This window comes from Chromobacterium alticapitis, from assembly GCF_002924365.1.
Taxonomy (GTDB): Bacteria; Pseudomonadota; Gammaproteobacteria; order Burkholderiales; family Chromobacteriaceae; genus Chromobacterium; species Chromobacterium alticapitis.
In genome coordinates this window covers 1-54,850 of the sequence record NZ_PQWB01000011.1, presented here as the reverse complement: position 1 = coordinate 54,850, position 54,850 = coordinate 1, and the positions used below count along the sequence as shown (strand labels likewise).

The 54,850-nt window shown below is 64.7% G+C and carries 54 protein-coding genes and 1 riboswitch; of the genes, 31 read left to right on the top strand and 23 right to left on the bottom strand.

Translation table 11 applies throughout. The features are described 5' to 3' along the window. The first annotated feature begins 164 nt into the window (after positions 1–164). Positions 165–482 carry a YMGG-like glycine zipper-containing protein gene (locus tag C2I19_RS02535; protein WP_103901146.1) on the top strand — a complete coding sequence of 106 codons (318 nt, stop codon included), beginning with the start codon at positions 165–167 and terminating at the stop codon, positions 480–482. Here the strand turns inward: C2I19_RS02535 and C2I19_RS02530 are convergent. The 5 genes from C2I19_RS02530 to C2I19_RS02510 all read right to left on the bottom strand — a co-directional run bounded on the left by C2I19_RS02530 (position 479) and on the right by C2I19_RS02510 (position 5,396). Then, positions 479–922, bottom strand: coding sequence for a YiiD C-terminal domain-containing protein (locus tag C2I19_RS02530; RefSeq protein ID WP_103901145.1), 444 nt, complete (start codon positions 920–922; stop codon positions 479–481). The two genes, C2I19_RS02535 and C2I19_RS02530, sit on opposite strands and share 4 nt — an antisense overlap. A gap of 98 nt (positions 923–1,020) precedes the next feature. Further along, a complete protein-coding gene (locus C2I19_RS02525; protein ID WP_103901144.1) occupies positions 1,021–2,076 on the bottom strand; it encodes a linear amide C-N hydrolase in 1,056 nt (351 codons plus the stop codon). 90 nt (positions 2,077–2,166) lie between these two features. Then, positions 2,167–2,601 carry a lysozyme inhibitor LprI family protein gene (locus C2I19_RS02520; RefSeq protein ID WP_158253618.1) on the bottom strand — a complete coding sequence of 145 codons (435 nt, stop codon included), beginning with the start codon at positions 2,599–2,601 and terminating at the stop codon, positions 2,167–2,169. A gap of 108 nt (positions 2,602–2,709) precedes the next feature. Then, positions 2,710–3,183: a GNAT family N-acetyltransferase gene (locus tag C2I19_RS02515; RefSeq protein ID WP_103901142.1), complete on the bottom strand. Its 474-nt coding sequence runs from the start codon at positions 3,181–3,183 to the stop codon at positions 2,710–2,712. Between the two features lie 236 nt (positions 3,184–3,419). Continuing rightward, positions 3,420–5,396, bottom strand: a complete 1,977-nt coding sequence (locus tag C2I19_RS02510; protein ID WP_103901141.1) for a peptidase U32 family protein — start codon at positions 5,394–5,396, stop codon at positions 3,420–3,422. Positions 5,397–5,607: 211 nt separating this feature from the next. Between C2I19_RS02510 and C2I19_RS02505 the strand changes: the two genes are divergently transcribed. The 7 genes from C2I19_RS02505 to C2I19_RS02475 all read left to right on the top strand — a co-directional run bounded on the left by C2I19_RS02505 (position 5,608) and on the right by C2I19_RS02475 (position 14,961). After that, positions 5,608–7,308, top strand: a complete 1,701-nt coding sequence (locus tag C2I19_RS02505) for a methyl-accepting chemotaxis protein (RefSeq protein WP_103901140.1) — start codon at positions 5,608–5,610, stop codon at positions 7,306–7,308. A 468-nt stretch (positions 7,309–7,776) separates the two neighbouring features. Then, positions 7,777–9,168, top strand: coding sequence for an OprD family outer membrane porin (locus tag C2I19_RS02500; protein ID WP_103901139.1), 1,392 nt, complete (start codon positions 7,777–7,779; stop codon positions 9,166–9,168). 82 nt (positions 9,169–9,250) lie between these two features. Further along, positions 9,251–10,507, top strand: coding sequence for an ABC transporter substrate-binding protein (locus tag C2I19_RS02495; protein WP_103901138.1), 1,257 nt, complete (start codon positions 9,251–9,253; stop codon positions 10,505–10,507). Between the two features lie 74 nt (positions 10,508–10,581). After that, on the top strand, positions 10,582–11,451 hold the full coding sequence (locus tag C2I19_RS02490) for a carbohydrate ABC transporter permease (protein WP_103901137.1): 870 nt from the start codon (positions 10,582–10,584) through the stop codon (positions 11,449–11,451). A 9-nt stretch (positions 11,452–11,460) separates the two neighbouring features. After that, the gene (locus tag C2I19_RS02485) at positions 11,461–12,327 is read left to right on the top strand and encodes a carbohydrate ABC transporter permease (RefSeq protein ID WP_103901136.1); all 867 of its coding nucleotides are present in this window, start codon (positions 11,461–11,463) and stop codon (positions 12,325–12,327) included. Beyond that, positions 12,324–13,841 (top strand): beta-N-acetylhexosaminidase, encoded by a 1,518-nt coding sequence (gene nagZ, locus C2I19_RS02480; RefSeq protein ID WP_103901135.1) that lies wholly within the window; start codon positions 12,324–12,326, stop codon positions 13,839–13,841. The genes C2I19_RS02485 and nagZ overlap by 4 nt, the downstream gene beginning before the upstream one ends. 1 nt (position 13,842) lies before the next feature. Next, complete coding sequence (locus C2I19_RS02475; protein WP_103901134.1) at positions 13,843–14,961, top strand: ABC transporter ATP-binding protein; 1,119 nt, start codon at positions 13,843–13,845, stop codon at positions 14,959–14,961. A gap of 123 nt (positions 14,962–15,084) precedes the next feature. On the opposite strand, the gene C2I19_RS02470 is transcribed toward C2I19_RS02475, so the two are convergent. Continuing rightward, a complete protein-coding gene (locus C2I19_RS02470) occupies positions 15,085–16,035 on the bottom strand; it encodes a DMT family transporter (RefSeq protein ID WP_103901133.1) in 951 nt (316 codons plus the stop codon). Between the two features lie 125 nt (positions 16,036–16,160). On the opposite strand from C2I19_RS02470, the gene C2I19_RS02465 reads away from it, so the two are divergent. Further along, the gene (locus C2I19_RS02465; RefSeq protein WP_103901132.1) at positions 16,161–16,607 is read left to right on the top strand and encodes an Lrp/AsnC family transcriptional regulator; all 447 of its coding nucleotides are present in this window, start codon (positions 16,161–16,163) and stop codon (positions 16,605–16,607) included. A gap of 149 nt (positions 16,608–16,756) precedes the next feature. Next, positions 16,757–18,379, top strand: a complete 1,623-nt coding sequence (locus tag C2I19_RS21955) for a methyl-accepting chemotaxis protein (RefSeq protein ID WP_103901131.1) — start codon at positions 16,757–16,759, stop codon at positions 18,377–18,379. 277 nt (positions 18,380–18,656) lie between these two features. On the opposite strand, the gene C2I19_RS02455 is transcribed toward C2I19_RS21955, so the two are convergent. From C2I19_RS02455 to glpK, 4 genes are all read right to left on the bottom strand, one after another. Continuing rightward, positions 18,657–19,244 carry a B3/B4 domain-containing protein gene (locus tag C2I19_RS02455; protein WP_199181053.1) on the bottom strand — a complete coding sequence of 196 codons (588 nt, stop codon included), beginning with the start codon at positions 19,242–19,244 and terminating at the stop codon, positions 18,657–18,659. 510 nt (positions 19,245–19,754) lie between these two features. Continuing rightward, positions 19,755–21,263 (bottom strand): glycerol-3-phosphate dehydrogenase, encoded by a 1,509-nt coding sequence (gene glpD, locus C2I19_RS02450; protein ID WP_103901129.1) that lies wholly within the window; start codon positions 21,261–21,263, stop codon positions 19,755–19,757. Positions 21,264–21,518: 255 nt separating this feature from the next. After that, complete coding sequence (locus tag C2I19_RS02445) at positions 21,519–22,220, bottom strand: MIP/aquaporin family protein (RefSeq protein ID WP_103901128.1); 702 nt, start codon at positions 22,218–22,220, stop codon at positions 21,519–21,521. Positions 22,221–22,356: 136 nt separating this feature from the next. After that, on the bottom strand, positions 22,357–23,859 hold the full coding sequence (gene glpK / locus C2I19_RS02440) for a glycerol kinase GlpK (protein WP_103901127.1): 1,503 nt from the start codon (positions 23,857–23,859) through the stop codon (positions 22,357–22,359). A gap of 726 nt (positions 23,860–24,585) precedes the next feature. Here glpK and pyk point away from each other — a divergent pair. Both pyk and C2I19_RS02430 read left to right on the top strand, forming a co-directional pair. Next, positions 24,586–25,992 carry a pyruvate kinase gene (gene pyk / locus C2I19_RS02435; RefSeq protein WP_103901126.1) on the top strand — a complete coding sequence of 469 codons (1,407 nt, stop codon included), beginning with the start codon at positions 24,586–24,588 and terminating at the stop codon, positions 25,990–25,992. A gap of 126 nt (positions 25,993–26,118) precedes the next feature. Next, complete coding sequence (locus tag C2I19_RS02430; protein WP_158253617.1) at positions 26,119–26,883, top strand: substrate-binding periplasmic protein; 765 nt, start codon at positions 26,119–26,121, stop codon at positions 26,881–26,883. A gap of 5 nt (positions 26,884–26,888) precedes the next feature. Here C2I19_RS02430 and C2I19_RS02425 read toward each other — a convergent pair whose 3' ends face one another. Together C2I19_RS02425 and C2I19_RS02420 are read right to left on the bottom strand one after the other, a co-directional pair. After that, positions 26,889–27,527 carry a class I SAM-dependent methyltransferase gene (locus C2I19_RS02425; protein WP_199181052.1) on the bottom strand — a complete coding sequence of 213 codons (639 nt, stop codon included), beginning with the start codon at positions 27,525–27,527 and terminating at the stop codon, positions 26,889–26,891. A gap of 85 nt (positions 27,528–27,612) precedes the next feature. Continuing rightward, positions 27,613–27,984: a VOC family protein gene (locus C2I19_RS02420; RefSeq protein ID WP_103901124.1), complete on the bottom strand. Its 372-nt coding sequence runs from the start codon at positions 27,982–27,984 to the stop codon at positions 27,613–27,615. 133 nt (positions 27,985–28,117) lie between these two features. On the opposite strand from C2I19_RS02420, the gene C2I19_RS02415 reads away from it, so the two are divergent. Beyond that, positions 28,118–29,326, top strand: a complete 1,209-nt coding sequence (locus tag C2I19_RS02415; protein WP_103901123.1) for a winged helix-turn-helix domain-containing protein — start codon at positions 28,118–28,120, stop codon at positions 29,324–29,326. A gap of 3 nt (positions 29,327–29,329) precedes the next feature. Here the strand turns inward: C2I19_RS02415 and C2I19_RS02410 are convergent, their stop codons facing one another. Next, the gene (locus C2I19_RS02410) at positions 29,330–29,689 is read right to left on the bottom strand and encodes an EthD family reductase (protein WP_103901122.1); all 360 of its coding nucleotides are present in this window, start codon (positions 29,687–29,689) and stop codon (positions 29,330–29,332) included. A gap of 139 nt (positions 29,690–29,828) precedes the next feature. Here C2I19_RS02410 and C2I19_RS02405 point away from each other — a divergent pair, with 139 nt between their 5' ends. The 3 genes from C2I19_RS02405 to C2I19_RS02395 all read left to right on the top strand — a co-directional run bounded on the left by C2I19_RS02405 (position 29,829) and on the right by C2I19_RS02395 (position 32,009). Then, entirely contained in the window at positions 29,829–30,131 is a 303-nt protein-coding gene (locus tag C2I19_RS02405; RefSeq protein ID WP_233201075.1) for a hypothetical protein, read from the top strand. Positions 30,132–30,230: 99 nt separating this feature from the next. Next, complete coding sequence (locus tag C2I19_RS02400) at positions 30,231–30,800, top strand: PTS sugar transporter subunit IIA (RefSeq protein ID WP_103901120.1); 570 nt, start codon at positions 30,231–30,233, stop codon at positions 30,798–30,800. Between the two features lie 87 nt (positions 30,801–30,887). Next, positions 30,888–32,009, top strand: a complete 1,122-nt coding sequence (locus tag C2I19_RS02395) for a GGDEF domain-containing protein (RefSeq protein ID WP_103901119.1) — start codon at positions 30,888–30,890, stop codon at positions 32,007–32,009. A 1-nt stretch (position 32,010) separates the two neighbouring features. Here the strand turns inward: C2I19_RS02395 and C2I19_RS02390 are convergent, their stop codons facing one another. Continuing rightward, on the bottom strand, positions 32,011–33,156 hold the full coding sequence (locus C2I19_RS02390) for a GGDEF domain-containing protein (RefSeq protein WP_103901118.1): 1,146 nt from the start codon (positions 33,154–33,156) through the stop codon (positions 32,011–32,013). Between the two features lie 499 nt (positions 33,157–33,655). Here C2I19_RS02390 and C2I19_RS02385 point away from each other — a divergent pair, with 499 nt between their 5' ends. Beyond that, positions 33,656–33,988: a gamma-glutamylcyclotransferase family protein gene (locus C2I19_RS02385; RefSeq protein ID WP_103901117.1), complete on the top strand. Its 333-nt coding sequence runs from the start codon at positions 33,656–33,658 to the stop codon at positions 33,986–33,988. A 70-nt stretch (positions 33,989–34,058) separates the two neighbouring features. Here the strand turns inward: C2I19_RS02385 and C2I19_RS02380 are convergent, their stop codons facing one another. Both C2I19_RS02380 and thiC read right to left on the bottom strand, forming a co-directional pair. Beyond that, positions 34,059–34,298: a DUF2789 domain-containing protein gene (locus tag C2I19_RS02380; protein WP_103901116.1), complete on the bottom strand. Its 240-nt coding sequence runs from the start codon at positions 34,296–34,298 to the stop codon at positions 34,059–34,061. 103 nt (positions 34,299–34,401) lie between these two features. Next, positions 34,402–36,276, bottom strand: a complete 1,875-nt coding sequence (gene thiC / locus C2I19_RS02375; RefSeq protein WP_439647038.1) for a phosphomethylpyrimidine synthase ThiC — start codon at positions 36,274–36,276, stop codon at positions 34,402–34,404. Positions 36,277–36,376: 100 nt separating this feature from the next. Continuing rightward, a riboswitch (TPP riboswitch) is annotated at positions 36,377–36,522 on the bottom strand. 96 nt (positions 36,523–36,618) lie between these two features. Between thiC and C2I19_RS02370 the strand changes: the two genes are divergently transcribed. The 5 genes from C2I19_RS02370 (at position 36,619) to aac(6') (ending at position 40,394) form a co-directional block, all read left to right on the top strand. Further along, positions 36,619–37,278 (top strand): protein-L-isoaspartate O-methyltransferase family protein, encoded by a 660-nt coding sequence (locus C2I19_RS02370; protein WP_103901114.1) that lies wholly within the window; start codon positions 36,619–36,621, stop codon positions 37,276–37,278. 2 nt (positions 37,279–37,280) lie between these two features. Further along, positions 37,281–37,607 (top strand): rhodanese-like domain-containing protein, encoded by a 327-nt coding sequence (locus tag C2I19_RS02365; protein WP_103901113.1) that lies wholly within the window; start codon positions 37,281–37,283, stop codon positions 37,605–37,607. A 136-nt stretch (positions 37,608–37,743) separates the two neighbouring features. Beyond that, positions 37,744–38,466: a uracil-DNA glycosylase gene (locus tag C2I19_RS02360; RefSeq protein WP_103901112.1), complete on the top strand. Its 723-nt coding sequence runs from the start codon at positions 37,744–37,746 to the stop codon at positions 38,464–38,466. A 79-nt stretch (positions 38,467–38,545) separates the two neighbouring features. Further along, complete coding sequence (locus C2I19_RS02355) at positions 38,546–39,862, top strand: hemolysin family protein (protein WP_199181051.1); 1,317 nt, start codon at positions 38,546–38,548, stop codon at positions 39,860–39,862. A gap of 67 nt (positions 39,863–39,929) precedes the next feature. After that, entirely contained in the window at positions 39,930–40,394 is a 465-nt protein-coding gene (aac(6'), locus tag C2I19_RS02350; RefSeq protein WP_103901110.1) for an aminoglycoside 6'-N-acetyltransferase, read from the top strand. 155 nt (positions 40,395–40,549) lie between these two features. On the opposite strand, the gene C2I19_RS02345 is transcribed toward aac(6'), so the two are convergent. After that, positions 40,550–41,545 (bottom strand): S66 family peptidase, encoded by a 996-nt coding sequence (locus tag C2I19_RS02345; RefSeq protein ID WP_103901109.1) that lies wholly within the window; start codon positions 41,543–41,545, stop codon positions 40,550–40,552. Between the two features lie 38 nt (positions 41,546–41,583). Further along, a complete protein-coding gene (locus C2I19_RS02340; RefSeq protein WP_199181050.1) occupies positions 41,584–42,033 on the bottom strand; it encodes a GNAT family N-acetyltransferase in 450 nt (149 codons plus the stop codon). A gap of 995 nt (positions 42,034–43,028) precedes the next feature. Between C2I19_RS02340 and waaC the strand changes: the two genes are divergently transcribed. After that, positions 43,029–43,988, top strand: a complete 960-nt coding sequence (gene waaC, locus C2I19_RS02335) for a lipopolysaccharide heptosyltransferase I (RefSeq protein WP_199181056.1) — start codon at positions 43,029–43,031, stop codon at positions 43,986–43,988. After that, positions 43,985–45,253, top strand: a complete 1,269-nt coding sequence (waaA, locus tag C2I19_RS02330; protein ID WP_103901108.1) for a lipid IV(A) 3-deoxy-D-manno-octulosonic acid transferase — start codon at positions 43,985–43,987, stop codon at positions 45,251–45,253. Before waaC ends, waaA begins: the two co-directional genes overlap by 4 nt. Positions 45,254–45,311: 58 nt before the next feature. On the opposite strand, the gene C2I19_RS02325 is transcribed toward waaA, so the two are convergent. Then, the gene (locus tag C2I19_RS02325; protein WP_233201074.1) at positions 45,312–46,028 is read right to left on the bottom strand and encodes a chorismate--pyruvate lyase family protein; all 717 of its coding nucleotides are present in this window, start codon (positions 46,026–46,028) and stop codon (positions 45,312–45,314) included. A gap of 159 nt (positions 46,029–46,187) precedes the next feature. Here C2I19_RS02325 and C2I19_RS02320 point away from each other — a divergent pair, with 159 nt between their 5' ends. The 4 genes from C2I19_RS02320 (at position 46,188) to C2I19_RS02305 (ending at position 49,080) form a co-directional block, all read left to right on the top strand. After that, a complete protein-coding gene (locus C2I19_RS02320; protein ID WP_103901107.1) occupies positions 46,188–46,790 on the top strand; it encodes a CBS domain-containing protein in 603 nt (200 codons plus the stop codon). A 79-nt stretch (positions 46,791–46,869) separates the two neighbouring features. Beyond that, on the top strand, positions 46,870–47,343 hold the full coding sequence (locus C2I19_RS02315; protein WP_103901106.1) for a DUF1203 domain-containing protein: 474 nt from the start codon (positions 46,870–46,872) through the stop codon (positions 47,341–47,343). A gap of 1 nt (position 47,344) precedes the next feature. After that, on the top strand, positions 47,345–48,229 hold the full coding sequence (locus C2I19_RS02310; protein ID WP_103901105.1) for a methylated-DNA--[protein]-cysteine S-methyltransferase: 885 nt from the start codon (positions 47,345–47,347) through the stop codon (positions 48,227–48,229). Further along, positions 48,217–49,080, top strand: a complete 864-nt coding sequence (locus C2I19_RS02305; protein ID WP_103901104.1) for a DMT family transporter — start codon at positions 48,217–48,219, stop codon at positions 49,078–49,080. The genes C2I19_RS02310 and C2I19_RS02305 overlap by 13 nt, the downstream gene beginning before the upstream one ends. Here the strand turns inward: C2I19_RS02305 and C2I19_RS02300 are convergent. After that, positions 49,077–49,940, bottom strand: a complete 864-nt coding sequence (locus tag C2I19_RS02300; RefSeq protein WP_103901103.1) for a LysR family transcriptional regulator — start codon at positions 49,938–49,940, stop codon at positions 49,077–49,079. The genes C2I19_RS02305 and C2I19_RS02300 overlap by 4 nt on opposite strands. A 98-nt stretch (positions 49,941–50,038) precedes the next feature. On the opposite strand from C2I19_RS02300, the gene C2I19_RS02295 reads away from it, so the two are divergent. After that, on the top strand, positions 50,039–50,455 hold the full coding sequence (locus C2I19_RS02295) for an EamA family transporter (protein ID WP_103901102.1): 417 nt from the start codon (positions 50,039–50,041) through the stop codon (positions 50,453–50,455). Here the strand turns inward: C2I19_RS02295 and C2I19_RS02290 are convergent. Together C2I19_RS02290 and ompR are read right to left on the bottom strand one after the other, a co-directional pair. Further along, positions 50,415–51,764: an ATP-binding protein gene (locus tag C2I19_RS02290; RefSeq protein WP_233201073.1), complete on the bottom strand. Its 1,350-nt coding sequence runs from the start codon at positions 51,762–51,764 to the stop codon at positions 50,415–50,417. The two genes, C2I19_RS02295 and C2I19_RS02290, sit on opposite strands and share 41 nt — an antisense overlap. Before the next feature lie 3 nt (positions 51,765–51,767). Continuing rightward, complete coding sequence (ompR, locus tag C2I19_RS02285) at positions 51,768–52,493, bottom strand: osmolarity response regulator transcription factor OmpR (RefSeq protein WP_103901101.1); 726 nt, start codon at positions 52,491–52,493, stop codon at positions 51,768–51,770. A 311-nt stretch (positions 52,494–52,804) separates the two neighbouring features. Here ompR and C2I19_RS02280 point away from each other — a divergent pair, with 311 nt between their 5' ends. Then, entirely contained in the window at positions 52,805–53,140 is a 336-nt protein-coding gene (locus C2I19_RS02280; protein WP_103901100.1) for a hypothetical protein, read from the top strand. A gap of 99 nt (positions 53,141–53,239) precedes the next feature. Further along, positions 53,240–53,680: a hypothetical protein gene (locus tag C2I19_RS02275; protein ID WP_146056728.1), complete on the top strand. Its 441-nt coding sequence runs from the start codon at positions 53,240–53,242 to the stop codon at positions 53,678–53,680. Between the two features lie 9 nt (positions 53,681–53,689). Here the strand turns inward: C2I19_RS02275 and C2I19_RS02270 are convergent, their stop codons facing one another. Beyond that, on the bottom strand, positions 53,690–54,664 hold the full coding sequence (locus C2I19_RS02270; protein WP_103901098.1) for a quinone oxidoreductase family protein: 975 nt from the start codon (positions 54,662–54,664) through the stop codon (positions 53,690–53,692). Positions 54,665–54,850 lie beyond the last annotated feature (186 nt).

Here is a 54,850-nt window from a genome sequence, read left to right as displayed (position 1 = left end):
TCGATCATTATGCAAATCAGCTTGAAAAGGGTCAATTCACGCATGGAACCACTCGCGGCATGTCTACTCGAAGTTCAACCATAAGCCCTTCGCCGCCTCGCGGGAAGCGCAAACCAACAGGCCGCCCGGCGCGGCCATCCACAGTCATCGCAGGAAATCGAAGCATGTCGAGATTCATCATCGCCCTCACTCTGGTCCTGGCCGCAGCCCCCGCCGCCCAGGCTTCCACTTCCACCATCGTCGGCGGCGCCTTGGGAGGCGCGGCCGGCGCGGCGATGGGCGAGGCGGTGGGCGGCCGCAACGGCGCCATACTAGGCGGAGCAGTCGGCGGCGCCACCGGCGCGGCCATAGGCCACGATTACAATCGTCAAACGGTATCCCGTCCCGAATCGCGCGATACCCGTAAACCGCGCCGCCACCGCCATCATCACGACAAGGGCCGCTCCTGCCCGCCGGGCCAGGCCAAGAAAGGACGCTGCTAGCCCGTCAGCGCGACGAATTCCCCCATCAACCGCCCCGCCGCAACACCCTCGCAGCGCAATTGCGCCGTCACCGCGATGCGCGCCCTGCCCTTGCGCGCCAGCATGTTCACGAAGCGCGGCCAATCGTCCGGATCAGCCAACGCGGAGCGGGCGGTGAACGCGCCGGCGATGGGCTTTTCGTACTCCATGCTGTTGCGCTGTATCACCAGCGTGGCGCTCAGTCCCTGATCCCGCAAACGTGTATGCAGCAAGGACCACGCCGCCAGAATGGCCAGCGCCGAGGCGCTGCCGCCAAACACCGTGGCGCGGTGGTTGATATTGGGCGCCAGCGGCGCGCCCAGCGTGACGCCGTCTGGATCCAGCGTCAGAACCGACGCCTCCATGGCGCGGGACAGCGGGATATGTTCGTGCAGATAGGTCTGCAATTCTTGCGCGCGCATCAATTCCCCCATTTGAAAACACACGGGCGGCGCTCTGCGAGAGCGCGGGGTCCGGCCTGCCAGATCGGTAAATCACATTACCATGCCCGGTTGAGGATTCAGAACAGCGCCTTGGCCATGGGCTGGAAGCGGTCGTTGACTTCACCGGTCAGGTCTTCCTGATCCGGATTCAGGATGCGCGCCGCCTGTTCGGCCTGGAAATCTATCTTGGCCAGATCCACCCGCAGCAGATTGGGACTGCTGGCCAGTTCGAAGAAATACTGCTTGCTGGAGAGGTCCGCCACCGTGCGGTATTCGGTGTCATAGGTGGAGCCCGGCGTCTTGTAAGGCGCGTTGAACGGCACCGAGACATTGCGCGCGATGGACAGGATGGACGCCACCGCCTGGCGCTGGCTTTGCGGCTCGCGCAGCGTATCGAGGAAATAATTGGCGCGGATGAAGCGGTCCACCGGATTGACGTTGCCCGGCAGCGGCGTCTCGCGCGTGGCCTGGGCGAAGTCTCGCTTCTTCAGCTCCGCCAGCTGCCGCTCGTACGGCGGATCATTGGTCAGCACGCGGAATTCCCGGCCATGATAGACATGCGGCTTGCCGTCTATGTACTGGATCAACGCCGAATCGCCGCTGGCGTCTTCTATCGCCAGATGCAGCGAAGACTTGAAGCCGGCGTACTCCACCATCACCGGCTGGATGGCTTTCATCGCCTGCAGCGCCTCACTCACCGTGGCCGCCTGGTCCAGCAGGTACTGGCCCCACAGCCCTGCCTGCACGCCCTGCTTGCCCGGCTCGCGCGCGCCGTAGTCGGTGGCGGTGAGGAACAACAGGTGCATGGCCAGGCCCTTTTCGTTCATGCCATCCACCGCGCCCACGCCATAGGCCGAGGTCACCACGCTGCCATATTTGGATGTCCAACGCGCCGGATTCTCCTTCACCACGGCAGCCGGCCCCAGCTTGCCGCCGTCTCTCTCCATGCCGCGCGGCAGGATCATCAGCCGGGGCTGGGTGGACTCGGACCAATCCATGGAGCGGCTGGCCACCACGGCCTGTTGGTTGGTATTCCACAAGGCGCGGGTACAAGCATTCGCAATGGGCGACCACAACGTCAGCAAGGCGGTCGATATCATCAGCAGGCCATGCAGAGCGGCTATTATTTTCATTCTTTCCCTATTTGATAAGATTATCAAAATCTTATGGACATGGCTGCGTTAGCTTAGGTTCCGTGGCAAGCTGGCGACAGCCTGTGGCGCTCAGAGCTGAGGCTCCGGCAGGAGGGGCGGCGTGGAGTCCGGATACGTGAGAAACGCCTCCCAGATATGATGCGTGCGCTCACGGGCCAGTCGGATGGAGCATAAAGGCGCCTCGATGTAAGGAATGGAGCCGTCGCGCCAGTAATCGTAAGCATCGCCGCAATGGGCGCTCACGCATTGCCGCCAAGCCGCCTGCTCGCCTTGCAGATCGGGCTTTTTGTCATTTTCCCGGTCAATCCGCCGCTGCGCCGCCTCCAGATAGCGCGTCAGCTCAAGCTCCAAGTTATCCACCACCTTGCCCAAACAATCAGAGATATCTTGCGTGGTGCGATATTGCTGGCCGCACTGGTATTCCGGCTGCTCAGGGCCGGCCAACACGCTCGATGCCGCCATCAGCCATCCGCCCGCCATGCCTATCCATCCAAGCTTGCCCATGCCTGGCCACCTCATGCCATGTAATTTCCATTAACAGATAACGGCAAAGAATTTAATAGAACATTACGAATATTAATGACAAAAGAATTTAAAAGAATGCGAAATGAATTACCTCATTTTCCCATATGAAATCAAATGCATGCCCGGCTGGATGGCCCTGGCCGGTCCCATTCGCGCATAACCAAGCTTTTCATAAAGATGGCAATTCCCGCGCTCTTCCAGAATGGTGTCCAGCCGCCAGCCATGGCTGGGACGATGCAAACGCTCCGCTTGCCGCATGGCGGCCTGCGCGATGCCTTGGCCTTGAAAAGCCGGCAGGATGAAAATGGGACTGATGCGGCAGCATCCGCTCTCGGCCTGTTCGACCACCCGCATGGCGCCTACGGTCCGGCCCTCCCGCTCGATCAGATAAAAGACAGCGTCTGGCTGCCGCAGCTTTTCCGTCAGCCGCGCCTGACTCTCGCAGGCCGGGCTGATGTCATGGTCTTGGTATTTCAGCAGCAGCGGCAGGAATGCCTCCACCTGCATGCGATGCAAGGTTTGCGCATCCGCCAGCCCCGCGGGCTTCAAGATCACGTCCATCTTCGCTCCGGATGCCGGCACTGGCGCCGCTGCGAGTCCACACGCTTCCTCCGCCTATCGTCTCTGTCCATCTCGCCTCCCTCTGTACGCGGGGCGCCGCTCGATAGCGCGCTATTTTCAGCATGCCATTACGCAACGCAAATTGAAATGTCATCGCCGGAACAGCCTCTGGGCGTAAAAAAGGCAAACCGCCATGGTTTGCCTGTGTCTTGCCGCCAGCCGGGAGGCCGGGCCGATTATTGCGGCCGCTGCTTGAAGAAGGTGATCGGCGCGGAAGCGGGGATTTCGCTCGGCGGCGGGGATTTCAGGATGTGCTTCTTCATCTTGCCCATCACGTGCATCTCGCAGGGCCGGCATTCGAACTTCAAGGTATAGGTTTCGTCGCCGGACTTCAGGATCATCGGATCGGCGCGCACCTGGCCCATCACGCCCTTCACGCCCTTGGCCTGCTTGGGGCACAGATTGTAGGAGAAGCGCAGGCAGTGCTTGGTGATCATCAGGCTGACCTCGCCCTCTTCCTGGTGCGCCTCGTAGGCCGGCTCTATCACTTCCACGCCATGCTGCTTGTAGAAGTCCCAGGCCAGCGCGTTGTAGACGTTGGCGAGATAGCTGAGCTCTTTCTGCGGGAAGAGAACCGGCGGCTCGACGGCGGCTTTGCGCTCGGGGCGGGCCCAGGCGGCGGCGCGGGCCGCTTCCAGTTTTTCCACCGCCTCGCGACGCAGGCCGTTGATGACCGAAGCCGGCACGAACCACGGCTGGGACAGGCTCAGCGACACGTCGTGCGCCTGGAACATGGTGTTGCCGAGCTTGGCGGCGGCGTCGCGCAGGCTTTGTTCCGCGCGGGCGGCGTCTTTGGCCGGCTCCAGCGCCAAATCCACGCTGGCGCTGGCGCTGCAGCCATCGGCGTCGGCATACGTCAGTTCCAGGCCGGAGGCGGTTTCGGACAGCGTGCCCCATACGCCGACGCGGCGCTCGGCCGATTTTTTCAGCAGCGCCAGCTCCCAGGCGTGGTCGCGGTTGCGGCTGATGTCGACGCCTGGTTTCAAGCCGGCCAGCGCGGCCGGATCGTTAGGCTCGCAGCGCCATACCAGCAGCCCGCCATCGGCCTTGCCCACCTGCTTGACGGTGTTGAGCTGCATGCCCACCACTTCGCGCTTTTTCATGAAGTTGATGCCGTCGCCGTTGGACATCTGTTCGCTGGTGGCGATCTCCAACCAGCCGTCGCCCACCTTGTGCACCACGCCCAGGCCGACGCCGACGAACTTGGGCGAATCGAAGGCGCCGATGTCCTGCTTGCGGCCGGTGGCGAAGTAGTCGGTCGCGCCGCGGTGGAAGGTCTTGTCCGGGTCCGGCGTGAAGAAGACTTCGCTCGTGCCGCTGGCGGCCGGCGCCAGTTCCGGGCGGCGCTCGAAGATTTCGTCCAGCAGCAGGCGGTAGTGGGCGGTGATGTTCTTGACGTAGGACACGTCCTTGTAGCGGCCCTCTATCTTCAAAGACCGCACGCCGGCGTCCAGCAGCGCTTCCAGATTGGCGCTCTGGTTGTTGTCCTTCATGGACAGCAAATGCTTGTCGAAGGCCACCACGCCGCCCGTTTCATCGGTCAGCGTGTACGGCAGCCTACAGGCCTGGGAGCAGTCGCCTCGGTTGGCGCTGCGGCCGTTGTCGGCGTGGCTGATGTAGCACTGGCCGGAGAAGGCCACGCACAGCGCGCCGTGGATGAAGTATTCGATGGTCGCGCTGTCCGCCACGCGGTCGGCTATCTTCTTGATCTGCGGAATGGTCAGCTCGCGCGCCAGCACGATCTGGCTGAAGCCGGAGTCGGACAGGAAGCGCGCCTTGTCCTCGTCGCGGATGTCGCACTGGGTGGACGCGTGCAGCTGGATGGGCGGCAGGTCCATCTGCAGGATGCCCATATCCTGGATGATCAGCGCGTCCACGCCGGCGTCGTACAGCTGCCAGATCAGCTTGCGCGCGGCGTCCAGCTCCGCGTCGTGCAGGATGGTGTTCAGCGTGGCGAAGATGCGCGCGTGGTAGCGATGGGCGAATTCAACCAGGCCGGCGATGTCTTGCACGCTATTGCAGGCGTTGTGGCGCGCGCCGAACGACGGCCCGCCTATGTACACCGCGTCCGCGCCGTGCAGGATGGCTTCGCGGCCGATTTCGGCGGTTTTGGCGGGGGACAGCAGTTCGACTTGGTGCGGCAACAGGCTCATGACGGTTCCGGGCTGGCAATAGGGTTATTCGCGCCTAGTGGCGGGCGCAGAAGTATAGCGGAATCATGGGCTTATAGATAGCAGGCTGCCTACGGCGATTACTTAAGTGTGACTACCAAGAACTATTCATACGCATTGCTTCGGCATATGACGGCTGCTAACCCAAGAATATCGGAGGCCGCGGCCTCCATTCCTTTCCTGCGAGCCCGCCATGTTCCGCCATCTCACCATCTTCCAGCGCCTGGCCGTCATGGTGCTGGCCCTGCTGACCGTTCCCATCCTCGTCGGCCTGTACGGCCTGCGCACCCAGAACGAGATACTGAACGCCTTCGCCACCACCTACAACGACCGCGTGCTGTGCCTGAAACAGCTGAAAATCGTCGGCGAGGGCTACGCCGACGGCATCGTCGACAACGCGCACAAGCTGCGCAACCACGCCCTGGCGCCCGCCGCCTTCCTGGCTAACCTGGACCGGGCGCAGACCGATATCCGGCGGCAGTGGCGAGACTATCGCTCCACCTATCTGACGTCCGAGGAAAGGCAACTGGCGGACCAGGCGGACCAGGCCATGGACACCGCCAACCGCAGCGCCGACGCTTTGCGGCAGATCGTGCAGCGCGGCGACGAAGCGGCGTTGCAGAGCTATGTCGATACCCAGATGTATCCGGCCATCGATCCCGTGGCCAATCGCGTCAACGCGCTGGTGGATTTGCAGCTGCGCGTGGCGGCGGAGCAGTTCGCCGACGCGCAGAAAAACGCCGCGTCCGCCCGGCTGGTCAACATCGGCCTGATCGGCTCCGGCGTGCTGCTGGGCCTCTTGCTGGCGCAAGCCATCGTGCGCAGCCTGCTGGCGGAGCTGGGCGGCGAGCCGCGCGACGTCGTCGCGCTGGCCGGCCGCATCGCCCAAGGCGACTTGAGCCAGAAGCTGGCGGTGAAGCGCGGCGACCAGGGCAGCATCGTCGCTTCCATGGCCAGGATGCAGAGCGCGCTGATCCAGCTGCTGCGCAATATGCAGGACGTCACGCTGAGGCTGTCCAACAGCGCCGCGGAGCTGGCCGCCGCCTCGGAACAGGTGGCCAGCAGCGCGGAGGAGCAGACCCGCGCGGCCTCCTCCATGTCCGCCTCGGTGGAGCAATTGTCGGTCAGCATCAGCTCGGTCAGCGACAACACCGCCGACGTGGCCAAGGATTCGGTGTCCAGCGGCGAGCTGGCCGGCCGCGGCGAAGCCATCATCGACGAAACGCTGCAGACAATGAGCCGCGTCGCCGGACAGGCCCGCGCCTCGCAAGAACAGGCGGACCTGCTGGGCAGCCGCTCGCAGGAAATCGCCAGCGTGATCCAGGTGATACGCGATGTGGCGGAGCAGACCAATCTCTTGGCGCTGAACGCCGCCATCGAGGCCGCCCGCGCCGGCGAGCAGGGCCGCGGTTTCGCCGTGGTGGCGGACGAGGTGCGCAAGCTGTCCGAACGCACCTCGCAATCCACCGCCGAGATCGGCGACAGCATCCGCGACATGCTGGATTGCAGCCAGCACGTGGTGGACAACATCCACGGCACCGTGGACCAGATGGAGGCCGGGCTGGTCCGGGCGGAGCGCGCCCGCGAGGCGATAGGCGGCATCGCCGGCAATGCGGCGCGCGTCAAGCAATCGCTGTCCGGCATCGCCGCCTCGCTGAACGAGCAGCAGCAGGCCGGCGCCGACATCGCGGCCAATGTGGAGCAGGTGGCGCAAATGTCCGAGGAGACCAGCACCGCCGCCGCGCAAACGGCCGAGGCCGCCAGCCAGGTGGAGCAGATGGCCGCCGCCTTGCAAAGCGCCATCAGCCATTTCCAACTGCCGGCCGGCGCAGCAGCAGCGTCCAACGCCGCGGCCCCGCTCGCCGTTCCCGTTCCCGCGGCCTGGCAGGCCTAAGCTCCTAGCCCGCTGGCGCCCCCTGCGCCAGCGTCGGATTCCGCTACATTGAGCGCCTGCCTCAGGCGCTCAAGTCTTTTGCGCGCTCCGCAACAGGTAGCGACCACCCCGCTTGATCATACGATTGCTGCAATGCAGCAATTTATATTCCATTGAGGATTTTCATTTGTGAAAAATTAAGTGGTATTTAATTGGATATTTATTTGCAAACAATCAAAATGACATTCAAATCTGAAATTGATTGGATTTAAATTGCTTGTAAATAATATCAATCTTGTTTTTATTGTTAAACAATCCATTATTACGTGATTTAAATCATGAAATTCACATTGCATGGCAACATTGCAACACGATTAAAATCATTTTGAACACAAATGGTCTCATACCAATTGAAGACCACTATAAGACCAGATAACTTGCCTCCAGGACTTCCAAGCATGGATTCCGCAACTGGCCCTGGAGAAAAAAATGCACTCGCAACGCGTCATAATGCTGGCCGTGATGGCCGCCTGTTCCGGCTTGGCTCTGGCCGCCGGCGATTCCACGATCCCCCCCGGCAGCGATGGCCCGGCGCTGAAAGGCACTGCCCAGGCCATTCCGGAAAGCGATGTTTACGATCTGCTGAAAAAATCCGAAACCACTTTCAGCGCGCTGTACTACGGCCGCGACCGCCAGGAAAAGCAGCCGAACAACAGCAATGGCGGCGACATCCGCGTCAATGCCTTGAACCTGGGCCTGAACTTCAAGTCCGGCTATGCCTGGGACCGCCTAGGCTTCGACGCCGCCGCCCATAGCTCCATCCGCCTGACCAAAGGCATAGGTTTCTCCGAAGTGCTGTACCACGACTACAACGACCAAAGCGATCCGAACGAAGGCGGCGGCGGCAGAGACAAGAGCGACGTGGTGCTGAGCCAGGCCGCGCTGAAATTCCGCCAAAGCCCGGACGGCCAGGGCTTCTCCGCCCGCGCCGGCTACACCCCGATCAGCATTGGCACCATGGGCACTTCCGGCGGCTTGCAGTCCCACTCCTACCGCGGCTTCGAAGGCAAATACAAGATAGGCGACTTCGAAGTGGGCTATGGCTGGGCCGACCAGTTCCGCAACGAATGGGACAACCGCTTCCGCGACATGACCAACTCCTGGGAACAGGGACGCACCAACGGCAGCGGCGCCAAGAAAGTGGACTACGTCAACAGCCTGGGTCTGCGCTACGCGCCGGAGAACGCCTTCATCGACTTCGGCGTGGGCGAAGGCAAGGACTACCGCCGCACCGCGCAAATCGCCGGCTCCTACACCTGGAAGTTGTCCGGCGGCGACACGCTGACCGGCGTCGCCTACTACTTCCAGGGCAAGGATGAAGCCCAGCTCGGCATGAAAAACTCGCAAACCGCCTGGCACACCAGCGGCAGCCTGACTTACGCCAGCGGCGGCCTGTCGCTGATGGGCGGCCTAGGCAAGAGCCGCAATCCGGACGGCGGCGAAGTGAACTTCCGCATGACGCCGTACGGCAATAGCGACAACCGCAACTTCATCCAGACCTGGGGCCAGGACGATGACTTCGTCTGGGACGGCACCCAGGTGCTCAAGCTGGGCGTGAACTACGACTTCGCCAAGTCCGGCCTGCCCGGCTTCACGGTAGGCGCCAGCGCCAACTACGCCACCGGGTTGAAGAATCCGAACGGCGCCGCCGACAGCAAGGCGCATGAGTTCGACTTCAGCGCCGGCTACACCGTGCAAAGCGGCCCGCTCAAGGGTGCCAGCATAGGCGTCTATCCGGCCTGGTATCGCTCCGGCGACTTCTACGGCAAGAAGGACCGCAACGACGTGAAAGTGATCGCTTCCTACAGCAAGACCTTCTGATGAAACCAGTGGCCGGCATGACAGTGCCGGCCGCTTCGCCCATCGGGTTCGATAGGCGAAGCCACAAAGGAGAAAACCAATCATGAAGCTGAAGACTCTTAGCCTGTCCCTGCTGATCGCCGCCGGCCTGTCCGCCCCGTTGGCCGCCCACGCCGCCGACAAGCCGGTGCTGGAAGTGTGGACCATGAGCCTGTCGCCCAAATTCGACGGCTATTTCAAGCAGCTGGTGGCCAAGTACAACGCCGAGCACCCCAATGTGGAAGTCAAATGGACCGACTACCCCTGGGACGTGATCCAGGCCAAGTTCACCGCCGCCGTCGGCGCCGGCAAGCCGCCGGCCCTGGTCAACCTGAACGTGCCCTGGGCCTATGACTACCAGCAGGAAGGCCTGATCCAGCCGCTGGACAGCCTGATAGACAAGAACCAGTACGTGACGGGCGCGCTGAAGGACGTCACCTTCAACGGCAAGGTCTACGCCTTCCCGCACTACAACGGCGCCAATGTGATCACCTACAACGCCGCCCTGTTCAAGAAGGCCGGCCTGGACCCGAACCAGCCGCCCAAGTCCTTCGACGAAGAGCTGAAGTACGCCAAGATCATCAAGGCCAAGACCGGCGTGGCCGGCTTCGCGCCGACGCTGGGCCCGACCAAGATCGAGGCCTTGCTGATGCAGAACGGCCTGGACGTGGTCAAGGATGGCAAGCCGGCCTTCAACAGCCCGGCCCACGTCGCCTTCGTCAAAAAGCTGGCCGACGCCTACAAGGCCGGCGCGCTGCTGAAAGATAATCTGTTCTCTCAGGACAACTTCCAGGTGTCGATGGCGGCGTATAACAGCGGCCGCCTGGCCATGCTGGAATCGACGCCGACCACGCTGACCCGCGTGCGCGACGAAGCGCCCAAGGTCTACCGCGACACCCGCGTCGCCGCCGCGCCGCTCGGCCCCACCGGCATCGCCGCCGGCGGCTGGATGTTCAACTTCGCCGTGGCGCGCAACGTGGACAAGGCGCTGCTGCCGGAAATCGGCAAGTTCGGCAATTACCTGACCAACGCCGACAACCAGCTGGCCTTCGCCAAACAGGCCGGCACCCTGCCCACCGCGCGCAAGGCGGCGCAGGACCCGCACTTCCAGAAAGCGGCCGACAACGCCGGTCCGGCCGAGCGCGCCGTCGGCATCGCCGCCGCCAACCTGGACAAGACCCGCACCCTGTTCCTGTCGGTGAAGAACGCCGACACGCTGTCGGCCAAATTGTCGGCCGCGGTGGAAAAAGCGGTGACCGGCCGCCAGGACGCCAAGGCCGCGCTGGACGAAGCCGCCGCCTACTGGTCCGGCAAGCTGTAAACCGTTGTCCCGGCCCGTCCGCCGCCGCGCGCGGCGGGCGGGCGTTTTCACAATCACACAGGGGATCCAAGGCCATGCGCCACACCCGCAAGACCACCCTGCAGGCTTATCTCTTCCTGGCCCCGGCGCTGCTGCTGCTGGCCGCGTTTTCGTTCTGGCCGGTGGGCTTCGGCTCTTTTCTCGCCTTCACCCGCTACAACCTGATAGACGCGCCGCAATGGGTGGGCTGGGACAATTTCCGCGATCTGTTCGGCGACGAGCTGTTCCTGTCGGCGCTGAAGAATTCGGCGCTGTATCTGGTGGTGGTGCCGGTCATCCAGCTGCTGGCCATGCTGCTGGCGGTGCTGGTCAACAACAATCTGCCCGGCATCAAGCTGTTCCGCGCCGCCTACTATCTGCCGGTGGTCACCTCGGTATCGGTGATAGGCATCATCTGGAACTTCATGTACACCGAGGACGGCGTGCTCAACGCCGTGCTGCGCTGGCTGCATCTGATCAATGACCCGGTGGGCTGGCTCACCGACGACCACATCGCGCTGTTCGCCGTGATGTTCATCACCGTCTGGCGCGGCATAGGTTGGTATATGGTGCTGTACCTGGCCGGCCTGCAATCGGTGCCGGCCGACGTCTACGAAGCGGCGCAGCTGGACGGCGCCGGCCGCTGGCAGCGCTTCTGGCGCATCACCGTGCCGCTGCTCTCGCCCACCATCCTGCTGTGCTCCATCATGTCGGTGCTGGCCGCCGTCAAGGCCTTCGAGGAAGTGCAGATCCTGACCAAGGGCGGACCGATGCAGTCCACCTACACCGCGCTGTATTACGCCTACGAGTTCGGCATCAAGTCGCTGAACTTCGGCCGCGCGCTGGCCGCCAGCCTGGTGATGTCGGCCTTCTGCATCGTGCTGGCCTGGCTGAATTTCCGTTACCTGCAACCGCGCGACCGCTGAGGAGGCGAGATGAATCCTTCCACCACCCTGCCCGCAGCCGCCGCCCGCGCGCGGCCGCGGCTGGACCGCCTGGGCAACCGCGCGCTCCATTACCTGGCCCTGGCCGCCATCGGCCTGATCACCGTCTACCCCTTCTGGTGGACGCTGGTGACGGCGCTGTCCGGCGACGGCGAGGTGTTCGCCTTCCCGCCGCCCCTGCTGCCCACGGCGCCGACGCTGGCCAACTTCCGCGAGGCGGTGTCCAGCATCGACATCCTGTCCTTCTATCGCAACTCCTTCGCCATCACCGCGCTGACCGTGGCCGGCACGCTCTTGGTCAGCGCGCTGGCCGCCTACCCGCTGGCGCGGATGCAGTTTCCCGGCCGCCGGCTGGTGTTCGGCGCCATCCTGGCCACCATGATCCTGCCCAGCGAGGTCAACTTCCTGGTCAACTTCATCACCGTGTCCAAGCTGCAGCTGACCGACAGCTATAGCGGCGTGGTGCTGCCGACGCTGGCCGGCGCGGTGGGCATTTTCCTGATGAAACAGGCCTTCGAGGCGGTGCCGCAGGATCTGATAGACGCCGCGCGCGTCGACGGCGCGTCGGAGTGGCAAATCTTCTGGAAGATCATGCTGCCGCTGTCGCGGCCGGCGCTGGCGGCGCTGACCATCCTCACCACGGTGTCGGCATGGAACCAGTACATCTGGCCATCCATCGTGATGTCCAGTCCGGACAAGTTTCCGCTGTCTGTCGGCGTGCTGTATCTGGCCGGCGCCTTCAGCTTCAAGACGCGGGTGGTGGCGGCCGGCGCGGTGCTGACCGTGCTGCCCATCCTGATCGTCTTCCTGTTTACCCAGCGCTACTTCCTGCGCGGCTTCGATGGAGCGGTGAAATGACCCTGAGCAAGGAACAACTGGATCAACTGGCCGGCCGCTGCCTGATGGTGGATGTGGAAGGCCCGGTATTGAGCGAAGAAGAAGCGGCGCGCCTGCAAAAGATGCGGGTGCGCGCCATCTGCCTGTTCCGCCGCAATGTGCCGGACGCCGCCTCCACCCGCCGCCTGGCGGCTGACCTGAAATGCGCGTTGGGCGAGGACATTCTGATCGGGCTGGATCAGGAAGGCGGCGGCGTGATGCGCACCCTGTTCCTGCCGCAAGCGCCGGCCGCGATGGCGCTAGCCGCCGTCGGCGACGACGAGCTGGCGCGCAAGGCGGGCGGCGCGGTGGCGCGCGGACTGAAGAGCCTGGGCGTCAACTGGAACTTCGCCCCGGTGCTGGACCTGAACAACAATCCGGCCAACCCGGTGATAGGCGAGCGCTCCTTCGGCGCCGATCCCGCCCGCGCCGCCCAACTTGCCCGCGCCTGGATGGAAGGCCATCTGGCGGAAGGCGTGGCCTGCTGCGTCAAGCACTTCCCCGGCCATGGCGACACCCATACCGATTCCCATCTGGACCTGCCGGTGGTGGACAAGCCGCAGGCCGAGCTGCGCGACTACGAGCTGGCGCCGTTCAAGGCCTTGTCCGCCCACGCGCCGGCGCTGATGAGCGCCCACATCCGCTTCCCGGCGCTGGACGCTGAATGGCCGGCCACCTTGTCGCCGGCCATCCTCACCGGCCTGCTGCGGCGCGAATTGGGCTTCCGCGGCGTGGCCATCACCGACGCGCTGAACATGAAGGCGATACGCGAACGTTGGGGCCAGGCCGCCGGGTCGGTGCAGACGCTGAAAGCCGGCGCCGACCTGTCCCTGGTGCTGCAGTTTCCGGAGGAAATGGAGGCCAGTTTCGACGCCTTGCGCGCGGCCGTGCAAAGCGGCGAGCTGGCCCAGGCGCGGCTGGAAGAAGCCGCCGAGCGGGTGGACGCGTTGATCCGCCGCTACCCCAGCCGCGACGATTACGACTACGCCGCGGAGCAGCGCGCGGCCGACGAGGCCTTGTTCGCCGACGCCTGGCGGCGCGCGTTGACGCCCTATGGCGAGGTGCCCACGCTGCCGGCCGGCCAACGGCTGCGGCTGGTGGTGCAGGATCAAGCCCCGTCCGACGGCGTGTCCGAAGCCGGCCTGTCCGCCAGCAAGCTAGTGGCCGCGCTGTCGCATCGCCATGCCTTGGAAGTGGTGCGTTTCCAGCAGCGCGCCGCACTGGACTGGTCCACCCTGCCGCAAGACGGCGTATTCACCGTCCTGGCCTCCACCACGCGCGAGCGCTACGGCCGGCGCGAGCAGCAAACCTGGAAACCGGACTTGCATCTGGCATTATGGAACCCTTACGCCGCCGCCGACATCGCCGCGCCGGCGCTGATCAGCTACGGCTTCGCCGATGCCGCGCTGGAAGCCGTCAGCCGCCGCCTGGCCGGCGAAATCGCCGCCGCCGGCCGCCTGCCGGTAGCGCTGGGCCAACCCTATCAGGAGCAATGAGATGTCCCGACTCTCGCTGAAAAACATCCGCAAGGTGTACGACGACGGCAACGCCGTGATCCACGACGTCAGCCTGGACATCCGCGATGGCGAATTCATGGTCTTCGTCGGCCCGTCCGGCTGCGGCAAGTCCACCATGATGCGCATGATCGCCGGCCTGGAAGACATCAGCGCCGGCGAACTGTGGATAGACGACAGGCTGTCCAACGATGTCGAGCCCGCCCGCCGCGGCCTGGCCATGGTGTTCCAGAGCTACGCGCTGTACCCGCACATGACGGTGCGCGAAAACATGGCCTTCAGCCTGAAGCTGGCCGGCCACAGCAAGGCGGAGATAGACGCCGCCGTGCACCGCGCCGCCCTGACGCTGCAGATCGAGCACCTGCTGGACCGCAAGCCCAAGGCCCTGTCCGGCGGCCAGCGCCAGCGCGTGGCCATAGGCCGCGCCATCGTGCGCAAACCCGGCGTGTTCCTGTTCGACGAGCCGCTGTCCAATCTGGACGCCGCGCTCAGGGTGCAGATGCGCATCGAGCTGGCGCGGCTGCACCAGGAACTGGGCAGCACCATGATCTACGTCACCCACGATCAGGTAGAGGCGATGACGCTGGGTCACCGCATCGCGGTGTTCAACGCCGGCCGCATCGAACAGGTGGGCACGCCGCTGGAGCTGTACAACCGCCCGGCCAACCGCTTCGTCGCCGGCTTCCTCGGCTCGCCGAAGATGAACTTCATCCCGGCGCGCGCGCTGCAGCATTCGCCCAGCGGCCTGCAGCTGCAACTGCCGGGCGACTATCGGCTGACGCTGCCGCTGGCCGAATCCGCTCCAGGCGAACTGACGCTGGGCGCGCGCGCCGAACACTTGTTTTTCGCCGAATCCGGCCTGCCGGCGACGGTGCAGCTGGTGGAGCACCTGGGCGACCAGCAAATCGTCTACCTGCGCGTGGAAGGCGCCGAGGAGCCCATCGCGCTGAAACTGAGCGGCCACGAGGCCGAACCGGCGCCGGGCAGCCGCCGCTTCGTACAGGCGGACCCGCGCCACTGCCACGTGTTCGACAGCCAGGGCCAGGCCCTGCCCAGGCTGAAGCAGCTGGCGGCAGAGGAAGACGCCGCGCTGATCGTGTAAGGGTGATCGCGTAAAACAAGGGGCGAGGCCGCCGCCTCGCCCTTATCCACAACCATCCGCATTTTCAATATTTATCCACAGCATGCCATCGCCGGCTTGCTTTACCCTATGCCGCGCCCCAATTCACCTGCGAGAAGCCGCCCTCGCGGGAGAGGGAGAAGGACTCGCCTCGCTCGCCGCCCGCCTCCCCCGCCACGCCCCCAACCAACCGTTCATCCAGGCATTGGCCAGCACGATCAAGGCCATGCCCAGCCATTGCCAAGCCAACAAGGCATGGCCGTAAGCCAGATAATCCACCCACACCGCCACCAGCGGGTAAACAAATCCAAGCGCGCCTATCATATGCGTAGGCAGCTTGCGGAAGGCCGAATACATCAGGATGTACATCGCCCCGGTGTGCACCGCGCCCAACACCGCCAAGCAAGACCACGCGGCCGCGTCGGCCTGGGACAGCCGCGCCGGCTGCAGCAAGGGCCACAACAAGACCACGCCGACCATCACCTGCACGCAAGCGATCAGATGCGGCGGGATGCCGGGCGGCAAGCGCTTGGTGATGATGGTAGCCAGCGCATACAGCAATGCCGCCCCCAGGGCCAGACCCGCGCCCAGCCACCAGTGGCCGCCCGCGCCGCCGCTCCACAGCGTTGGCCCCACGATCAACAGCAGGCCGATAAAAGCCAGTCCCAAGGCGGCCAGCTTGCGCCGGCTGGCCGCCTCGCCCAGCCATAGCACCGCCATGCCGTACAACAGAAAGGGCTGAGCCTGATACACCACGGTGGCGATGCCGATGGAGCTGTAGCGGTAGGCGTTGAACAACAGCAGCCAGTTGCCCACCAACGCCGCGCCGCCAGCCATGCACCACAGCAGGCTGCGCGCCGTAAACGGCCACGGCCGCCATAAGCCTTTCCAGGCGATGAAACCCGCCAGGCTGCCCGCGCCTATCAAGCAGCGGAAAAACACCACATTGAGCGCCGGCTGGCCGGACCGCAGCACAAACCAGCCCAGGGTGCCGGACAGGGCCATCGCCGCCAGCATCTGCGCCTGGCCCAGACGGACATCGTTGAAATTCTGCATGGCGGACTCCGCTTTCGAGATGGCTACAGTCTAGGCGGGCGCGGCCGGCCAAAACATGCCAATTGCAAGTCGAATAAGCCGCTGTTACCTTGGAATGGAAGACGATTTTTCGAAAGAACCTTGCAATGCGAGACTGGATAGATGTGGAGCTGGTGAAGCTGCTGCGGCAGAACGCCAGGCAGAGCCTGGCCGAGCTGGCGCGGCGGCTGAAAATGGCCGGCCCCAGCGTGTCGGAACGGCTGAAGCGGCTGGAAGAGTCCGGCGCCGTTTCCGGCTACACCGCCACGGTGAATCCCGAGGCCTGGGGCTACACCCTGACCGCCCTGGTGCGGCTGCGGCCGTTTCCCGGCCAGCTGAAAACGCTGGAAGCGCGGCTGATCGCCACGCCGCAAGTGATCGAATGCGACAAGGTCACCGGCGAGGACTGCTTCATCGCTCGCTTGGCCTTGCATCACATCCAGGAGCTGGACGAAATATTGGACGGCCTGTCCGAACTGGCCAGCACCGCCAGCTCCATCGTCAAAAGCAGCCCGGTGCAGCGACGCCTGCCGCCGCTGCAGCCGCGCGACTGAGCCATTTATCCACAGCGCGTCTGATTCAAGCAATTTATCCACAGCGGCAGACTGATGAAAAACCACTGATTTAACTAAGTAAACATTCGTAAGGCATCGCGATCTGCCCTACAACTAGAACAAGCATTGTTCTAGCACGGAGATTCTCTATGGATCGCCAAACCTCCCTGGCCGGGCAACTGGCCGCCATCGTCGGCGCGGCGATGGCCATTCTGCTGCTCGCCGCCGTGTTCTCGCTGTTCCAGCTGTGGGGCAGCATCCGCACCTTCCGCGATCAAGTGTCCCAGGATCAGCGCAGCGTGCAGCAGGTGCTGACCATGCAAGTGGACTTCAAAAAACAGGTGCAGGAATGGAAGGACACCCTGCTGCGCGGCCAGGATCCGGCCAAGCTGGACAAATACTGGGGCAACTTTCAGCAGCGGGAAGGCCAGGTGCGCGAAGAAGGCAATACGCTGGCGGCACAGGTGCCGGACCCGCAGGCTCAGCAATTGCTGCAGCAATTCGTCGCCGCGCACCAGAAAATGGGCGACGACTACCGCAAAGGGCTGGACGCCTACAAGCAGGCCGGCTTTGACTTCAAGGCCGGTGACAAGCAGGTGGCCGGCATGGACCGCCCGCCGACCGAGCTGCTGACCCAGGCCAGCGACTTCCTCGCCAAGCGCGCCCAGGCCAATTCGGAAGCCGCCGTGGCCAACGCCAATGCCACGCTATGGCGGGTGGCCCTCGCCATGGTACTGGGCACGGCGCTGGGCATGGGCCTGCTGCTGTACTACGTCAACCGCGCCATCATCGTCCGCACCCGCCGCTTGGCGGAAGACCTGACCCGGCTGGCCGAGGGCGACTTCACCCAGCCGTTCCAGCCTGGCAGGATGGACGAGATAGGCCGCATCGCCGCCTGCAGCGAAACGGTGCGCACCCACTTGGGCGCGCTGATCCGCGAATTGATCCATGCCGCGCAGCAAGTGGGCGACACCAGCCAGGAACTGGGCCGCTCCGCGCGCGCGTTGGCCAGCGGCGCGGCGACCCAGAACGACGCCATCGCCAGCAATGCCGCTTCGATGGAACAGATGGCCACCAGCATAGACACCATCGCCGACCAAACCGCGCGCATCAGCGAAGACTCCCACACCAGCGCGCAGAAGACTCAGGACGGCCTGGACGAAGTGGGGAGGCTGCGCCGCCAGGCCGAGACCATAGACACGGTGATGGGCCAAGTGGATAGCGCCTCGCAGGCCTTCCGCGACAGCACCCAGGCCATCGGCCATTTGACCGGGCAGATCCGCGACATCGCCGAGCAGACCAATCTGCTGGCCTTGAACGCGGCTATCGAGGCCGCGCGCGCCGGCGAAACCGGCCGCGGCTTCGCCGTGGTGGCGGACGAGGTGCGCAAGCTGGCGGAAAACTCAGCCAAGGCGGCCAGCGAGATCAAGCAGGTAACGGAACAGCTGAGCCACAACGCGCAGTCTGTCGGCGGCACCGTGCAGAGCGGCCTGGACGCCACCCGGCAAAGCCGCGACACCATGGAAACCGTGATGTCCAATCTGCGGGCCGCCAACGACAGCGTGCATGAGGCCAGCGGCGGCGTGGTGCAGATCCGCGACGCCATCACCGAGCAGAAGACCGTGTGTAACACCATAGCCGGCAGCTTCGAGCTGGTGTCGCAGATGGTGGCCGACAACACCCAGGCCGCCGGCGAGCTGCACGGCGCGGTGCTCAGCCTGAACGAACTGGCTGAGCACATGCGGCAGATGGTGGACAAATTCCGTCTGTAGAACGGAAGCCCGGCCAGCCCGGGCTTCCATCTCGGCAAACGCTCGCGGGCAAGGCCTCAGGCCTGCCCGCCCTACAACGGAGCCATCCCGTCCGAAAACAGGCCGCGCGGGTTTGATACAAGGCTTGCGCTCTCCTTATGCTGGTTTACGCCATGCTTTCCTGCAGTCAGGTAGGGCGGGCAGGCCCTTGGCCTTGCCCGCGCCATCCATGACGGCATCGGGTGAGAGGCCATAGGCGTTTGTTCGACCCAAAAGCTCACCGCGCCGCGGGCAGGCCCTACATTGCGAACACGGGATGAGCGGCGTCCAGCCGGAAACGGGTCAACGACCCGGCATGCGGTGCCAGCTCGCGCGCCAGCCAGTCCATTCCAGCCGAGCCGGACGGAAAGCCGGCATCCGGCCGTTCGCTAACGAAGACAATGTTGCGGCTGGCTTCGGTCAATTTGAAATGGTCGGACTCCAGCCAGTTCAAGCAGCGGCACACCACCTCCCCTTCGCCGTTCAACCACGCCGCCTCGCCCGACTGCGGCCGCTCAGTCTCGGTTCGGCCCAAAGGCAGGAAAGTTTCCTCGCCGCGCGCCAGGTCCAGCCGCAGCGCGCCGCCCAGCTTGTCGACATCCTCGCCGCCAAACGGCGCCAGGCTGAGCAGCGAGGCCTGATTGTACAGATCCACCAGCGGCAGGATGCTGCGCAGCTTGTCCTTCCGCGCCGCCTTGACCAGGTATTCCAGCGAGCAGCGCGCCTTCTTGTCGCCGGGCAACGCGCGGTACCAGTCTTTCCAACGCTGAAGCAAGGCCTCCGTCTCCGCGTCCGCAGCCAGGGCAGGCACGGCCATCGGCAAGGCCGCCGTTTGCAGATCCAGCACCCTCGGCGGATCGCCCCTGCGGGGCATCCGCCCTACCGCCCCTCTCCCCCCGCGGGAGAGGGGTTGGGGAGAGGGGGAACGATGCAGCCCGGACGGCACAATCAAGACGGAAAATCGGGATAGACCGACACGCTCGGCGGATCGCCCCCGCGGGGCATCCACCCTACCGCCTCTCTCCCCCCGCGGGAGAAAGCTTGGGGTGAAGGAGGAGCGATGCCGATAAGGCGGCAAAATCAAGATAGGAAATCGGGATAGACCGGTACGCTCGGCGGATCGCCCCCGCGGGGCATCCGCCCTACCGCCTCTCTCCCCCCGCGGGAGAAAGCTTGGGGTGAAGGGGGAACGATGCGGATAAGGAGGCAAAATCAAGATAGAAAATCGGGATAGACCGGCGCGCTCGGCGGATCGCCCCTGCGGGGTATCCTCCCTACCGCCCCTCTCCCCCCGCGGGAGAGGGGTTGGGGAGAGGGGGAACGATGCAGCCCGGGCCGCAATATTCAAAACAGGAAATCAGGCGCTCAGCGCCTCGCGCGGCTGCGCGCGCGCGGCCAGCCAGGCATCTATCACTTCGGCGGCATTGGCCGGCAGATGCAGCTTGAGCTTGGAACGGCGCCACAAGATGTCCTCGCTGCGCTTGGCCCATTCGGCGTCCACCAGGTATTGCAGCTCGGCCTCGTACAGGCCGGGCAGCACTTCCGCCCCCAGGCCGGCGAGCGAATCCGCCTGGCCGATCAGCTTGGCCACCCGCGTGCCGTAAGCGCGCGCCCAGCGCTCGGCCAGCGCTGCCGGCAGCCAGGAGTGGCGCTGGCGCAGGCCTTGCAGGAAGCGGCCGAAGTCCGCGCCCGGCATGTCGCCGCCCGGCAACGGCGCCTCGGCGGTCCAGGTGGCCTTGCCGCAACCGAGCAGCGGCGCGATCTTGTCCACCGCCTCTTCCGCCAGCTTGCGGAAGGTGGTGATCTTGCCGCCGAACACCGACAGCAGCGGCGCGCCTTGCTGATCCAGCTCCAGCGCGTAGTCGCGGGTGACGCTGGAGGCGTTGTCGGACGCGTCGTCCAGCAGCGGACGCACGCCGGAATAAGTGGACAGCACGTCGGCGGGCGTGATCTGGCTGTGGAAATAGCGGTTGCTCATCTCGCACAGGTACTGGATTTCGTCGCCGTCTATCGCCACCTGGGCCGGATCGCCGTGGTATTCGACGTCGGTGGTGCCGATCAGCGTGAAATCCTTCTCATACGGAATGGCGAAGATGATGCGCTTGTCCGGGTTCTGGAAGATGTAGGCGAAGGCGTGGTCGAAGATTTTCTTCACCACGATGTGGCTGCCCTTGACCAGACGGATGGACTTGCTGGACGGCATGGCCAGCTTGTCTTCTATCAGGCTCTGCACCCAGGGGCCGGCGGCGTTGACCAGCGCGCGCGAACGCACTTCGAAACGGCTGCCGTCCTCGCGCTCAAGCGTGGACAGCCAGTGTTCGCCGTCACGCCGCGCCGCCACGCAGGCGGTGCGGGTATGGATATCGGCGCCGCGCTCGGCGGCGTCCATCGCGTTCAGCACCACCAGGCGCGCGTCCTGCACCCAGCCGTCGGAGTAGACGAAGCCGCGCTTGAAGGCGTCTTTCAACGGCGCGCCGGCAGGGTGCTTGGCGAAGCTGACGGTTTCGGAACCAGGCAAGACTTCGCGCTTGGCCAGGTGGTCATACAGGAACAGGCCGCAACGTATCATCCATTCCGGACGCTGGTCGCGCGCGTGCGGCATCACGAAGCGCAAGGGCCAGATGATGTGCGGCGCCGCCTTCAATAAGACTTCGCGCTCCTGCAGCGCCTTGCGCACCAGGCCGAACTCGTAATACTCCAGATAACGCAGGCCGCCATGTATCAGCTTGGTGCTGGCCGAGGAGGTGTGCGAGGCCAGATCGTCCTTTTCGCACAGCGCCACCGACAAGCCGCGTCCGGCCGCGTCGCGCGCGATGCCGGCGCCGTTGATGCCGCCGCCTATCACCATCAAGTCGTATACCTTCATTGCCCGAATCCTTGCTTGTTCCGTCACTTCCATTCTATCCACAATAGCTGTTAAGGAACATAAATAAAACATTTCTTGTTCGTTATTTTTCTCTTAAACAACATAATGGCGCGATTTGAGCGTGCAAAACCATGCCCTGGACACGAAAGCGGCCGGCAATTGCTTATATATGAAGGGATTTTACCGGCACGCGCCGGAGGGGAAAACGAACGAAAAAGGAAAAACGGCGCGCCGGGAGGCGCGCCGCCATGCGGATTACAGCGTGTAGGCCAGCGCCGCCAGCGTGCCGCCGATCAGCGAACCGATCACCGGCACCCAGGAGTAGCCCCAGTCGCTGTCGCGCTTGCCCGGAATCGGCAGGATGGCGTGCATGATGCGCGGCGCCAGGTCGCGCGCCGGGCTCATGGCGTAGCCGGTGGTGCCGCCCAGCGACACGCCTATGCCCAGCACCAGCAGCGCCACCGGCAGCGCGTCGATCGCGCCCAGCGACATCTTGGGCGCCACCATGGACAGGATGGCGAACACCAGCACAAAGGTGGCGACGATCTCGGACACCAGGTTGCCCGGCAGGCTGCGGATGGCCGGGCCGGTGCAGAAGGTGGCCAGCTTGGTGTCGGCGCAATCCGTGGTTTCATAGTGCTTGCGATAGATCAGCCACATCAGGCCGGCGCCGGCCATGCCGCCCAGCATCTGCGCGGCGATGTAGCCCGGCACCTTGTCCCACGGGAATTTGCCGGCCACGGCCAAGGCAACGGACACCGCCGGATTCAGGTGGGCGCCGCTGATCGCCGCCACGCTGAAGACGCCGACGAATACCGCCATCGCCCAGCCGAAAGCCACCACGATCAGGCCGCTGTTATGGCCCTTGGTGTTTTTCAGCAATACGTTGGCCACCACGCCGTTGCCCAGCAGCACCAGCAAGGCGGTGCCGATGAATTCGCCCATCAAAGGATTCATGATTGTCTCTTTCCAACTTTATGTAGGGTTGCCCGCCGCTCCCGGCGGCAGGTCATGCAGTCATCGCTTGGAAGCGGCCGGCGGCCCCGCTCAAGGCGGCAAGCCGCCGAACCGGGCTACCGCCGGCCGCGCCCCGTCAGTCCTGATCGTCAGCCCAGACCTTGGCCGCGTTCACCGCGCGCTGCCAACCCTTGACGCTGGCGGCCACTTCCTCCGCCGGCAGGTCCGGCTGGAAGCGGCGGTCCAGCTGCCACTGGCCCTGGATGTCGTCCACGCTCTTCCAGTAGCCGACTGCCAGGCCGGCCAGGTAGGCCGCGCCCAAGGCGGTGGTTTCGGTAACCTTGGGACGGACCACGTCCACACCCAGGATGTCGGACTGGAACTGCATCAATAATTCGTTGACGGTGGCGCCGCCGTCCACGCGCAGCTCGGCGATATTCATCTTGGCGTCGGCCTCCATCGCCTTCAGCACGTCGCGGGTCTGGTAGGCGATGCTGTCCAGCGCGGCGCGAGCGATGTGGGCGGCCTTGGTGCCCAGCGTGGCGCCGACGATGGTGCCGCGAGCGTTGGCGTTCCAGTGCGGCGCGCCCAGGCCGGCGAAGGCCGGCACCAGATAGACGCCGTCGCTGTTCTTCACTTCCTGGGCCAGCGGGCCGACGTCAGCCGAGTGGCGGATGATGCCCAGACCGTCGCGCAGCCATTTCACCACCGCGCCGCCGATGAAGATGGAACCTTCCAGCGCGTACTGCACCTTGCCGTCCACCTTCCAGGCGATAGTGGTCAGCAGATTGTTCTTGGATTCGATCGGCGTATCGCCGGTGTTCAGCATCATGAAGCAGCCGGTGCCGTAGGTGTTCTTCACCATGCCCGGCGTGGTGCACTGCTGGCCGAACAGCGCGGCCTGCTGATCGCCGGCCACGCCGGAGATCGGGATTTCCACGCCCAGATGAGCGGCGTGGGTGTGGCCGTACACTTCGCTGGAGCTCTTGACCTGCGGCAGCATGGAGGCCGGGATGCCCATGATGTCCAGCAGCTCGGCGTCCCATTCCAGGGTGTGGATATTGAACAGCATGGTGCGCGAGGCGTTGGACACGTCGGTCACATGCACCTTGCCATGGGTGAAGTTCCAGATCAGCCAGCTGTCCACGGTGCCGAAGGCCAGCTTGCCGTCGCGGGCGCGGTCGCGCGCGCCCGGCACATTGTCCAGAATCCACTTGATCTTGCTGCCGGAGAAATAAGCGTCGACCAGCAGGCCGGTTTTGGAACGAATCAGTTCCCCCAGGCCGCGCGACTTCAATTCTTCGCAGAACTCGGCGGTGCGGCGGTCCTGCCACACAATGGCGTTGTACACCGGCTGGCCGGTTTCGCGATCCCACACGATGGTGGTTTCGCGCTGGTTGGTGATGCCGATGGCGGCGATGCTGCGACCATCGATGCCGGCCTTGGCCACCGCTTCGGCGGCGACGCCCGCCTGGCCGCCCCAGATTTCCTGCGGGTCATGCTCGACCCAGCCCGCCTGCGGGTAGATCTGGCGGAACTCCTTTTGCGCCAGCGACACGATGTCGCCGCTGCGGTTGAACAGGATGGCGCGGGAACTGGTGGTGCCCTGATCCAAGGCCAGTACGTATTGATCGCTCATTGTGTCTTCTCCTGATTGCCGGTAAGGCGGCGTGGTTAACAGCCGGGGATGTCAACGTTGCGTTGTATGTTGCTTTTTTTGCTTATGACGTTCGTTTTATTTGCGGACAATTCTATGCCCGAACAGCCGGATGTCAATCACCGTGTAAGAAAAAGTACACTTTTTGTCGCGACTCCCAACAATCCAACAGAGAACACCTCAAAATAATCATTAAATATCAAATACCTACTTGATGTAGCATGACGCTACATTTTTACATCAAGCTACTTGCTGCACTGCAAAATTCAAAAAAGACAGCATTTTTGGAAACGAGACCGCGCGACTCCCGCCTAACCGTCCCGACGGCAGGGAAAATCCGCGCATAAGCCCGCAGGGCGGGCATTTTCATGCGCTACACTCGAATCATTGAAAAGGAAAAAATAAGAAAACAATCGAAAAAAATAGGCGCAAATATCTGGCAGACCAGACCGACTAAACGTTGTTTTACAATCGAAAAGCCACATTTACGTAGTTATGACGCTACATGCCAGATATGGCAGGATGGCTCTCGCCGCTGGACGACAAATTTTGGACCCAGCGCAAGAAATCCGTCGCCACGATATGGCATCATTTCAAATGAAGCCATATCGCCAGCCGGCGCGAAGCGCCGCTGCTCGGCCGACGGCATGGCCGCCATACGCCACCTCGCTCCTGATCAACCGGCCGGATGGGCCGCAAAGGACTGTCATGCTTCGCAACACCAAAATTCTCGCCACGCTGGGGCCGTCCTCCAGCACTCCGGAACAAATCCTGGAATTGGCCCGCGCCGGGGTCAATATCTTCCGGCTCAATATGAGCCATGGCAGCCATGACGACCACCGCGCCCGCCTGCAAGCCATCCGCGCCGCCGAGCAGGCGCTGGACCGCCCGCTGGGCGTGGTGGTGGACCTGCAGGGCCCCAAGCTGCGCATCGGCAAATTCCCGCATGCCACGCCGGTGCAAACCGGCGATATCTATGAATTCGTGCTGGATGAAGTGGCCGGCGACAACAAGCGCGCCACCTTGCCGCATCCGGAAGCTTTCGCCGCGCTGAAGCCCGGCCACCGCATCCTGGTCAACGACGGCAAGCTGGCGTTTCACGTGGAACAAGTCGAGCCGCGCCGCATCGTCACCCGCGTCGCCGTCGGCGGCGATCTGTCCAGCAACAAGGGCTTCAACCTGCCCAACACCGTGCTGCCGCTGTCCGTCATCACCGACAAAGATCGCAAGGACGCCGAGTTCGCGCTGGCGGAAGGCGCGGACTGGCTGGCCATGTCCTTCGTGCAGACCGCGGCCGACGTCAAAGAGCTGCGCGACATCGTCGGCAAGCGCGTAGGCATCATTTCCAAGATCGAAAAACCGTCCGCCGTCGATGACCTGGACGCCATCGCCATGCTGTCCGACGCCGTCATGGTGGCGCGCGGAGATCTGGGCGTGGAGCTGCCGCCGGAAGACGTTCCGGTGGCGCAGCGCAAGATCGTGCACCAATGCCGCCATCTGGGCCGCCCGGTCATCGTGGCTACCCAGATGCTGGAGTCAATGATCACCGCCCCCACGCCGACCCGCGCCGAAGCCAATGACGTGGCCACCGCCGTCTACGAAGGCGCGGACGCGGTGATGCTGTCAGCCGAAACCGCCGCCGGCCAGTTCCCGCTGGAAGCGGTGCAGATCATGGACCGCATCATCCGCCGCGTGGAAGGCGCGCCTGACTATCGCAAGGTGATGGCGCTGGACTACAGCGCGGCCGACGAGCCGGACCGCACCGACGCCATCGCGGCCTGCGTGCGCAAGGTGGCCACCCTGCTGCCGGTCACCGTGTCGGTGGCTTTCACCACCAGCGGCGCCACCTGTCTGTATCTGGCGCGCGAGCGCCCGTCTACGCCGATACTAGGCATCTCGCCCAACCTGACCACCGCCCGCCGCCTGTCTCTGGTGTGGGGCGTAGTGGCCTACCATGGCCCGGACGCGGAAAACCTGGAAGACATGGTGGTGAAGACCACCTTCTGCGCCACCAAGCTGGGCCTGGCCGAGCAAGGCAAGCCCATGGTGATCATCGCCGGCGTGCCCTTCGGCACCCCCGGCTCCACCAATCTGCTGCGCATCGTCTATCCCTGAGCATCTGGCTAGCCGCAAAAGCAAACGGACCCCCCGGGTTCCGTTTTTCGTTTTCAGCGCGCTTGGCGGGCGCTCTCATCCGCATACTATGCTGCAAAGGTGATTCCGCCCTTCGCGATGTCCCGCATGCCGCACAAGATCATTCATGCCCTGTTGGCTTTGCTGGCGCTTCTCCTCGCCCTGCACAGCCAGGCCGGCGAGCCGCCTGGCCTGATCGTGAATTTCGATGCCAACAACCCGCCGCTGATGTACGCCGGCCCGCACGGCGCCGGCGGGCTCTACCCCTCGCTGATCGCCAAAATCTGCGAACGGGCCGGCATCGCCGTCACGCTGCGCGCCGGCTCCTGGCGACTGGCCCTGCTGGAGTTGAGCAAGGGCCGCGCGGCGGCCGGCGGCATCATCAAAACCGCCGAGCGCGAAAAACAATTCGACTTCAGCCTGCCGCTGTTCTACGAGCGCGTGGTCATGGCCTATCCCGCCGGCGCGCTGCCTTACCACAAGTTGGAGGAGCTAGACGGCAAACGGGTAGGGGTGATGGCGGGCTGGAGCTATGGCGACGCTTTCGATCAGGCCCGCAAGGACGGCAAATTCAGCGCGCTGGACGGCGACAGCGATGAACAGAACCTACGTCAGCTGAAGCTGGGCCGGCTGGACGTGGTGCTGGGCATACGCGAGTCGCTGCAACTGGCGCTGCGCGAGGGCGGCTACCATGATGTGGCGCTGTCTCAGGAAGTACTGGTGACTAACCCGTCCTTCCTCGCCATCAACAAAGCCTCGCAGCAGCAGGCCCTGCTGACGCGCTTCAATCTGGCGCTGCAAGCCATGCGCCGCGATGGCGGCTATGACGCGCTGCTGCGCGATTTTTTCGCCGGCAAGCCCGCTGCGCGCTGAGCCCCTCACACGGCGCGGAAAAACGCCAGCCCGCCCTGACGCATCAGCAGCGCCACATCGCCGAAGCCCGCCTGGCGCAAGGCCGCTTCCTGTTCTTCCACCGTCGCGTACAACTGATCATTGGCCATGCCGTCGCCGCCAGCGTAATGGTCGCACATCAGGTAGGGCGCGCCCGGCCGCAGCAGCGAACGCGCCTGGCGATGCAGCGTCGGCAGATGGCGCTTATGCCGTACCTCGTGCGCGGCCTGGTGGGTGATCACCGCGTCGTACAGCGGCAAGCCCCGTGCCCAGTCCGCTTCGCGGAAGCTGCCCAGGCGAAAGTCGGCCCTCTCCGCCAACACTCCCAGCCGTTCGCGCGCCAGCTGGTGCATGGCCTCGGAAAAGTCGAACAGCTCCAGGCGCAGCTGCGGCAAACGTTCCAGCAGGTGGCGCGCCAGAAAGCCCGGACCGGAGCCCAGCTCCAGCACCCTGCAGGCGCCCGCCAGCTCATGGGCGAAACGGCCGAAAAACTCGACGCGCCACGGCCGCTTTTCCATCGCGACGGCCGCCCATTCGGCCGCGTCGGCCATCTGGCGCAGATCTATCGGGCTGGGCACGTCGCCCAGGTTCTCCACTTTCCCGTTCTCCACTGTTCGTTCTTCCATCAATAGCCGCATCAGTTTCCAGCCACCGCCTGCGGCAACTCAGGATGCTCCGGCACGCCAGCCTCTTTATCCTGCATCCTGGTTTTCAAAAATTGTAACTGCTGACTTCCACCAGATTCCCGTCCGGATCGTTGAAATACACCGAGGTGATGGGTCCCATCGCGCCGCTGCGCGTCACCGGCCCCTCGACGATGGCCACGCCCTCGCGCCTCAAGTGTTCGATCACCTCCGGCAAGGGCGCGGAAGCGATCAGGCACAGGTCGCCGCAGCCAATGGCGGCGTGGTTGCGCGTCTCCTGGCCCAAGGTTTGCAGATTGATCTTCTGGTTGCCGAAGCGCAGCGCGCGGCGGCCGTTGCTAAACGTCACCGCCTCCAGCTTGAGCGCGCGCTGGTAGAAGTCCACCGCCGCCTCTATGTCGCGGACGGTCAGGACGATGTGGTCGAGATGGCTGATCATGCGCTAGCTCCTTGGCGATTGGGTGGTCCACACTGCCACAAAGCCGCCGCCTTGTCATGCCAATCGCATCACCGGCTGACCGCCATCGCCGCGCCTGTTATAGTTTCCATCCCGACCATCTCCCAAGCCAGCCATGACGCATCACCTCTCGCTGCAGCAAGCCCGCCACCTGCAACTGGCCGCCCAGGGCCTGTTGAGCGCGCCGCGCCGCAAGGCGGTCAAAGCCGACGCGTTGGCCGCCATCCGCCGCATGGCGCTGCTGCAGATCGACACCATCAGCGTGGTGGCGCGCAGCCCCTATCTGGTTTTGTACAGCCGCATCGGCCATTACGACCCGGCCTGGCTGGAGCAGTTGCTGGCCGAGGGCGCGCTGTTCGAATACTGGGCGCACGAGGCCTGCTTCGTGCCGGTGGAGGACTACCGCCTGCTGCGCCACCGCATGCTGAACGCCGAAAGCATGGGCTGGAAGTTTTCGCAGCGCTGGTACGAGCAGCATCGCGCCGACATCGAAGCCATCGTCGAGCGCATCCGCGAGCATGGCCCGGCGCGCTCGGCAGACTTCGAGCGCCAAGGCGGCAAGGGCAATGGCTGGTGGGACTGGAAGCCGGAGAAGCGCCACCTGGAGGCGCTGTTCACGCTGGGCCGGCTGATGGTGAAGGAGCGGCGCGCCTTCCAGCGCGTCTATGACCTGGCCGAGCGCGTGCTGCCAAACTGGGACGATGCGCGCGACCTGCCCTCGCCGGAAGCCGTGCGGCGGGAGCAAGTCCGCAATAGCTGCCGCGCGCTGGGCCTGGCCAAGCCGGCGTGGGTGGCGGACTACTACCGGCTCAAGCGCGCGCCCTACAGCGAGCTGCTGCACGGCCTGGCCGACCAGGGCGAGCTGATCCCGGTGAAAGTGGAGGGCTGGAGCCATGATGCCTTCGTCCACGCCAGCCTGGCCGCGGAACTGGAGCTGGCGCGCGAAGGCAAGCTGAACAGCGGCAACACCGCCATCCTGTCGCCGTTCGACCCGCTGGTGTGGGATCGCAAGCGCGCGCTGGAGCTGTTCGACTTCGACTACAAGATCGAGTGCTACACGCCGGCGCCCAAGCGCAAATACGGCTATTTCACGCTGCCGATACTGAACCGCGGCAAGTTGATCGGCCGGCTGGACGCCAAGGCCCACCGCGCCCAGGGCGTGTTCGAGGTCAAATCCTTGCACCTGGAGCCGGGCGTGCGCGTCAGCCAAAGGCTGGCGGGCGATCTGCAAGGCGCCCTGAGCAAGCTCGCCGCCTGGCACGGCGCGCCGCGGCTGGCCGTCAGCCAGGCGCCGGACGGCCTGGCCGAACGGCTGCTGGCTTGAAGCTTATTCCGCGTCGGCGTACCAGCCGTTGACGCCGGGCTGGCGCTCATCCAACAGCACCACTTCGCTGTACTGGATCTGCGGCTGGATATCGGTGTAGTTCGGCACGTCGCCCATGATGCGCGCCGCCACCGGGCCAAAGGCCTGCTGGAAGGCTTCTATGCTGTCAAACTGCAGCAGGGCCAGCGCGGCATAGCCCGGCTGGCTGCCGTTCTCGACGCCGGCCAGACCGCGGTCTACCCGCGCGCCTTTCAAGACATGGCCCAGCAACTGCCGCACCATGGGAATGTGGTTTTGCAGGTAATAGTCGAAATCGAAATGCGCGCCCGCGCGATGCGGATAAAGAACGCTGACAGTGAACATGGCTGGCTCCAGTCGGTATCGGGAATCGACACGTTAAACCCAAACGCCCAATATTGCCAATGTCATCTCGTGATGGCCGCGCGGAACTTGCGCCGCCGCCGCCGCTCTGTAGCAAGATCTTCCGCCACAGGACTCCATCATGCGCACCGCGATGATCGCCGCAACCAGCGCCTTGCTGCTGGCCGGCTGCAACCAGCAACAGACCGCCCAACTGCAGGAGGCCGCTTCCGCCGCCATAGGCAGCGTGCATCAAAGCGTGGACGGCGCCAGCGCCCCGCTGGGCCAATTGCACCAGCAGGCCAGCGCCGCCATGGGCGCGGCCAGGCAGGCGGTGGACGCGGCCTCCGCGCTCAACCCGGAACTGAAACAGCAGGTGGACAAGCTGAAAGAGCAGGCTTCTGCGGTCAAGGACGCGCTGCAGCCGGCGCAATCGAACCGTTGACAAGATTTTGATGCGGCGCGGCCCGTTCTTTAGCTTCAATTTAGCCGCCGCGTCCTAGCATGGCAGCGTCATCCTAACCCGACACGGGAGTACGCCTCCATGCAAACCCTGACCGACCTCTGCCAAATCGGCGATATCCTGCTGGACGTGGACATAGCCGGCAAACACCAGCTGTTCGAATACGCCGCCCGCCAACTGGGCCAGCGCCACGCGCTGAATGCCCAGAACCTTGCCTCCGCGCTGACGCTGCGCGAGCAATCCGGCAGCACTGCCCTGGGCCATGGCCTGGCGCTGCCGCACGCCCGCATGCCCGGCCTCGCCGAAGCCCATGCGCTGTTTCTGCGTTTGAAGCAGGGCCTGGAGTTCGCCGCTCCGGACTGCGCGCCGGCGCACAGCTTCCTGTTCCTGATTCTGCCGCGGGAAACCCAGCCGGATCATCTGCGGCTGCTGGCATCCATCGCCCGCATGCTCAGCGAGCGGCCATTCCGCGAGGCGCTCGCTCGCAGCGTCCATCCACAGCAAGTATTGAGGCTGTTCCAGCTGTGGTCCGACCCGGACGTCGCCGACGACGCGCATTTCCTGCTGGACAGCAACCGCTACTTCCTCGACGCCGAAGCCAGCCTGCGTCCCGATTACAGCATCCGGCGCAAGGTGGTGGCCCGCTTCTAGGGGCAGTCGACATTTGCCGGACAATCGCCCCATCCGCGGCCTTTGCTAGAATAAAGCGATTATCGCTCCGCACCGCGTGACCAGCACATGTCCGACTACCTTCTCATCATGGTGTCGCTGGCCGTCGCCAGCATAGGCCTCATCACGTGGCAGCACAGCGTCCGCGCCGACCTGCTCCGCGCGCGGCGGCGCTGGCTGCAAGCCTCGCTGCTGCTGGCCGGCGGCATGCTGCTGGAGGGGCATCTGCTAAGCCCAGCTTTCCTGCAACGCACTATCGGCCCCGCCATGACGACAGGCGGCATCACCCTGCAACTGATGGTCATTGCCCGCTTGATCGGCATGCGGCTGCCGAACTGGCTGTGGCTGGCGGTGGCCGCCTACGCCGGACTGAACCAGTGGGTGCCATGGACCACGGCGCAGTTGATCGTGGACGCCGTGGAAATTCCGCTGCTGTATCTGGCTGCCGCCTGGCTGTACTGGCAGGCCGAAAGCAAGGTGTGCCATAACCGCTTCAGCCCCACCTCCCTGCTATTCCTGATCAGCGCAGGCTTTTTCGTCTGGCGCGACGCCAGCGACATCTGGCGCCATCTGCAGGGCCTGCCCCTGCTGCCCCACACCGAGGACACCATCCACCATCTGGCGCTGACCTTCGCGGCCGCGGCCCAGGTCTGCGGCGCCGTAGGCTTTCTCAACATCGCGATGCAGCGGCAGAACAGCCGTCTGGAGGATGCCGCCAATATCGACCCGCTGACGGCGACCGGCAACCGCCGCGCCCTGCAGTACTGGCTGCGCACGCTGGAAGCCTCCACCGAGCGCGTTTGCGTGGTGATGCTGGACATCGACCACTTCAAATCCATCAACGACCGCTTCGGCCATCCGGCCGGCGACGTGGTGCTGCAGGCGCTGGCCGGCGTGCTCAACAACGGCGTGCGCGAGAACGATCTGCTGATCCGCTACGGCGGCGAGGAGTTCTGCCTGGTGATGCCTGACACCTCCACCGACACCGGCTACGCCGTGGCGGAGCGGCTGCGCCAGCAGTTCGGCCAGCTGCGGCCGCTGCCCGGCCACCCGGAGCTGAGTTGCAGCTTCTCCGCCGGCATTTGCGAATGGCAATGCCGCCAGCAGGATTTCGCCAGCGCGCAGCAAAGGGCCGACCAGGCGCTGTACCAGGCCAAACAAGGCGGACGCGACCGGGTCTGCCGCTTGTAAGTCAGCAACCGTCCGCGCCGTTGCGGCTTGGCTCGGACTGCGGCGCTTCCCTCGCCTCTTCTCCTTCCGCTTCCGCTTCCGCCCCGAGCTTGCGGCCTAGCTGCTTGACCCGGTACATGCGCTGATCCGCCGCGCCCAGCAAGACATCGGGCAAGATGAACTCGTCGGGGCCGGTTTCGGCGCATCCCATGCTGAGGCGCACGTCGGGCAAGGCTTTCGCCATTTCCAAGGCCAGCCGCGCCATGAAGGTTTCCTCGGCCTGCCGGGCATCGCAATTGGGCAGCACGATGCAGAACTCGTCGCCGCCGTAGCGGAAGCAGCCGTCCTCGGTGCGGGAAATGCGGCCGATGATGTCGCCCAGCACGCGCAGGATCTCGTCTCCGCGCTGATGGCCCTGGCTGTCGTTGATGCGCTTGAAATCGTCGATGTCCACATACACCAGCGCCACCGTCTCGCGCCTATACTGCGCCCCGCGCAATACCCGGGTCAGCGTCTCGTCCAGATAACGGCGGTTCAGCAATCCAGTCAGCGGATCGGTGCGCGACAGCTCCTCCAGTTGGCGGGTGCGCATCGCCACCTTCTCCTCCAGCAGGCGGGCATATTGCTCGGACTTGTTGCGCGAGGTTTCGATCTCCGCCACCAAGCTGCGGATATAAGTCTCGAACACCAGCGCCACGTCGAACATCACCAGCTTGTCCAGCGCCAACAGGGTATGCACGCGCACGTCTGGATCCGGCAGCAGCTCGCTCAGCTTCTGGACCAGCAGGGTTTTCAGGGTCTGCACCGCCGCCAGGTATAGCTTGGGCTCCACGCCTATGCGCTTGTGCACCAGGCCGATGCGGAGACGGTTGTTGACGTAGTCCAGATCGTAAACGCCGCTGAACAGGTCTATCACATAGCGGCGCTGCGCCGCGCGCAGCCGCTGCAGCGTGTCGGCGTCGCCTATCAGCAGCGCGATTTCCGGCGTGCTGGTTTGCAGCTCGTAAAAGCGGTCCACCAGGTCATCGAGATGCGCCTCTATCGCCGTGCCGGCGGCGCGCAGCAGCAACTCGTCGCGCGGCTCCAGCACGAACAGCGTTTTGCGCTGCTCGATCTCGAATTCCGTGATGCGAAGTTGCTCCAGCAAGGTCTGTTCGGTCTGTTTCATGCCGCCGCCCCATCCGCCACCGTTTGCGTTCGAACCATTGCCACTATAGTTCGCCGCGGCCGCATCCAATTCGATTTATTGCCCTCTCCAGCCAGACCGCGGTTTGTCCGCGCACCGCTCTTGTTCAGCCGCGCCATGCGCAGGGACTTGCCAGCCGATTTCGCTCGGACTCCCTGCGAGCGGTGGCGACTGCCGCAAACCTACCTTTCTCACCCATCCTTGCCATATGGGCATGTGTCTAGGATATGCTGCGGGATGGCCGTTTTTCCCAGCCCCCCTCTCCCCAAGCCCTCTCCCGCAAGGGGAGAGGAGTTTCCCTGCGGCAAGGCGTGGCGCAAACCAAGCCAGATGGCGCCAGCCTTGTTTTAAACCCGTAGCGCGGGCTGGTCGTCAGGAACCCGTAATAAAGCCAAGCAGTAGAGCATTCCCCTCTCCCCAGGAGAAGAGCCAGGGGAGAGGGAGCCAGCCGCCGCATCCCAAACACAACAGGACTCAAACCATGCCCCAACTGTTCTCGTACGGCACCTTGCAACAAGACAATGTGCAGCTTTCCACCTTCGGCCGCCTGCTGCGTGGCCGGCCGGCGCAATTAGTCGGCTTCAAGCAGGACATGCTGGAAATCCGCGATGCCGAGGTGGTGCGCGCCAGCGGCAAGACCCACCATCCCATCGTCCGCCCGAGCGCAAATCCGCAAGACCGCGTCGCCGGCAGCGTGTTCGACATCAGCGACGAGGAATTGGCGCAGGCGGACCGCTACGAAGTAGACGATTACCAGCGCGTGGAAGCCTTGCTCGACACCGGCGAGCGCGCCTGGGTCTATATCGCCGCTTGAGCGGCGCAAACGCGAAAGGGCGGCAGCTTATCCACAAGCTGCCGCCCTTTCCGACTTTTATCCACAACTACTAAGATTCGCCTTGCTGCAGCAGCACGGCCAATTCATCCACCGCCTCGCTCCATTCTGCGTCGCACTCCAACGCCTGCCGCAAGAAAGAGGCTTGCGCGGCGCTCCAGAACGGCGCCTCGGCCAGGCTGGCGCCCGGCGGCAGCGGATGGCTGGCGATAAAGGCGCGCATCGCCGCCGGTTCGTCGGCCAGGCCCAGTTGGCGAAACAGGCCGGGCAACTGGTGATTGCTGGTGTCCATCGCAGGCTCCTGTGCTGGGGGATACGCTCATCCTAGACCGCTTGCCGATACGGCAGGCATAAAAAACGGCGGGCAGCCCCGCCGTTGTTTCGCCTCTGCAACATCAGACCTTGTCGTACAGCTTGCCGCCGCCTTTGACGAACTCGATGGATTTTTCCTGCATGCCTTTGCGCAAGGCATCCTGCTCGTTCAAGCCTTGCTTGGCGGCGAAGTCGCGCACATCCTGGGTGATTTTCATCGAACAGAAGTGCGGGCCGCACATGCTGCAGAAGTGCGCCACCTTGGCGCTGTCTTTCGGCAGCGTTTCGTCGTGGAAGTCGCGCGCCTTATCCGGATCCAGGCCCAGATTGAACTGGTCTTCCCAGCGGAATTCGAAGCGCGCTTTGGACAGCGCGTTGTCGCGGATCTGCGCGCCGGGATGACCCTTGGCCAGGTCGGCCGCGTGCGCCGCCAGCTTATAGGTGATGATGCCTTCCTTGACGTCGTTCTTGTTCGGCAGGCCCAGGTGTTCCTTCTGCGTCACGTAGCACAGCATGGCGGTGCCGTACCAGCCGATCTGCGCGGCGCCGATCGCCGAGGTGATGTGGTCGTAGCCCGGAGCGATGTCGGTGGTCAGCGGTCCGAGAGTGTAGAACGGCGCTTCGCGGCACCATTCCAGCTCCTTGTCCATGTTTTCCTTGATCAGCTGCATCGGCACGTGGCCGGGGCCTTCTATCATCACCTGCACATCGTGCTTCCAGGCGATCTCGGTCAGCTCGCCCAGGGTTTTCAATTCGCCGAGCTGCGCGTCGTCGTTGGCGTCCCAGGCGCTGCCCGGCCGCAGGCCGTCCCCCAGGCTGAAGGCCACATCGTAGGCCTTCATGATTTCGCAGATGTCCTCGAAGTGGGTGTAGAGGAAGTTTTCCTGGTGATGCGCCAGGCACCACTTGGCCATGATGGAGCCGCCGCGGCTGACGATGCCCGTCATGCGGTTGGCGGTCATCGGCACATAGGCCAGGCGCACGCCGGCGTGGATGGTGAAATAGTCCACGCCCTGCTCGGCCTGCTCGATCAGCGTGTCCTTGAAGATTTCCCAGGTCAGGTCCTCGGCCTTGCCGTTCACCTTTTCCAGCGCCTGGTAAATCGGCACGGTGCCGATGGGCACCGGGCTGTTGCGCAGAATCCACTCGCGCGTTTCGTGGATGTTCTTGCCGGTGGACAGGTCCATGATGGTGTCGGCGCCCCAGCGGATGCCCCAGGTCATCTTGTCTACTTCTTCGGAAATGGACGACGTTACCGCGCTATTGCCGATATTGCCGTTTATTTTCACCAGAAAATTGCGGCCTATGATCATAGGCTCGGATTCCGGGTGATTGATATTGGCCGGAATGATGGCGCGGCCGGCGGCCACTTCCTGGCGCACGAATTCCGGCGTGATCTCCTCCGGCAAATTGGCGCCGAAGCTCTGCCCCTTGTGCTGACGCGTCATCAGCTCCAGCAGTCGCTGGTTGCCGGTGGCTTGCAACGCTGCCACATAGGCGCGGCGGTTCAGGTTTTCTCGTATCGCGACGAACTCCATCTCCGGCGTGATGATGCCTTGCCGGGCATAGTGCATCTGGCTGACGTTGCGGCCAGCCTTGGCGCGGCGCGGTTTGCGCTGCAGATTGAAGCGCAGCTCGGCAAGCTTGGGATCGGCCTCGCGGGCGCGGCCGTATTCGCTGGACAGGCCATTCAACTGCTCGCAGTCGCCGCGCTCGGCGATCCAGGCGGCGCGCAAGGGCGCGAGGCCGCTCTGGATATCGATTTGCGCGGCCGGATCGCTGTACGGGCCGCTGGTGTCGTAGACATAGATAGGGGGGTTCTGCTCGCCGCCGAACTGCGTCGGCGTATCGGCCTGGCGGATCTCGCGCATCGGCACTTGAATGTCCGGGCGGCTGCCGGCGACATAAATCTTGCGGGAGTTGGGCAAAGGCTGAATGGCGGCGGCGTCCACCACCATCTGCTTGTTTACGGGCGCGTTCATCGGGCGAGTCTCCAAAAACGATGAAGCGGCGCAAGGAGCGATCCGGCGGAGCCGGCTGCGGGTATGGCTGGGCCATGGCGGGCAGGTGACGCTTCCCTACGCCGGTATTATCCGGGTCAGGTTCCAAGGGTATTTCTCACCCGCGCCGTGTTTCAGCCCGATGTCCTACACTTTGGCAGCCATCTACGCTGAACGCCAGGCGCAGGACCCCTAGCGATGCCGTGTGAAGGTAAGGCAAATATGGGATAATCGCAAGTTATCGTCATGACCAGAGTCTTGCCGCCGCCGGCGGACTCCCAGCCACCGGAGTGTAAGTTGATGGATTTCGAAAAAAACCGTTTCAACATGGTCGAACAACAGATTCGCCCGTGGGATGTCCTGGACACAACCATTCTGGACCTGCTGTTCCACGTGAAACGCGAGGACTTCGTGTCCGACAATCAGCGCCAACTGGCCTTCGTCGACACCGAGCTGCCGCTGCCCAACGGCAGCAAGATGCTGCAACCTAAAATGGAAGCGCGCCTGGCCCAGGACGCCCTGATCCAGTCCGGCGACAAGATTCTGGAAATCGGCACCGGCAGCGGCTACCTGACCGCGCTGCTGGCCAAGCTGGGCAAGCACGTCGTGAGCGTGGAAATCGATCCGTCGCAGAAGGACCGCGCCGCCGCGCATCTGAAGAAAGCCGGCATCGCCAATGTCACCCTGGTGGAAGGCGACGGCGTGCTGGGCCTGCCGCAGCAAGCGCCTTACGACGTGATCGTCGTCGGCGGTTCCTTGCCTGTCGTCCCGCAGGAACTGAAGGACCAGCTGGCCGTGGGCGGCCGCCTGATCATGGTGGCGGGCGATTTGCCGGTGATGGGCTGCAAGCTGATCCAGCGCGAGACCGACACCAGCTTCCGCGAAACCACGCTGTTCGAAACCTGCATCGAACGTCTCAAAAAGTTCGAAGCCGTCGAACCGGCCCGCTTCAGCTTCTGATCATGCTGCGCGAAATCACCGCCCCCGCCCTCGCCGCCCAGCTGGCGGACCCGCAGGCCAAGCGCCCGCTGCTGCTGGACGTGCGCGAAGGTTGGGAATACCAGCTCGCGCATATCGAAGGCAGCGTGCACATCCCGATGAATCTGATTCCCATCCGGATGAGCGAACTGCCGGACGACGCCACCATCGTCGCCGTCTGCCACCACGGCATGCGCAGCGCCCAGGTGGCGCTGTTCCTGCAGAACGCCGGCTTTGACGACGTGATCAATCTGCAAGGCGGCATAGACGCCTGGTCCGTTCAGGTGGACCCGGCGGTCGCCCGCTATTGAGATCTTGCTGGCGCGTCGCCCTTACGGGGGGGACACCCTAGCTGACACCGCCTGCGGGCGGTGTTTTGCTTGGAACGAAACGCGCCGCCGCGTCTCTAAGGTTTTTGCTCCGTCTTACCCGCCGCAAAGAAACGCCATGTCCTCTCTGACTTATCTCTCCCCCGCCCTGGCCCGCGTCCACCCGGACTGGGAAGCCGTGTTGCGCCAGCCCGCCATCGCCTCAAAACTGGCGGGCATAGACCGCGAGCTTGGCCAGCAGAGCGCGGCCGGCAAGACCCTGTTCCCGCCGCAGCCGCAAGTGTTCAATGCGCTGAGCTTCGTCGCGCCGGCCGACGTCAAGGTGGTGATCCTGGGCCAGGACCCCTACCACGGCGACGGCGAGGCCATGGGCCTGTCGTTCTCGGTGCCGGAGGGCGTGCGCGTGCCGCCGTCCCTGCGCAACATCTACAAGGAGCTGGCGGCCGACCTGGGCCTGGGCATCCCGGCCGGCGGCGATCTCAGCCACTGGGCGCAACAAGGCGTGCTGCTGCTCAACAGCGTATTCACGGTGGAGCGCGACAAGGCCGGCAGCCACGGCAAGCTGGGCTGGCAGGCGGTCAGCGACGCGCTGATCGATGCCGTCAACGCGCAGAATCCCGGCTGCGTCTTCCTGCTATGGGGCAACTGGGCGCAGACCAAGGCCGAGCGCATCGACGCCGGCCGCCATCTGGTGCTGACCGCGGCCCACCCGTCGCCGCTCTCCGCCAGCCGCGGCTTCCACGGCTGCCGCCACTTCTCCCAGGTCAACGCCTGGCTGGTCGCCCGCGGCCGCCAGCCGGTGCGCTGGGCCCCCGCCGCCCTCCAGAACAGCCTGTTCTGACCCCGCTGTCCGCCGCGGCGCTTTGCGCGGCGGACAGCTTGCCCTAAGCTAGTAGCTCCGCAACTCCCCTTTCTTCATCGTGGAAATTCTGCTGCTGCTCGGCCTGGTGCTGCTGAACGCCGTATTCGCGATGGCCGAAATCGCCATCGTCTCTTCCCGCAAAGTCCGATTGCAACAAAAGGCCGACGATGGCCACCGGGGGGCGCGCGCCGCGCTGGTGCTGGCTTCCGAACCCACCCGTTTCCTGTCCACCGTCCAGATCGGCATCACTTCGATCAGCATCCTGTCCGGCGTCTACGGCGAGGCAGCGCTGTCCGAGCATCTCCGCAGCGCGCTGCTGGACGTGCCGCTACTGGCGCCGTACAGCAAGCCGCTGTCGGTGGCGCTGATGGTGCTGTTCATCACCACTCTGTCGCTGATCCTGGGCGAACTGGTGCCCAAGCGGCTGGCGCTGCTGAACCCGGAACGGGTGGCGATGGCGCTGGCGCGTCCCATGCTGTTGCTGTCGCGCGCCAGCGCGCCGCTGGTGCAGGTGTTCAGCCGCGTCACCGACGGCCTGCTGCGGTTATTGGGCGCCAAGAAGAGCGACGAGCCGTCCATCACCGAGGACGAAATCCGCACCCTGATGGAACAGGGCGCCGACGAAGGCGTGTTCGACCGCGCCGAGCAGGAACTGGTGGAGAACATCTTCCGCCTGGACGACCGCAAAGTGGCCTCGGTGATGACGCCGCGCAAGGACGTGGTCATCCTGGACCTGGAAGACGGGGCTGAACGCAATCGGGAAACCTTGCTGCGCTACCCGTTCAGCCACTTCCCGGTCTGCCGCGGCGACACCGACCAAGTCATAGGCATACTGAACGCCAAGCGGCTGCTGGACCGTCTGCTGCAGGGCCAGCCGGCCGATTTCGAAGCCGATCTCGCCCCGCCGCTGTATGTGCCGGCCACTTCTTCCTTGATGCAATTATTGGAGCAATTCAAGCAGGCGCGCAGCCATAGCGCGCTGGTGGTGGACGAGTATGGCGAGCTGGCGGGCCTGGTATCGATCAATAACGTCATGGAAGCCATCGTCGGCGATATGCCGGCCATTGGAGCCGAAGATGACGAGATCGTGCAGCGCGAAGATGGTAGTTGGCTAGTAGACGGCATGGTGTCGCCGGACCAATTCCGCGAGTTTTTCGAGCTGGACGAAGACGCGGCGCTGCCGGGCGAAGCCAGCGGCAACGTCCACACCTTGGGCGGCGTGATGATGTACCAACTGGGCCGCATTCCAGGCGTGACCGACCGCTTCGAATGGAATGGCTTCAGCTTCGAGGTGGTGGACATGGACAAGACCCGGGTGGACAAAATCCTGGTGCTGCGCCGCCACCTGCCGCAGCCCGAGTTCGAATCGATCTAAGCATCCGGAAACTTTGCCTGCCTGCCGCCGTCCTCCAGCCTAGACCCACACGCTTGCCGGAGCCGTCATGGAAAACCGTTCGCCGCCAGTCCTCATCGTCCCCTCCTCCCCCTCGCGCGCTGCAGACTGGCTGCGCTTGCGCGCCGCGCTGTGGCCGCATTGCCCCATGGACCGACACCAGCGGGAAATCGCCGAGCAACTGGGCCAGCCGGACCGCTGCGCGGCTTTCCTCGCCATCGATGCGCCAAGCGGTCCCTGCGGCCTAATTGAGATTGCGCTACGCAACGATTATGTCAACGGCACCGAAAGTTCGCCGGTCGCCTTCGTCGAAGGCCTTTACGTCGCGCCCGAGCACAGACGCGGCGGCGTCGCCGCGCGATTAATGCATGCCGCCCGCGAATGGGCGCGCCAACACGGCTGCGTGGAATTGGCTTCCGATACCGCGCTGGACAACGCCGCGGCCCAAGCCGCCCATCTGGCCCTGGGGTTCGAGGAAACCGAACGCGTGGTGTTTTACCGCATGGCGCTGTGAAGCTTCCGTTGCGGAGAGATAGCGGTAGGGCAGATGTCCCGCAGGGGCGATCTGCCAGCGGCTACCGACAAAGCGTTTTGCCGTCCATACGCTAATCGGCCCGGCGTCTCCAAGACTCGGCATAGGCGGAACGCCCGGCCAGCCGGGCTTCCGCCCTACGACACCAGCCGCTGGCTCAGCCTCGCCCTGCCCTCGCCCCATAGCTCCAAAATCGCCCAGGCGCCGTTCAGCAGGCTCCATTGCGGCGGCACGTGGCCGATGTCGGCATCGATCACGATCGGATACGGCAAACCGTCCAGCGCGGCCCGAACAGCGTCCTCATAGCGCAATGCCTGCCCGTCAGCGGCGTTTTGAGCGCCGCTGCGGCCCAACACCAGCCCGGATAGGCCATCCAACGTCCCGGACAGCCTGAGGCCCGCCAGGGCCCTTAAAACGGCGCAGGGCGCGAGTTCGCAGTTTTCCAGGTACAGGATGGCCGGTTCGCGCTTGAACGCCGCCAGATCGAAATACGGCGTGCCCTGCAGCGAAACCAGCACGTCCAGGCAGCCGCCTATCAGCCTTCCTTCCATTTTCCCGCTCCCGCCGTCCAACATCCGGACGCGGTTGGCGAACTGTCTGCCCGGCTCGTTCCAGCTCCAGTAGCAATCGTGCTGATCCTGCGCTGGCGGCTTGCCGGTTTCCATGGCCGCCAGCAGCGCTTCATTGCCGAACGCCCGTTCCCGCAGCGGCAGATCCATCAGATTGGGGCCATGCAGCGTGGCCCAGCCCGATAGCAGCGTCAGCGGCGTCATCAAGGTGGACACATCGGAAAAGCCCGCCAGCCATTTGGGCGGCAGCTTGGCCAGCGCGGAAAAATCCAGGCCCGGCAACAGCTCGATCGCCCGCTCGCCGCCCCAAGGCGGCAGGATGGCGCGGATATCGGGGTCCGACAGGAAACGTTCGAAGTCGGCCAGCCGCGCCGCGGCGGGCGCGCTGGCATCGTGTTTCTCTTCGCGCAGGCAGGCGCCCTCCACCACGCGGTAGCCGCGTCCGCGCAGCGTGTCCAGGGCCTCGTCCAGCCGGCCGTGCAGCTGCGGGTGGACGCCTGAGGAAAAAGCGGTGACGGCGATGGCGTCGCCGGGGCGCAAAGGCGCGGGAAAGCGGATCTGCATGCGATATCGTCCGAAAGCTTGTGGATAAGTTTGAACGCTCACTCCCCCCGCGGCAGGTCGAGCGCGAAAGTGATGCTTGTATTTTTCTGCTGGTAGCCGATGCGGCGGTAGAAATCATGCGCGGCCACGCGCTGAATGCCGGAACGCAGCCGGATGCGCGCATAGCCCTGCTCATGCGCCCACTGTTCGCATGCCCGCAACAGCAAACGGCCTATGCCCAAGCCGCGGCTGGCGGGATCCACCACAATGCCGCCGATCTCGACATAGCTGCTCCCCTCCAGCAAATGGCCGCCATGGCCATGCGCCCAGCCCACTACCTGACCATTCCATTCCGCTACCCAAATCTCATTGCCTGGAAAGGCCCTCACTGCGGCGTAACGCGGCATCAGTTGCTCAGGGGTGGTCGGGTAGTCCAGGTCGCCGCAAAGCTTGGCCACGGCGGCGATGTCGGCGTCCGTCATCAAGCGGATCAGGATTGGAGGCTTCATGCGTTTGGCTCACAGGGAAATCCACATGCTAACGGAACGCTGAAAAGAGAATCAAACGTCATGTCCCATTCAGACTGCGCAGCCAAACCCAAGTTTTCCACATCTGGATTCAAGCCAGGTTGTCCGTTTTCCAAGATGGCTTACACGGAGCGAATTTGCGTGCCGAGACAACCCTGATCAAAAGCGCTGAGTCAGTCCGAGCCAGGCCATGCGGTTGTGGATTGCATGCATATATTTGATATATAAGGATAATTTTCAGAAATCAGCATTGCTAGCCCTCGCCAGTACGACGATTTTCCAGTGTTAGAAGGGTCAGCCAGCCTGTGGTTTCGTGGATAACTTTTCCACGATAGGTGGAGGCTATCAGCCTTGCGCTTGTCAGCCATGCATGTCCACAAGACTTTGAGCCGCCTGTCTTGCTCGTTTCTGCAGACTGGGTTTTCCAGTGTTTTTGCCGGAGGGAAGCCAGGCAAACCACGCTACATGTCTGTTATATGTTTTCCCATTTAAAAAATGAAGATACTGGTAGAAGGCCTCTATTGTCTGTGGATAACTGTGTTTTTCCCTTTAAATACAAATGCTTTTGATCCATCAAAAACTGTTGCTTAGCCGGAGGGTCTGCCGGTGACGAGTTGTGGATAAGTTTTCACATTGTTGCAGACATCGACTTGTCCACATCGTAGCAAGCCGTTTTGCCTTTCCGCCTGTGAGCGGTTTTTTTTGCGTGCAAAGACTTCAGTCCTCCCGACTTTTCTTTAACGCAACTATAAAATGATGAAACTAATGAAGATCGATTTTTTTGTGGATAATTAGGAAAAAACTAAATGATTCATAGCTTTGTCCTGTTGATAGGCATTGGATTATTGCAGCGCGCAACGATGGTGCAAGTTGTGGATAAATTGGCGGAAAATTATTCACAGCCGCTTATCCACAACTAATGTAGAGGGATTTTCCTTGGTTAACCACAGCCCCGCTCGGGTACAATGCGCGCCATGATGAATGTGCTGATTGTGCGCACCTCGTCGATGGGCGACCTTATCCACACTTGGCCGGCCGTCACCGAGCTGATGACGCACTACCCCAATATCCGCTTGAGCTGGCTGGCCGAGGAAAGCTTCGCCGATATCGCTCGCCTGCACCCTCAGGTGGCGGAGGTGATGACCCTGCGCTGGCGCAGTTGGCGCAAGCGCCTGCTGCAGCCGTCGGCCTGGCGCGAATTGCGCGTTTTGCGGCAGCAGCTGCGCGAGGCCCGCTACGATCTGGTGCTGGACAGCCAGGGTTTGATCAAGAGCGCCATCCCCGCCCGCTGGACCCGCGCGCCCTTGGCCGGATTGGATTGGTCCAGCGCCCGCGAGTCGCTGGCCAGCCTGTTCTACGACAAGAAACACACGGTTTCGCGGCAGTTGTCGGCCATAGAGCGCAACCGCCGGCTGTTCGGTCTCTGCTTCGGCTATGTGCCGGAAGGTCCGCCGCAATTCGGCATCCGTCCCGGCGAGCGGCCGGCCTGGATGCTGTCTGGCCGTTACGCCGTGCTGCTGCACGCCACCAGCCGCGCGTCCAAGGAATGGCCGGAAGAGAGTTGGGTCGCGCTGGGCCGGGAGCTGTCCGGCCGCCATGACCTGGTGACGGTGCTACCTTGGGGGAATGAGCGCGAGAAGGCACGCGCCGAGCGGCTGGCGGCGCGGCTGCCGGCCGCGGTGGTGGCGCCCAGGATAGGCCTGATCGAGGCCGCCGGCCTGCTGGGCCATGCCAGCGCGGTGATAGGCGTCGATACCGGCCTGGTGCACCTGGCCAATGCTTTGAACGTGCCGGTGGCAGCCATTTACACCGATACCGATCCGCAGCAGACAGGCGTGGTGGAAACGCCGTGGGCGACCAATCTGGGCAATATCGGCCAGTGCCCGTCGGTGGACGAGGTGATGGCGGCGTTGCGCTCGCGGCGGGACTGGGCATGAGCTGGCGGCGCGCGCTGTACAGCGGCCTGTGGCGCGCGCTGACGCCGCTGATCCGCCGCTATCTGAAAAAGCGGGCGCGCAAGGCGCCGGCGTATCTGGAGCATTGGGACGAACGCTTCGGCCAGGCGCTGTCGCCCAAGGCTGCGGGCGCGATCTGGATACACGCGGTATCGGTGGGCGAAACCCGTGCCGCCCAGCCGTTGGTGGCGGCCATCCGCCGGCAATGGCCGGATGCGCCGCTGCTGCTGACGCAGATGACGCCGACGGGCCGCGCCACCGCGGAGCAGCTGTATCCGGATGCCGAAGTGCGCTATCTGCCTTACGACTATCCGCGCGCCGTCGCCGATTTCCTGCGCGTCTACCGGCCGCGCTGCGGCGTGCTGATGGAAACCGAGATCTGGCCTAATTTGATTCATGCCGCCGCCGATCAGGGCGTGCCGCTGATTTTGGCCAATGCCAGATTGTCGGAAAAATCACTGAATGGCTACCGCAAAGTATTGGGGCTGGTTCGCCCTGCTGTGCGGGAATTGACTGCAATAGCCGCACAAACGGCGCAAGATGCCGATCGTTTACGGCAATTGGGCGCGGAGCATGTCGTGATTTGCGGCAGCAGCAAATATGATATCGAGATTCCGCAAGCGCAGCGTCATCTGGCCGACGCCTTCCGCGCGCGCATAGGACGGCGGCCGGTGCTGCTGTGCGCCAGCACGCGCGAGGGCGAGGAGGCCTTGATTCTGGATGCCTGGCTGGCGGCCGGCGCCGCCGTCGGCGACACGCTGCTGGCGTTGGTGCCGCGCCATCCGGAACGCTGGGATGAGGCGGCCCGGCTTGCCGCCGAGCGCGGTCTCAAGCCGCAGCGCCGCGGCGACGGCGCTGCGGTGGAGGCGGATACTCGGGTCTGGCTGGGCGACAGCATGGGCGAGATGTTCGCCTACCTGGGCGCCTGCGACGTCGCCTTTATCGGCGGCAGCCTGCTGCCCTTCGGCTGCCAGAATCTGATAGAGCCGGCGCTGATGGGCGTGCCGGCCTTGTTCGGCCCCTCGGTGTTCAATTTTCAGCAGGCGGCGGCGGATTCTCTGGCCGCCGGCGCCGGCCGCCAGGTGGCGGACGCCGGGGCAATGGTGAGCGAGGCCCTGTCCTTGCTGGCCGATCCGGCCGCGGCGGAGGCGATGCGGCAGGGCGCGGCGCGTTTCCGCGACGCCCACCGCGGCGCGAGCGAGCGGATGCTGAAGGTGATCCAATCGACGTTGGAACCGGCGGCTTAAGCGCGCCGCCGTTGCCCAAAGCAAGCCGCCTGTCTCGTGGAGCAGGCGGCTTTGTCGTTTACGGCTGGGCTGACGGGGTCAGCGGGAAGGCGAACAGCTCGCGGCGATAGGTCTCGACCACCAGGCTGAACGGCACGCCGCCGTCCTTGTACAGCAGCGCGCGGTGTTGCAGCACCCGTTCCGGAATATCCAGTCCCGTCTGGCCCGCGGCGGCCGGCAGCGGCCGAGTTTCCCAGCCGGCAGGCAAAGGCGACCACAGCAGCCGCGCGCTTTCAGTGCGGCGCGTGAAATTCAGCGCGCGCACGGCGGTGCCGAAGGGCGTGTCGCTGGTGTCCAGCAGCTTGTTCATCTCAGCCGTCAGCCGCGACGGCACATACCAGTTGTCGGCCTCGGACAGCACGCGTTCGCCGCAGGCCAGTTGCACGCGGCGATAGCCCACTTGCTCGTCGGGCCCCACTTGCAGCTGGGCGCGGATCTCGGCGTCGGCCGGCTTGCGCAGGGTGGCGTCGCGCAGCGCGCGGATGCGGGGCTCGGCCGCCAGATGGTGCGCCTCGCACCATTGCTGCAGCGTGCGGGTGGCGCTGGGGTTGCTCAATAGCGCGGCATTGACCGATTGCAGCAGCGCCAGGGCCTTGACGCGAGTGGCGGCGTCGTCGCGCCAGCCCGGGTAGTTCCAGCCATCGGCGCGCGCGGTGGCGGCGCATAGCAACAACAGGGCGGCCGCGCCCAGGCGCAAGCGGGCCGCAGGCTTGGGCATCCAGTGTTTATGCTTCATGGTTTCTCTCGGATTTCAAACAAACATGGAAAAACAGGCGACTAGGTACGGAAAGTTTCCGCTTGTTCGCCCGCTTTTCCGCTACCTTGAAATGAGGGTTGGCCGCGACGGGCGGGCCGGCCCGATTCGCTTTTCGAATCAGCCCTGCGAGGAACCGTCATGGCCACCGAATATCAAGCTCTGCCCACCTTGACTCTGCCACGCACCACCGATCTGGTGCAACTGGAGCAGCGCCCCCATCCGCCTATCGGCATGAACAGCCCGGCGCTGAGCGTGATGACCGACCTGCGCCTGGTCAATCCGATAGGCATCCGCGGCGACGCCGGTCTGCGCGAGGCCCACCAGCGCATGATCAGCCACGGCATCCGCCTCTTGTTCGTGCATGATATGGAGGGCGGCCTGCTCGGCATCGTCACCGCGGTGGATCTCTTGGGAGAGCGGCCCATTCAGTGCATGAAGGAACACGGCAAGCATCACGCCGACATCCAGGTGTCCGATGTGATGACGCCGCGCGACCGGCTTGACGCGCTGCGGCTGGAGGATGTGGCATCGGCCAATGTGGGCCAGCTGGTCGCCACCATGAAGCATCTGGGACGGCAGCACGCGCTGGTGGTGGAGGTGAACCCGGTCAACGGACACCACGAGCTGTGTGGCCTGTTTTCCACCTCCCACCTGGCGCGGCTCCTGGGCGTGCCCTTGTACTTTATCCGCGTGCCCAAGGCCTTGTCGGAAATCCAGTATTCGCTGCTGTATACCGGCTGATTTCGGCAAGAATCGGGTCGCCGCCGCGCGGCCGCCTTCCTAGACTTCGGGCATCATGACACCTCCGAAGGAGAAGGCGATGGCGTGGCGGATGGAAACGTTGGACGAGGCATTTGCGGCGGCGGCGCGGACGCGCGGCGTCGATGCCCAGGGCCAGCCGGTAAGGCGCGTGGCGGCGCAGGGCGGCGAGCCGCTGCGCGATGGCTTGCGCCGCGCGCGGCCCGGGGAGGCTTTGCTATTGGCGAGCTACAGCCCCTTTCGTCAGAGCGGACCGTACAAGGAATGCGGACCGGTGTTTGTCGGCGCGGCATCGGGCGCGGGCGCCTTGCCCACGCTGGAAACCTTGCTGGGCGAGGATGGAGGCTATCTCGCTCAGCAGATGGCGCTGCGCGCTTATGATGCCGAACAAGCGATCATAGAGGCGGCTATTCTGCCGCTTGCTCATATTCAAACGCGCTTGGAGCAATGGGAGGCGCGCGCCGACATTGCCTTCGCCATGCTGCGTTTTCCTGCTCATGGTTGCTATGCCTTGCGGCTGAACCGGGAAGATTGAAATGGAAGCCCTTCTGCCTGCAGACGCGGAAAACAGCCGCGATTACGGCCGCGTGCGAGACGCCATCCGCTATCTGGTGGCGCACGCCGCCGAGCAGCCGCAGCTGGCCGATCTGGCCGCCGCGCTGCATCTGTCCGAATCGCGGCTGCAGCGCCTGTTCACGCAATGGGCCGGCGTCAGCCCCAAGCGTTTCATCCAGCAGCTGACCTGCGAGGCGGCCAAGGCGCGCTTGGCCGCGGGCGCGCCGGTGTTGTCGCTGTCGCATGAGCTGGGTCTGTCCGGCGGCGGACGCTTGCACGATCTGTTCGTCACGCTGGAGGCGATGACGCCGGGCGAGTATCAGCGCGGCGGCGCGGGCCTGGAGATTGACTGGAGCGTGGAGCCCAGCCGTTTCGGCCCGGCTTTGCTGGCGCGCACCGAGCGCGGGATTTGCGCGCTGCAGTTCGTCGCCGACGAGGGGGCCGGCGAAGCCTGGCTGCGCGATCAATGGCCGCATGCCGCGTTGCGCTGGCGGGCGGGCCAGGGGCGGGATGTGTGCCAGCGCTTGTTCGACCCCTTGTCGGAACGCGGCGGCGCGCCGCTGGCCTTGCGGGTGCAAGGCAGTAACTTCCAGATCCAGGTATGGCGCGCCTTGCTGGCCGTGCCCTACGGCGGCCTGGTCAGCTACGGCCAGCTGGCGGCGAGCATGGGCAGGCCAAGCGCGGCGCGGGCCGTGGGCGGCGCGGTGGGCGCCAACCCCGTGGGCTGGCTGATTCCCTGCCACCGGGTGATACGCGCCGAGGGCGCCGTGGGCCAATACCGCTGGGGCGAAGCGCGCAAATTGGACCTGATCGGCTGGGAAAGCGCCAGCCTGGCCGGCGAGGCGCTGGCGGCATGGACGGCTTGAGGCGCGAGCTCGGCCTGCTGATCTTGCTGGCTGCGCTGTGGGGCGGCTCCTTCCTGTTCATGCGCGTGGCCGTGCCGGCCTTCGGGCCGCTGGCGTTGATCGCTGTGCGCGTGGGGCTGGCGTCCTGCCTATTGCTGCCGATGCTGGCCTGGCGCGGCCAGTTCGGCCTGTGGCGCGCCCATTGGCCGCGCATCGCCGCGGTCGGGATTTTGCTCACGGCCTTCCCGTTTTGCCTGATCGCCTGGGCGCAGCTGTCCTTGCCGGCCGGCATGGCCTCGGTGCTGAACGCCACCACGCCGCTGATGACGGCGCTGTGGGCCTGGCCCTTGGCCGGCGAGCGGCTGTCCGCGCCGCGTTTGGCCGGGCTGGCGCTTGGATTGGCCGGCGTGCTGGTCCTGCTGTTCGGCCATGGCGCCCGCTTCGGCATCCAGTCCGGCGCGCCGGCGCTGGCCATGTTGGGCGCGACAGCCAGCTACGGCTGGGCTGGCCACATGGCCAAGCGCTGGCTGCCAGGCTTGCCGCCCTTGGTGACGGCCTGCGGCGGACTGTGCAGCGCGGCGGCGCTGATGCTGCCGCTGGCGTGGTGGAGCTGGCCGGCGAATGCCGTCGCGCCCAAGGCTTGGATGGCGGCATTGCTGCTGGCCGTCTTGTGCACTGCGGCGGCGTATCTGATTTACTTTCGGCTGATAGATCGGCTGGGCGCCACCCGCGCCAGCGCCGTGACCTATCTGGTGCCGGTGTTCGGCGTGTTGTGGGGCGCGCTGTTCCTCGGCGAGGCGGTGAGCGCCGTCATGGCGCTGGGGGCGGCGCTGATTCTGGCCGGCGTGCTGGCGCTGGGCCGGCGGCGCTAGCCGGCCAGCAGGCTCAACTCGCGGAAGAACAGGCGGCTCAACCTATCCAGGGAGGCGTCTTCGGCGCGCCCCGGCTTGCGGTACAGCGCCAGCGAAACTGGCGGCAGATCCGGCAGGCTGCCCGGCGGCAGCGGCCTGAGCGCGCCGCCGGCCATGCCGGGCAACAAGGCGCCCACGCCCAGGCCAGCTTGCAGGGCCGCCTGCACCGCCAGCAGGCTGGCGCTCTCGAACGCTACCCGGTAGCGGCGTCCGGCCAAGCGCAAGGCTTGCAGCATGGCGTCGCGCCAGCCGCAGGGCGCGGCGAACAAGACCAGCGGCAACGCCTCCTCGTCCAAACATCGGCCGTCCGCCGCCAGCCAGGGCAGCGCGCATTGCAAGGACCAGGCCGGCGCCGGATTCTGCCCGCCGTACGCCGTGGTGGAGACCAGCAAATCCAGCTCGCCGCGGTCGTAGGCCGCGCCGAGCTCGCCGCCCGACGCCACCTTGACCTCCAGCCGCAGCCCGGGATGGGCGGTGGCGCAATCGGCCAGCACGCGCGGCAGCGGGAGGCTGACCACATCCTCGATCAGGCCGACGCGGCAGCGTTGCGGCTCCAGGCCCGGCGCGGCGGGCAGCATCTGGTCAGCCAAGCCGACGATGCGCTCGGCGAAGGGCAGCAAGGCCCGGCCGGCCGCAGTCAGCGCGACGCCGCGCGGCGAACGCAGCAGCAGCGTTTGGCCGCAATGCTGTTCCAGCTTGCGCAACTGCAGGCTCAGCGCCGGCTGGCTGCGGCCCAGCTCGGCCGCGGCGCGGTTGATGCTGCCCAGGCGAGCGGCCGCTGCCAGCGCGCGCAACAGGGCGGTGTCGATGTCATTGCTCATATGATTATTTTATAACTGTTGCCAATATTGGCAGTCTACATATAGCTGGCGCGATCGTTTAGCATGGACCGATTCAAGCGTTTCAAGGAGGGCGCCGCATGTTTTTCATATCGATGCTGCTGACGGTGGCGGGCGCCGTCGTCTATCACTTGGCGATCAAACAGGTGCCGCGGGAGGCCAATCCGTTCTTCGCGCTGGCGGTCAGCTATGGCGTGGCGATGGCGTTGTGCCTGTTCGGCCTGTGGTGGCTGCCCGGCGGCCAGCGCGGCCTGACCGCTTTGAACTGGAGCAGTCTGGGGGTGGCGCTGGGCATAGTGGGCATCGAGGTGGGGTTCCTGCTGGCCTATCGAGCCGGCTGGAATCTGGGCTACGCGGCGCTCAGCACCAATGTGCTGACCACCGCGCTATTGCTGCCCATAGGCATCTGGCTGTTTCGCGAGCCCGTGTCGGCGGGCCGGCTGGCCGGGCTGGGACTCAGCCTGGCCGGCTTGTGGATGATGCTGCGTTTTCGCTGAGCGCGTCGCCCAGTGGCAGGCGGATGGCAACCTGGAAGGCGCCGTCTTCGGTGTCGGACAACTCCAGTTCGCCGCCATGCTGTTTGACCACGCGCGAGACGATGGCGAGGCCCAGGCCGCTGCCGCCGTCTGTGCCGCGGTGCTCGGCCAGCCGTTCGAACGGCGCCAGCGCCGTTTCGCGCAGCGAGGCGGGTATGCCTTTGCCGTGGTCTATCACCGCCAGCACCGCTTCGCCTTCGCGTTTCTCCAGCCGCACCCGCACCGGCGGCTGGCCGTAGCGGCGGGCGTTTTCCAGCAGATTGCTGAGCAGCCGCTCCAGCGCCAGTGCGTCGGCCTGCAGTTCCGGCTCGCCGCGGATGTCCAGCCTCACGTCCATGCCTTCGCGGCGGAAGCGCGCCACCACGCTGGCGGCCAGGTCGGCCAGCGCCACCGGCACCATCTGGTTGCACTCCTCGGCGCGGGCGAAGTCGATGAACTGGCGCACGATGCGCGACAACTCGTCGATGTCGGACAGCATGTCGTGCTGGTCGTTGCTGGCTTCCTGCAACTCCAGCGTCAGCTTCAGCCGGGTCAGCGGCGTGCGCAGATCGTGCGACAGGCCGGCCAGCATCAGCCTGCGTTCGCGCGCCGCGTTGTCCAGGGCCAGCGCCATGCCGTTGAAGTTATGCGCCAGCAGCTGCACTTCGCGCGGACCGGTTTCCGGCACGCGTTGCGGCATGGCGCCGCCGGCCAGCTGGCGGCTGGCCTGCACCACCCGGCTGATCGGCCTGGTGATGCGCCAGGCGAACAGCGAGGCCAGCGCGGTGGCGAACAGCGCCGCCAGCAGCGAGGCCTGCAGCATGGTGCCTATCATGCGGTCGCGGTAGCGGCCGAACGGGATGACCAGCCAATACGGCTGGTCCAGCACATGCACATGCACCCACAGCTCGGAGTGGTCGTCGCGCAGCGCGTAATGGGCCTGGATGGGCTCGTTCAGATCGTGCGACAAGCGCTGCGCCAGCATGGAGCCTATCTTGGGCAGTTCCTTGGCGAAGCTCTGGCCGTGGTCGGCGTTGAACGGCAGCAGGCTGGGCAGGCCGGGACGGTTGTAATTGTCCAGGAAGGCCTGTTTTTCCTCGTTGCTCATGCCGGTCATCGAGTCTTCCAGGAAGGACAGCGTGTCCAGCACCTGGATGTACAGCTGGCGCTCCAGCAGTTTGTGGCGCTCGTTGTTGGCCAGCGAGATGGTGAAGAGCTGGGTGGCGATCACCACGGTCACCACTAGCAGCGCCAGCCGGAAGAACAGCGAGCCGAACAGCTTGCGTATCAAGACTTACTCCCTGGGCGAGCCGTCCGGGACGAACACATAGCCGTAGCCCCATACGGTCTGGATGTAGCGCAGCGGGCTGTCGCCGTTTTCCAGCGCCTTGCGCAGACGGGAAATGTGCACGTCTATGCTGCGGTCCAGCGATTCGCCGTTGCCCTTGCCCAGCGCCAGCTCCATCAGCTGCTCGCGGGTCAGCGGCCGGCGCGGGTGGCTGACCAGCACCGACAGCACGGCGAATTCCGCGCTGGTCAGCGCCACGGGGTGGCCGGCGCGGCGCAGTTCGCGTTGGCCCAGGTTCAGGGTGAATTCGCCGAACTCGATCACATCGTCGGCATTGTGCTGGGCGGCCAGCGCCGGCGTGGTGTGATGGCGACGCAGCACGGACTGGATGCGCGCGGTCAACTCGCGCGGGTTGAACGGCTTGGGCAGATAGTCGTCGGCGCCCATTTCTAGGCCCAGGATGCGGTCGATGTCTTCTCCGCGCGCCGTCAGCATGATGACGGGCAGCGTCTCGCCCTGGGCGCGCAGCCGGCGCACCACGGCCAGCCCGTCTTCGCCGGGCATCATTACGTCGAGTACGATCAGGTCGGGACGGTTGCGCGCCAGCTTGCGGTCCAGCTCCTTCGGGTCCGGCAGCGTTTCCACGCTGTAGCCCTGCTGGGTCAGATAGCGAGTCAGCAATTCGCGCAGCTTGGCGTCGTCGTCCACGACCAGGATTTTATTGTGTTCCATATGCTGTTCCTTGAGTGTTCTGCTTGGCAGCTTAAGCGCAGGCGCGCCGGAGCAGGCGCGGCTTTTTTTTACAGATGTTAAGCCCGCCCGCCGGGCTACAGTCCTTAACAATTGTGCGGGCAGAGCTGATGTCTGAGCAAATGCTTGCGTTTATCCTGACATGGAGAAATAAATACAGGCCTTTGCGGCGGGTCATATCGGCATGATATGCCTCGCTTTGCCTCCTGCATGAGCGGGAATGGTTCTTGTCGGGCGAAATGTCGGCGGCATGGTTGATTCCAACTTGTCGAGGGCAGGGTAAAATGGCGATTATGAAGCGATATCTGATCCTACTGCTGAGCGGCAGCCTGTTGGCGCAACAGGCGGCATGGGCGCGCCCTCCGAAAATGGCGCCGCAACGCGACAGGGTGGTCTGGAGCCAGATACAACGCAAGGCCAATTGCGACGAAGGCCGCAGTTGCCGCGATAACCGCAGGCTGCAGGCCTTGCAGCTGCGGGAGGCCGCGCGCAATGGCGACGTCGGCGCCGATCCGGCGCGCCGCCGCCTGTTGCCGCCGCCGGACGGCCATCCGCAAACCATACCCAGCAAGCCCAATTTTTGGCAGGATAGACATAGGCAGGAGCTGGAAGAGAAGCCGTCCGAATAAGAGCCTGTTCAAGCTCAAGACCTTGATCGGGCAACAAGAACCGCCGTCCGCCCATTGGGATGGGCGGCGGATTGTCGTCCGACGGGAAAGGACGCCGTGATGAAGCATCAGGGGAAATCCAGATGGCGGAGCTGGCTGCGGGGTGGTTTGGGCCTGTTGCTGGCCTTTGCCTTCAACCAGGCGGCGCTGGCCGCCGACGAAGACTGCGGCCGCGCCATTGCGCCGCAGCGCTGCCTGCTCTACCGCCAGGGCTTGAGCGCCTGCCAGGATCTTGACGCCTCTCGCCGGCGCGCCTGCCTGGCCGACTACACACCCTCATTGCTTTGCCACCGTCAGCGCGACGCCAAACGCTGCGTCGCCCTGGTGGCCGCGCAGACATCCTGCGAGGGAGAGAGCGGCGCGGCGCGGCGCCGTTGCGTGGATGAGCGTTTGCCGGCGCCGGTCTGCGGCCGAAGCCGCGCCGAATGCGATCCCCAGGACGAGGCCTGCGCCGGCGAGCGGCGGCGCGGCTGCCCGCCACCGCTGTTGCTGGGGGAATGAAGGCGCGGCTCAGGGTTGCAGAATGATGGAGCCGGTGGTGCGGCGCGCTTCCAGGTCGATATGGGCCTGGGCGGCTTCGGCCAGCGGGTAGCGCTGCGACGGCGAGAGCCGTATCGTGCCGTCCTGCAAGCGGCGGAACAAGGCGGCTGCCGAGGCTTCCAGCTCGGCGCGGCTGGCGATGTAATCGCCGAGCCGGGGCCGGGTCAGGAACAGCGAGCCGCGGCGGGTCAGATCCAGCGGCGCCACTGCCGGCACCGGGCCGGAAGCGTTGCCGAAGGTCACCATCATGCCGCGCGGCGCCAGGCTGTCCAGCGAGGCTTCGAACGTGTCTTTGCCCACCGAGTCGAACACCACCGGCACGCCTTTGCCGCCGGTGATTTCGCGCACCCGCGCCGCGACGTCTTCCTCGCGGTAGTTGATCACATGCGCGGCGCCGAGCCGGCGCGCGATTTCGGCCTTGGCGGCCGTGCCTACGGTGGCGATGACGTGGACGCCCATCGCCGACAGCCACTGCAGCGCGATCTGCCCCACCCCGCCGGCGGCGGCGTGCCAGAGCACGGTTTGGCCTGGCTGCACCGGGAAAGTCCGCTGCACCAGGTATTCGACGGTCATGCCCTGCAGCATGGCGCAGGCTGCGGTTTCGTCCGCGATGCCGTCCGGCAATTTGACCAGATGCTCGGCGGCGATCAGCCTGTCGGTCGAATAAGCGCCCAGCGGCCCGCCGGCATAGGCCACGCGGTCACCCGGCCGCAAACCGCTTACGCCTTCGCCCACCGCCTCCACCACGCCGGCCGCTTCGCTGCCCAGTCCGCTGGGCAGGGCCAGCGGATACAGCCCGCCGCGATGGTAGGTGTCGATGAAGTTGACGCCGATCGCGGCGTGGCGCACATGGACTTCGCCCGGCTTGGGACTGCCGATCTCGACCTCTTCCAGCCGCAGCACATCCGGGCCGCCGGTCGCGGCGAAAACGATTCTCTGACTCATGGCCGACTCCTCGCAAAGTGATCGCTCAGTGTGCCGCCCCCTTCCGCCGGCGACAAGCGTGGAGGCTTGAACGCCGCGTCAAGACAGGCTGGACAATGGCGCGCGCGCCCAGGCCACCACGCCGGGCAATACCTTGGGCCAGTTGTTCAAACGGTGGTCGTCGCCGTTGAATATCGTTTGCCGGCT

Excerpts from the sequence above, each read along its gene's own strand:
- C2I19_RS02370 (WP_103901114.1), top strand. The coding sequence starts at position 36,619 with ATGGATTTCGAAAAAAACCGTTTCAACATGGTCGAACAACAGATTCGC.
- C2I19_RS02425 (WP_199181052.1), bottom strand. The coding sequence starts at position 27,527 with ATGGAAGAACGAACAGTGGAGAACGGGAAAGTGGAGAACCTGGGCGAC.
- C2I19_RS02505 (WP_103901140.1), top strand. The coding sequence starts at position 5,608 with ATGTTCCGCCATCTCACCATCTTCCAGCGCCTGGCCGTCATGGTGCTG.
- waaC (WP_199181056.1), top strand. The coding sequence starts at position 43,029 with ATGAATGTGCTGATTGTGCGCACCTCGTCGATGGGCGACCTTATCCAC.
- thiC (WP_439647038.1), bottom strand. The coding sequence starts at position 36,276 with ATGGTGGTGGACGCCGCCGCCATTCAGCCTTTGCCCAACTCCCGCAAG.
- C2I19_RS02320 (WP_103901107.1), top strand. The coding sequence starts at position 46,188 with ATGGCCACCGAATATCAAGCTCTGCCCACCTTGACTCTGCCACGCACC.
- C2I19_RS02415 (WP_103901123.1), top strand. The coding sequence starts at position 28,118 with ATGACGCATCACCTCTCGCTGCAGCAAGCCCGCCACCTGCAACTGGCC.
- C2I19_RS02420 (WP_103901124.1), bottom strand. The coding sequence starts at position 27,984 with ATGATCAGCCATCTCGACCACATCGTCCTGACCGTCCGCGACATAGAG.
- C2I19_RS02510 (WP_103901141.1), bottom strand. The coding sequence starts at position 5,396 with ATGAGCCTGTTGCCGCACCAAGTCGAACTGCTGTCCCCCGCCAAAACC.
- C2I19_RS02305 (WP_103901104.1), top strand. The coding sequence starts at position 48,217 with ATGGACGGCTTGAGGCGCGAGCTCGGCCTGCTGATCTTGCTGGCTGCG.
- C2I19_RS02520 (WP_158253618.1), bottom strand. The coding sequence starts at position 2,601 with ATGGGCAAGCTTGGATGGATAGGCATGGCGGGCGGATGGCTGATGGCG.
- C2I19_RS02275 (WP_146056728.1), top strand. The coding sequence starts at position 53,240 with ATGAAGCATCAGGGGAAATCCAGATGGCGGAGCTGGCTGCGGGGTGGT.
- nagZ (WP_103901135.1), top strand. The coding sequence starts at position 12,324 with ATGACCCTGAGCAAGGAACAACTGGATCAACTGGCCGGCCGCTGCCTG.
- C2I19_RS02295 (WP_103901102.1), top strand. The coding sequence starts at position 50,039 with ATGTTTTTCATATCGATGCTGCTGACGGTGGCGGGCGCCGTCGTCTAT.
- pyk (WP_103901126.1), top strand. The coding sequence starts at position 24,586 with ATGCTTCGCAACACCAAAATTCTCGCCACGCTGGGGCCGTCCTCCAGC.
- C2I19_RS02535 (WP_103901146.1), top strand. The coding sequence starts at position 165 with ATGTCGAGATTCATCATCGCCCTCACTCTGGTCCTGGCCGCAGCCCCC.
- C2I19_RS02325 (WP_233201074.1), bottom strand. The coding sequence starts at position 46,028 with ATGAAGCATAAACACTGGATGCCCAAGCCTGCGGCCCGCTTGCGCCTG.
- C2I19_RS02410 (WP_103901122.1), bottom strand. The coding sequence starts at position 29,689 with ATGTTCACTGTCAGCGTTCTTTATCCGCATCGCGCGGGCGCGCATTTC.
- C2I19_RS02270 (WP_103901098.1), bottom strand. The coding sequence starts at position 54,664 with ATGAGTCAGAGAATCGTTTTCGCCGCGACCGGCGGCCCGGATGTGCTG.
- C2I19_RS21955 (WP_103901131.1), top strand. The coding sequence starts at position 16,757 with ATGGATCGCCAAACCTCCCTGGCCGGGCAACTGGCCGCCATCGTCGGC.
- C2I19_RS02475 (WP_103901134.1), top strand. The coding sequence starts at position 13,843 with ATGTCCCGACTCTCGCTGAAAAACATCCGCAAGGTGTACGACGACGGC.
- C2I19_RS02300 (WP_103901103.1), bottom strand. The coding sequence starts at position 49,940 with ATGAGCAATGACATCGACACCGCCCTGTTGCGCGCGCTGGCAGCGGCC.
- C2I19_RS02280 (WP_103901100.1), top strand. The coding sequence starts at position 52,805 with ATGAAGCGATATCTGATCCTACTGCTGAGCGGCAGCCTGTTGGCGCAA.
- C2I19_RS02485 (WP_103901136.1), top strand. The coding sequence starts at position 11,461 with ATGAATCCTTCCACCACCCTGCCCGCAGCCGCCGCCCGCGCGCGGCCG.
- C2I19_RS02470 (WP_103901133.1), bottom strand. The coding sequence starts at position 16,035 with ATGCAGAATTTCAACGATGTCCGTCTGGGCCAGGCGCAGATGCTGGCG.
- waaA (WP_103901108.1), top strand. The coding sequence starts at position 43,985 with ATGAGCTGGCGGCGCGCGCTGTACAGCGGCCTGTGGCGCGCGCTGACG.
- C2I19_RS02405 (WP_233201075.1), top strand. The coding sequence starts at position 29,829 with ATGCGCACCGCGATGATCGCCGCAACCAGCGCCTTGCTGCTGGCCGGC.
- C2I19_RS02315 (WP_103901106.1), top strand. The coding sequence starts at position 46,870 with ATGGCGTGGCGGATGGAAACGTTGGACGAGGCATTTGCGGCGGCGGCG.
- C2I19_RS02400 (WP_103901120.1), top strand. The coding sequence starts at position 30,231 with ATGCAAACCCTGACCGACCTCTGCCAAATCGGCGATATCCTGCTGGAC.
- C2I19_RS02385 (WP_103901117.1), top strand. The coding sequence starts at position 33,656 with ATGCCCCAACTGTTCTCGTACGGCACCTTGCAACAAGACAATGTGCAG.
- C2I19_RS02395 (WP_103901119.1), top strand. The coding sequence starts at position 30,888 with ATGTCCGACTACCTTCTCATCATGGTGTCGCTGGCCGTCGCCAGCATA.
- C2I19_RS02495 (WP_103901138.1), top strand. The coding sequence starts at position 9,251 with ATGAAGCTGAAGACTCTTAGCCTGTCCCTGCTGATCGCCGCCGGCCTG.
- C2I19_RS02445 (WP_103901128.1), bottom strand. The coding sequence starts at position 22,220 with ATGAATCCTTTGATGGGCGAATTCATCGGCACCGCCTTGCTGGTGCTG.
- C2I19_RS02515 (WP_103901142.1), bottom strand. The coding sequence starts at position 3,183 with ATGGACGTGATCTTGAAGCCCGCGGGGCTGGCGGATGCGCAAACCTTG.
- C2I19_RS02465 (WP_103901132.1), top strand. The coding sequence starts at position 16,161 with ATGCGAGACTGGATAGATGTGGAGCTGGTGAAGCTGCTGCGGCAGAAC.
- C2I19_RS02365 (WP_103901113.1), top strand. The coding sequence starts at position 37,281 with ATGCTGCGCGAAATCACCGCCCCCGCCCTCGCCGCCCAGCTGGCGGAC.
- C2I19_RS02340 (WP_199181050.1), bottom strand. The coding sequence starts at position 42,033 with ATGAAGCCTCCAATCCTGATCCGCTTGATGACGGACGCCGACATCGCC.
- C2I19_RS02525 (WP_103901144.1), bottom strand. The coding sequence starts at position 2,076 with ATGAAAATAATAGCCGCTCTGCATGGCCTGCTGATGATATCGACCGCC.
- C2I19_RS02345 (WP_103901109.1), bottom strand. The coding sequence starts at position 41,545 with ATGCAGATCCGCTTTCCCGCGCCTTTGCGCCCCGGCGACGCCATCGCC.
- C2I19_RS02430 (WP_158253617.1), top strand. The coding sequence starts at position 26,119 with ATGCCGCACAAGATCATTCATGCCCTGTTGGCTTTGCTGGCGCTTCTC.
- C2I19_RS02310 (WP_103901105.1), top strand. The coding sequence starts at position 47,345 with ATGGAAGCCCTTCTGCCTGCAGACGCGGAAAACAGCCGCGATTACGGC.
- C2I19_RS02530 (WP_103901145.1), bottom strand. The coding sequence starts at position 922 with ATGCGCGCGCAAGAATTGCAGACCTATCTGCACGAACATATCCCGCTG.
- glpK (WP_103901127.1), bottom strand. The coding sequence starts at position 23,859 with ATGAGCGATCAATACGTACTGGCCTTGGATCAGGGCACCACCAGTTCC.
- C2I19_RS02490 (WP_103901137.1), top strand. The coding sequence starts at position 10,582 with ATGCGCCACACCCGCAAGACCACCCTGCAGGCTTATCTCTTCCTGGCC.
- C2I19_RS02380 (WP_103901116.1), bottom strand. The coding sequence starts at position 34,298 with ATGGACACCAGCAATCACCAGTTGCCCGGCCTGTTTCGCCAACTGGGC.
- C2I19_RS02390 (WP_103901118.1), bottom strand. The coding sequence starts at position 33,156 with ATGAAACAGACCGAACAGACCTTGCTGGAGCAACTTCGCATCACGGAA.
- C2I19_RS02360 (WP_103901112.1), top strand. The coding sequence starts at position 37,744 with ATGTCCTCTCTGACTTATCTCTCCCCCGCCCTGGCCCGCGTCCACCCG.
- glpD (WP_103901129.1), bottom strand. The coding sequence starts at position 21,263 with ATGAAGGTATACGACTTGATGGTGATAGGCGGCGGCATCAACGGCGCC.
- ompR (WP_103901101.1), bottom strand. The coding sequence starts at position 52,493 with ATGGAACACAATAAAATCCTGGTCGTGGACGACGACGCCAAGCTGCGC.
- C2I19_RS02500 (WP_103901139.1), top strand. The coding sequence starts at position 7,777 with ATGCACTCGCAACGCGTCATAATGCTGGCCGTGATGGCCGCCTGTTCC.